We start from the raw sequence: 57671 nt of genomic DNA, 5'->3' as shown, positions 1-57671 counted from the left end.
TCGCTCAGGGGAAATGCGCATGCGTTTGAAATTTTCTTATAAGGAACGGTTAGAGACGAGCTACCAAACCCCGTATGGCTTGATGATGTTCCACACCTTCACCAATCACCTGCACGTTAGCTTGAAAGACCGTCCATACTCGGGAAAGATCGATATCGATTATGACTTGTTCATGGCTGCTGACAAAGTCGGCGAATACAAACTATCTTTAGAATTTACCGCTTGATCAAAGGGAAATTGAAAGAAAAAATTGCAATTTGAGGCGTAATTTTGTATGATTAGGAGTAGACTGTGAAAGGACGTGTCCCGTTTGGAAATTAATGTATTTGAAGGTGTAAATAAAAACGAATTGTCGATGATTGAAGTTGCCCATGCGATTTTAGAGCAGCGCGGTGACGTGATGGATTTTTCTGATTTGGTCAACCAAATTCAAAACTATCTTGAAACTTCAGACAGCGAGATTCGTGATTCATTGGCGCAGTTTTATACAGACTTGAATATCGACGGTAGTTTTATTTCTTTAGGCGACAATCGTTGGGGCTTACGTTCATGGTACGCCATTGATTCGATCGATGAAGAAGTCAACCATGGCATCGAAGATGAGGATGAAGATACACCACGTCGTCGCAAACGTAAAAAAGTCAATGCCTTTATCAACGATGATGAAGACGCAATCGATTATAACGATGATGATCCTGAGGATACTGATTTGTCAGATGACGAAGAAGATGATCTCTTTGATGATGATGATGACGAGGATGAAGAAATCTCGGCATACAATTCAGACTTGCAAGAAATCGGCGCCGACAATAGCACCGATGATGAAGAAGAATTACCTGACAGCATTGAGGAAGATCTAACCATTATCGATGACGATGATGAAGATGATTTTGCGGATGAAGAGGAAGAAGAGGAGTAATCCTCTTCTTTTTTTCGCCTTATGGCTGCAAGCAGCTTTTAATCGTTGAAGGACGAGTTCGCCTTCTTACATAGATACAAATAAAAAAGGAACCGCATCAGCGGTCCCTAAGTGCTTTTGAATTATTGATTTGAATCGAGTATACTTGTAACGAAAAGAAAAAACGCGCCTTGAGGGAATCGAACCCCCGTCTCAAGAACCGGAATCTTACGTGATATCCACTACACTAAAGGCGCGAAGCACAAATATTAGTTTAACCAATTTCAGTGAAAAAAACAAGAGGTAGAATGATGAAATTTCAACAGCAATTTTCACAACAACAAAAACAGACGCAAAAGCTTGCTATGACGCAGAAATTACAGCAATCGATCCAAGTGTTGCAATTTTCTGCAGACGAATTATTGTCCTTCATAGATAACCAAGCATTAGAAAATCCATTGATTGATCTGGGGGAATATGATTCGCCCATCACACCAAGCAAAAGCAATGGCTCATCAGAACAATTGATGGATTATTTAAGCCAGATCCCTGACCAGCATACGTCTTTATTCGAATACCTCATTGATCAAGTGCATTTAAACTACCGAGATACCTTCTTGCGGACGATCGTTTTATTTTTAGTCGAGTACATTGATTTAAACGGCTTTTTGACGATTGATCTGGAAGAAGCTGGAAAACTTGTTGGTGGGACCCCAATCCAAATGCTCGATGCCTTGACCTTGATCCAGCAGCTAGATCCAGCAGGCGTCGGTGCTCGTGATCTAAGAGAGTGTTTGATGCTGCAAACGGAAAGAGATGACTATGCGCCGCCAATGGCCTATCTCATTTTAGAAGAATTTTTTACGGAAATGGCAGAGCGCAAGTGGGACAAAATCAGCAAAGCGCTGCAGATTCCATTAACTGAGATCCAAAAGGTCTTTGATTATGTTCAAACATTGACCCCCACACCAGGGGCTGCGTTTGGGTCAACCGATGGGCTTTACATCGTTCCTGACCTGCGGGTGACGGTTGAAAAAGGACAGCCGATCGTGAAATCAAACAAACGCGCCTTACCAGAGGTTCGCTTTCAGCAGCAATATTTTGATCAATTGAAGCAAAGCGGTGATCCAGAGGTCTTAAGTTATTTAGACAATAAAGCCCAAGAGTTCGAGTGGCTGAAAAAGACCTTGCTGCAACGAGGGGATACCATCTATCGTGTCGGGGTGCAGATCGTTGCACGGCAAAAGGAGTTTTTCACTCAACCAGATCGCCCATTAAAGCCATTGGTTTTAAGAGAAGTTGCCGAAGAATTAGGGATTCATGAATCAACGGTCAGCCGAGCGGTCAACGGGAAATACTTGGAAACCTCCTTTGGGGTGTTTGAATTAAAACTATTTTTTGGACAGAAAGTTTCGACACAAGAAAGCGGTGATGACCTGACGACGGCATCGATCAAACAGCAGCTAAAGGCACTGATCGATGAAGAAAACAAAAACAAACCATTGTCAGATCAGAAGTTGACAGATGCCCTCAAAGCCCAGGGCATCGATATTTCCAGACGAACGGTGGCAAAGTATCGTGAAGCTATGAATATCCCAGGTTCTTCCAAGCGGAAACGATTCGAGTAAAGCAAAACGTACTATTAACGAGTAGGAAAGGCAGCAAAGCCTTTCCTTTTTTTATCGATCCTTTCCTCTTTTTCAAATTATGACGATTTTATGAAAAGCAAGATTTTGTGACTGAAATAGTTGCGTATCAAGGCGATAAGTGCTACTATTATTGGTGTAGGAAACAAATTTAAATTTTTTTTGCAATCGATGGGTCATTTTAAGTCATTGTAGGACGAAAATTGTCCAACGGGAGGATATAAAATGCTCGATGAATTAAAATTGATTGAGGCAATCACCCCGGATATTCTCGCTGTACTCCAGGAACGTTACCGTATCTTAAGAAATATTTATTGGATGCAGCCCGTTGGCCGCCGGACACTTTCGGAAAGTTTATCAATGACGGAACGCGTGTTGAGGACGGAAACAGATATCCTTAAAAAGCTAAAACTGATCGACTCTTCAAAAAGCGGCATGCAATTGACCGCCTATGGAGAAGAAGTGTACACGAAGATCGGTGCACTGATGGATCAGCTGTTCGGAATGCACCAAATCGAAAAACGATTATCAGAGACCTTTGGCATCGAACGTTGTTTGATTGCGAGCGGCGATGGTGATCGACAACCGAAAGTGATTGCTGAATTTGGCCAGTTGCTGAATGAATCGTTGGATCTCTTATTGCCAGAAGGCAAAAACACCATCGCAGTGATGGGAGGGACGACAATGGCGAAAGTTGCCGAGGAATTGGGCAATTTGGAAACCGCCAAACGTCATAACTTGTTTGTTCCAGCCCGTGGCGGTATCGGAGAATCAGTCAACGTGCAAGCAAACTCAGTCAGCTCAGTAATGGCGATGCAGACAAACGGCGATTATCGCTCCTTGTTTGTACCAGAACAATTAAGCATGAACACCTACGAGTTTCTCTTGAAAGAACCCGCCATCGTTGATGTCTTAAACTTGATAAGTCAAGCGAATTGTGTTATTCATAGTATTGGACGGGCGTTGCATATGGCGGCTCGAAGAAAAATGTCAGAACAAGAAATTCTGATGTTAAAACAAAAAAATGCAGTTGCAGAATCCTTTGGGTATTTCTTTAACGAAGCTGGTGAGGTCGTCTACAAAGTTCCTCGCATCGGACTTCAATTAAAAGATTTGCAAAAAGTCCCAATCATTTTTGCGGTCGCTGGCGGACAATCAAAAGCCAAAGCGGTCAATGCATACATGAAAAATGCACCAAAACAAACCTGGCTCATCACCGATGAAGCTTGCGCAAATGAGATTTTAAAAGGGGCAACCCTTTAAAATAAATATTTTTATGATTTTCATAAGGAGGAAATCTTAAATGACAGTTAAAGTAGGTATTAATGGATTTGGACGTATCGGACGCTTAGCATTTCGTCGTATCCAAGAAGTAGAAGGAATCGAAGTTGTGGCTATCAATGACTTAACAGATGCTAAAATGTTAGCTCACTTGTTAAAATATGATACAACACAAGGACGTTTCAACGGTACAGTTGAAGTTCACGAAGGTTCATTCAATGTGAACGGAAACGAAATCAAAGTTTTAGCTAACCGCAACCCTGAAGAATTGCCTTGGGGCGAACTAGGTGTTGAAATCGTGTTAGAATGTACTGGATTCTTCACTTCTAAAGCAGCTGCTGAAAAACATTTAACAGCTGGTGCAAAACGTGTAGTTATCTCAGCTCCTGGTGGAAACGATGTTCCAACAATCGTTTACAACACAAACCATGAAACTTTAACAGGTGAAGAAACAGTTATCTCTGGTGCTTCATGTACAACAAACTGTTTAGCTCCTATGGCGAAAACATTGAACGACAAATTTGGTGTGATTGAAGGATTAATGACTACAATCCACGCTTACACAGGTGACCAAATGACTCTAGACGGACCACACCCTAAAGGTGACTTCCGCCGTGCCCGTGCTGCTGCTGCAAACATCGTGCCTAACTCAACTGGTGCTGCTAAAGCGATCGGCTTAGTAATCCCAGAATTGAACGGCAAATTAGATGGTGCTGCTCAACGTGTTCCTGTTGCAACTGGTTCATTAACTGAATTAGTTACTGTTCTTGACAAAGAAGTAACTGTTGATGAAATCAATGCAGCAATGAAAGAAGCTTCAAACGAATCTTACGGTTACAACACAGACGAAATCGTTTCTTCTGATATCGTTGGTATGACTTACGGTTCATTATTTGATGCAACTCAAACAAAAGTTATGACTGTTGGCGACAAACAATTAGTTAAAACTGTTGCTTGGTACGACAATGAAATGTCATACACTGCACAATTAGTACGTACTTTAGAATACTTCGCTAACCTATAAGAGTTGCGAACGACTTTAATTTAAACCATCGCAAGAGAAAGCGGGGAAGCATCGCGCTTCTCCGCTTTTTTTAACAATTATGCTAGGAGGAATCTGTTCATGGCGAAAATGACAGTTCAAGATATCGATTTAAAAGATAAAAAAGTTCTTGTACGTGTGGACTTCAACGTTCCATTGAAAGATGGAGTGATCGGAGACGATACACGGATCAAAGCAGCATTACCAACAATCAATTACGTGATCGAAAACGGCGGAAAAGCAATTCTTTTCTCACACTTAGGTCGTGTGAAAGAAGAAGCAGATAAAGCTGGAAAATCTTTAGCGCCAGTTGCGAAACGTCTAGGCGAATTGTTAGGCAAAGAAGTAACTTTCGTGGATGAAACCCGCGGCGAAAAATTAGAAGCAGCGATCAACAACATGCAAGATGGCGATGTCGTTGTTTTTGAAAACACTCGTTTCGAAGACATCGATGGCAAAAAAGAAAGCAAAAACGATCCTGAACTAGGTAAATACTGGGCTTCTTTAGGCGATGTTTTTGTAAATGATGCCTTTGGTACCGCACACCGCGCACACGCGTCAAACGTAGGGATCGCTTCAACAGGTATCCCAACAGTTGCTGGTTTCTTAATGGAAAAAGAAATCAAATTCATCGGTGAAGCAGTCGAAGAACCAAAACGTCCAATGATCGCGATTCTTGGTGGAGCAAAAGTATCTGACAAAATCGGCGTAATCGAAAACTTGATTCCTAAAGCAGACAAAATCTTGATCGGCGGCGGAATGACGTATACGTTCTACAAAGCAAAAGGCATGGAAATCGGTAATTCTCTTGTGGAAGCAGACAAAGTAGAATTAGCAAAAGAATTGATCGAAAAAGCTGGCGATAAATTAGTATTACCAGTTGATTCAATCACTGCTGCTGAATTTTCAAATGATGTCCCAACAGAAGAACATACTGGTGATGTTCCTGAAGGACAAATGGGCTTAGATATCGGACCTGAAACTATCGCTTTGTTTGCTGAAACATTAAAAGGCGCAAAAACAGTCGTTTGGAACGGACCTATGGGTGTGTTTGAAATGTCTAACTTCGCAAACGGTACGATCGGTGTTTGTGAAGCAATTGCCAACCTTGAAGATGCAACAACGATCATCGGTGGCGGTGACTCTGCAGCTGCAGCAGAACAATTAGGTTTTGCTGACAAATTTACCCACATCTCAACAGGTGGCGGTGCCAGCCTTGAATTGCTAGAAGGAAAAACACTTCCTGGCCTAGCGGCGATCAACGATAAATAATCAATGACAAGCCGTGCAAAGGATCTCCTTTGCACGCTTGATAACGAAAAGGAGTGCCAGAACATGCGCAAACCAATTATTGCCGGAAACTGGAAAATGAACAAAACTGCGAAAGAAGCAAAAGAATTCGCTGAAGCAGTCAAAACAAAAATTCCTAGCAACGATACAGTTGACTCTGTGATCGGTTCGCCAGCTCTATTCTTAGAAACATTAGTGAATGCTGCTGAAGGAACAGAATTAAAAATTGCTGCTCAAAACAGCTACTGGGAAAATGAAGGTGCCTTTACTGGTGAAACTTCACCAGCAGCTTTAGCAGATCTAGGTGTTGACTATGTCATCATTGGTCATTCAGAACGTCGTGAATACTTCCATGAGACAGATGAAGACATCAACAAAAAAGCCAAAGCAATCTTTTCAAACGGCATGATCCCAATCCTATGCTGTGGTGAATCTTTAGAAACCTATGAAGCTGGCAAAACAGCGGAGTGGATCGAAGGACAAATCACTGCTGGCTTAGACGGTTTAACAGACGGTCAAGTAAGTAATCTTGTGATTGCGTACGAACCAATCTGGGCGATCGGTACTGGTAAATCAGCGGATGCAAACATCGCAGACGAAATTTGTGGCGTTGTCCGCAAAACCGTTGAAAAATTATACGGCAAAGAAGTTTCAGATAGCGTGCGTATCCAATACGGCGGTTCTGTAAAACCTGAAAACATTGCTGAATACATGGCAAAAGAAAATGTTGACGGAGCATTAGTTGGCGGCGCAAGCTTGCAAGCTGATTCATTCCTAGCATTATTAGATGCTGTAAAATAATTTCATTTTCATGAAAATAACATTTGCAGAATCGTGATTTTTTCACTACAATTAAGTTGTTCGCAAGGGGCTTTCCCCTTAAGATAAAACAAACTCAAAGGAGAGACAAAACATGTCAATTATTACTGATGTTTACGCACGCGAAGTCTTAGACTCACGTGGTAACCCAACTATCGAAGTAGAAGTCTACACAGAATCAGGTGCTTTCGGCCGCGGAATGGTTCCTTCAGGAGCTTCAACAGGTGAACACGAAGCAGTTGAATTACGTGATGGCGACAAAGCTCGTTATGGCGGTAAAGGTGTAACGAAAGCAGTTGACAATGTAAATAACATCATTGCAGAAGCTATCATCGGCTACGATGTACGTGACCAAATGGCTATCGATAAAGCAATGATCGCTTTAGACGGAACTCCTAACAAAGGCAAATTAGGCGCAAACGCGATTCTTGGTGTTTCTATCGCTGTTGCTCGTGCAGCTGCTGATTACCTAGAAGTACCTTTATACCACTACTTAGGCGGATTCAATACAAAAGTATTGCCAACTCCTATGATGAACATCGTCAACGGTGGTTCTCACTCTGACGCACCAATCGCTTTCCAAGAATTCATGATCTTGCCTGTAGGCGCACCTACATTCAAAGAAGGCTTACGTTGGGGTACTGAAGTATTCCACGCTTTGAAATCAATCTTGTCTAAACGTGGTTTAGAAACTTCAGTAGGTGACGAAGGTGGTTTCGCTCCTCGTTTTGAAGGAACTGAAGACGGTGTTGAAACAATCTTAGAAGCAATCAAAGCTGCTGGTTTAGAACCAGGTAAAGACGTATACCTAGGATTTGACTGTGCATCATCAGAATTTTACGAAAACGGTGTTTACGACTACTCTAAATTTGAAGGCGAAAACGGCGTAAAACGTACTGCTGCTGAACAAGTTGACTACTTAGAAGAATTAGTTAACAAATACCCAATCATCACTATCGAAGACGGTATGGATGAAAACGACTGGGATGGTTGGAAACTATTAACTGAACGCTTAGGCGACAAAGTTCAATTAGTAGGGGATGACTTGTTCGTTACAAATACTGAAATCCTTGAAAAAGGAATCAAAAACGGTATCGGTAACTCAATCCTGATCAAAGTTAACCAAATCGGTACATTGACTGAAACATTCAATGCTATCGAAATGGCGAAAGAAGCTGGTTACACTGCAGTCGTTTCTCACCGTTCAGGTGAAACAGAAGATTCAACAATCTCTGATATCGCAGTTGCAACAAACGCTGGCCAAATCAAAACTGGTTCTCTTTCACGTACTGACCGTATTGCAAAATACAACCAATTGCTACGTATCGAAGACCAACTTGGTGAAGTTGCTGAATACAAAGGCTTGCAAGCATTCTACAACTTGAAAAATAAATAATCAATTTCATTGATTTGCTCTGATGTTCTGTGGGCGGCTGATTCTTATCAGCTGCCACGACATCAGAGTTTTTTGTTTCATAAAAGTTAAGAGATTTTATAAATAGGCAGAAAATAACCATAAGGTTTTAAAGAATCTGCTAAAATTTTTTTAATATAAAATGAAAATAAATGGATGTTTTATGAAAGTTTTCATCGGTATTTTCAAAATGATAGTTTCTAACAAGTGAAATTTTGTTGAAGGCGTGGGAAAGGCTTTGGGTAGTTGAGTTGAAACAAAAAGACTTTGGTCACGATCAAAACAATCTTTATCGATTTTGACTATTTTTTATGAAAGTATTATTCTTTTGTATTTTGATTTTAAAGAAATCTTATTTCATTTTCACAAATTAGCTTGGAATCAAAAGACAAGTATCAATGGTTTCTCTCACTTTTTTCACAGAATTGAAATTTTACTAGCTTTGCTTTTTCTCTTCTTTCCGATTAGGATAATCACCTGAGTAAAATTTGTTGTTTGGAGGAAGAGAAATGCGTACTTATGTGAAAAAAATATCTTACCCGATTGTTATGTTGTCTTTGCTTGTGATGTCCTATGTGACACCATTGTTATCAGTCGTTACAGCTCATGCGGACACCGAGGGAAACACCAAAATAATTCTATTTCAAAATGAAAAAGGAACAGCGCAAGTGACCTCATTACCAGATCCTACGACAGGAAAAATCACTTGGACGATCGAGGTAGAAAAGAATCAGCAGTCTGCTGCTAATCAACTGGCATTCAGCTTGAGTGAAGGAGAACAAACGGTTCTGCCAGAATCAATCCAAAGCAACGGCACGCCATTTACATATGATCCGCAAAGACAGCAGCTGATGGAAGAAACTACTAGCAGCTCCTTTAGCCAAATGACGCTAACGTTTCAAACAAAAGCTCTTAAAACTTTGACAATCAAATCCGCATTTCTTCAAACAGAGGAAGAAAATGGACAAGTGAAAGAAGACATTATCAACACAACAGATGTAGCAGTTGTTTTACCTGACAATCAATCATCCACAGAAGCAACGAGTGCCGAAGCAGTGCTTGCTGACAGTCAGGAACAAACAGAGGCTTCCGAAAAACAGCCTGCCACAAAAAGCAGCGAGTCACAACCACAAGCAGAGTCAACTACCGCATCAACAGCAATAGAATCAACACCTGATACACAAGCAAGTGCGCCAGCAGTTTCACAACTATCAAGTGGCGGCAGCTTTAAGAATGATGTGCCAGAAGTTGATAACGCACTTCTTGGAGAAGCCCAATATTTTCATATTTTTGCTAACCATGCGACGCTAAATACCCATACGAACGGAAACTTAGCAGTGGGAGAACTAAATGGCAATGTCAATTTTGGAACCAGTATTCAGGATGGTTCGTTGGCAACAGAAATCAATTATATTCAAAAGGTCAATACTATCGCAAATTCTTCTTTTGTGTCAGGAACTGATAGCAGAAAAAACAAAGTTGTCTTTGGCCCATCAGTCACAGTAGATTTAGCAGATCAAAATCAACAACCTGCCGTTTTTGTAAATGGACAGAGAATGGATCACTTGAAAACTTCCGAAGTTTTCCAAGATCAATCCGCAAGTGAACCGTATATAGATTTTAAAAAGGTATTCTCAACGTTACAGGCGACGTCAGAAAGGCTAGGAGCCTATCCGCAAACGCCCGGTGTAACCAAAGACTTTACTGATAATAATCAGCGGGTCATCAATACCGCCCGTGCTGAAAATGATACGCAAGAGGTGGTGTTGACCTTAACGGATGAACAAGGAAACCCGCTTGATGACGGTGTTTACGAACTTCAAAATAAAAAGACACATAAAGAGGTTGATGAAGAGGTCACAAATGATGATGGACAAGTAATCGAAACGGATCTTCCAGAAGGGGACTATTCCTTTGTTGAAACAGAAGCGCCAGACGGTTATCTAATCGATAAGAAACCAATTTCCTTTTCGGCAGACACTATTGATGAAGAAGATCAAAAGGTAGTCGTTACTCTTTCAAAAACAGAATTAGAAAAAGATACACCTATTACCATCAAAGGGCTAACAAAAGGCACGTCTCCTGTGCTCATCAATGTGGATACCGAAGGAGCAAGTACCGTTAATATCAAGTCGCAAATCAAACTAGAATATACAGATGGCACGACGCGCAATAGTCATGAAACAGAAGATTTTGATGATGCCGTTATCCTGTGGAATTTTATTAATCAGCCAGAAAATCAAATGATTTCGATTAATAGTCCCTTCCAAGGAACGATTTTGGCTGTTGGTGATACAGTTGATGTCCACCAAAATGTTGACGGCAGTATCATTGCTGATACGGTATTGGTCAATGCGGAAACCCACCGCTGGGATCTTCAAGCCAATGAAACGGTTGTACCGATAATCAAACTAGCTGCAATGAATCACCTGCTGTCTCTTGATACAACGACAGTCAGCGGAACCAAAACGTGGGACGATTATGACAACAAATTTAATACCCGTCCGACAAGCATTACGGTTCAATTACTGCAAAACGGTGAAGTGTTCCAAACAAAAACGGTTACCCCAAATAAAGAGGGGGAATGGCATTATGAATTTACCGATCTACCAACAACTGACAAATCTGGTCAGACCTATGACTACGCAATTCAAGAAACACCCGTTGAAGGATACACCACCAAAGTAAATGGCTATGACCTAGTCAACACCTACCGCAATACTGAAACGACAGAAGTATCAGGAACAAAGACATGGAATGACTACGACAACAAATTCAATACCCGTCCTGAAAGCATCACTGTCAAACTGATACAAAATGATAAGGAAATCGACAAGCAAGTCGTAAAATCAGATAACCACGGCAACTGGACTTATCGCTTTGACAATCTGCCTAAGTATGATGCCGAAGGAAAAGCCTATACTTACAAGATCCAAGAAGAAAATGTTCCAGAATACATCAGTGAAATCAACGGTTATGATCTAGTCAATACGTACCGCAATACGGAAACAACAACAGTTTCAGGTACGAAAACATGGAATGATAACAACAATCAGCTCAACATCCGACCAGAAAGTATCACTGTCGAATTGATGCAAAATGGTAAAAAGATCGACAATCAAATCGTAAAAGCCGATAAAGAAGGGAACTGGACTTATCACTTCGAGAATCTGCCTAAGTATGATTCCAAGGGAAAAGCCTATGTCTACACGATTCAAGAAGCAACCGTTTCTGGATATATCAGTGAAGTAAACGGCTATGACCTAGTCAATACGGAAACAACCACAGTTTCAGGCAGAAAAACTTGGAATGACAACGACAACCAATTCAACACCCGCCCTGAAAGCATCACTGTCAATCTGATGCGAAACGGCGAAAAATACGCAGAAAAAATCGTAAAAGCAGATAAAAAAGGCAACTGGTCCTATCGCTTTGATAAGCTGCCAAAATACGATGCCGAAGGAAAAGCCTATACCTACACGATCCAAGAAGGAAAAGTTCCAGATTACACCACCAAAATAAATGGCTATAACTTAGTCAACACTTATACAGGGCCAGAGACACCAAAAACACCGAGTGATCCTAAAAAGCCGCAGGTCCCGTTGTCACCTAAAAAGCCAGATACTTCTAAACAATCGGAAGATGACAACAAGAATGACGCAAACCATGCGACTACTGAAAAACGATTGCCTAAGACAAACGAGCGCTCTTCTTATGAGTGGAGTATCCTTGGAAGTATTTTACTCGTTACAAGCGCTGGCATACTTTATCGACGAAAACATAGTTAATAAATTAAAACTTTGTCCTGCTTCTCTGCTAGAAGTCAGGGCAAAGTTTTTTTAAAGTATAGGACTTATTTAAGACGTGCGACAAAACTTTGGCTGAAATCCATTGTAAATGGTAAACTAAAATTAAGGGGGGATCCTATGGTTTGGCTATTGCTACTACTGCTTATTTTTGGTTTTTTGGTGTACTATGTATATCGCACGTCTGTTTTGAAAAAGGGCGTACGCTATTTTGTTTCGGCGATCATTATGCGAAACAATGAATGGTATGAAAAAGAAGGCAGAAAGAAACTGGGGATTCCATACAAAGAGCGGATCGCAACAAAGAGTTCGGCTTTTTGGACACAAGGTTCGGAATGTACGGTAACGACCGCCGATGATCTGATCCTAACAGCGGAAGTCTTTGATCAGTGTGCAAAAACGTGGGTGATCTGCTTGCATGGGTATCGCAGTGATGGGCAAGCAGATTGTCAAGAGGCAGCCGAGAAATTCTGGTCTGCTGGTTACAATGTTTTAGTTCCTGATTTACGTGCACATGGCCGCAGTGAAGGCAAAGAGATCGGCTTAGGGTGGCTAGATCGGATGGATCTACTTTTGTGGATCGATAAGATTTTGGAAAAAGACCCACAAACACAAATCTTCCTCTATGGTTTAGGAATGGGGGCTGCGACCTTGCTGCTGGCTAGTGGAGAAGTCATGCCGGTGCAAGTGGCTGGGTTGATCTCAGACAGCAGCTATACGTCCGTTTACAGTGCGATCCGATCAAGCTTGCCGCAATTTTCTCGGTTACCGATCAAACGCTTTTTGCGCTTAGCGAATCGCTATAGCAAACAATTAGTCGGTTATCCCTTCTTGCAGATCTCGGTGACCCGACAAGTCGGCAGCAACCATTTACCTGTGCTGTTTTTACAAGGAGAAAAAGATTCGTTTCTTTCGGAAAAAGAGATCAATACCTTAATGGAAGCAACGGCTGGACCGAAACAAAAAGTCCTCTTTGCGAATATGGGACATTTACAGGCAGTGAAAGATGCACCAGAATATTGGCCAACCGTTTTGCAATTCATTGAGAATATCAAACAAAATACAGACATCGTCTGATAGAAAGGAAGAAAGCAATGGAAATCAAAGAAGAAAATAAACGTTTTGCTTTGTATGATGGAGAAAAAGAGGTGGGAGAAATCACATGGCAAGAAACGCCAGATGATGTTCTAGAAGTAGACCACACCTTCGTCAATCCTGATTATCGCGGCCAGCAATTGGCGCAAAAATTACTCAAAGCGGTTGTTGAAAAAGCAAGACGGGAAGAGAAAAAAATTATGCCTGTCTGCTCCTTTGCGGTCAAAGAGTTCAAAGAAAAACCAGAATACGATGACGTACTCGTTCGCTGATTTGAACGAAAGTGATCTATGAGAAAAAGGCTGTCAGAAAGGACAGTCTTTTTTTTAAACCGTCATGCAACGGTCAATGACAAAAAGAGAGTAGTAATTTCCAGCGGAAAATGCTAAAATGGAAAGGACGACTTTAGCAAGCAAGGAGGAGCTAACGTGTATAACATCTTATTAACTGCTGTGATCGTTATTTCGATTTTAATGGTCATTACGATCATGATGCAGCCTAGCAAGCAAAATAGTGCAGCTAGTGCCTTTACTGGCGGTGCAGATCAATTGTTTGGTAAGCAAAAAGCCCGTGGATTTGAAGCGGTGATGCAGCGTTCAACGGCCATTTTAGGTTTTGTTTGGATGGTCTTGCTCTTTATTTTGGCTTTTCTTTCATCAAACTAATCACTTTGTTAGCGAACCTCTCGTAAAGAGAGGTTTTTTTCTTTTTAACGGGAAGATTTTGATCGCATTTGTCGAAGTATTCTTGCTAACTATGGTAGAATTGGACGTGAGGTGAAAGGAAACATGAAAACATTTAATCAACCAAAACCGGTTTTTGCTGAACACGGCAAACGAGCGGTCATTTTGTTCCATGCCTATTCAGGCAGTCCTAACGATGTGCGCATGCTTTGTCGTTCGTTAGAACAAAAAGACTACACGGTTTATACACCGATGTTTACTGGACATGGTACACCGAATCCAGATGATATCTTAAATCAAGGAATGACTGTTTGGCAGCAGGATGCTGCGGATGCAGTTGCTTATGTGAAAGAAAAAGGCTATGAGGAAGTTGCCGTTCTTGGACTTTCGATGGGTGGGATTTTAGCGATGGATCGTTTGACGCAAGACCCAACATTGATGGGCGGCGGTCTTTTTTGCTCACCGTTATTTGAAACCAAGAACGAAGTACCAGTCAATTTTGAAAAGTATGCTGAAATGGTCATACCCTACGCTGATTTAGATGAGGCGACCCAAAAAGAAATATTGGCAGAAGTCCCTCGTAAGGTCAGAGAACAACTGCAAGGAATCGAAACAGTCGGACAAACCACAGCCGAGCATTTAGGAAAAATCGAGCGCCCAATCTTCCTGGCGCAAGCAGGAAGGGACCAAATGATCGATCCACAGACGGTTTTCAAAACCGCAGCGGCATTGTCCCATGTTCCCTATACGCTTCAATGGTATCCTCAAAGTGGTCATGTGGTGACAGTTGGACCAGAACGGAAAAAATTAGAGCAGGATGTGTTTGCTTTCTTAGAAACACTTGCTTGGAAAGAGTGAGTTATGACAGAAACGATTAAAACAAAAATTATTCAGTTTCTCGAAGAAAGCCGTAAAAAAAGTTTTTCAATGGAAGAAATTGCTGAAGGTCTAGGACTTCAAAAAAGTACAGACTTTAAGAATCTTGTCCAGACAGTAGCGGCGATGGAACGAGAAGGCAGTGTGATTTTTAACAAAAAAGGCAAAGTGAAATTACCAATGAAACGAGTGTTTGTGGAAGGAACCTTTCGTGCCAACGAGCGGGGCTTCGGCTTTGTCACGTTGGATGAAGAAGAAGACGATATTTATATCCCTAAAGAAGCAACAGGCTATGCCATGGACGGCGATACCGTTGCTGTAGACATCGTGCATGTTGCCGATCCTTTTTCAGATCGCGGCGCAGAGGGAAAGGTCGTAGAAATCAAACAACGCGCCATCAGTCAGTTGGTCGGCGAGTTTACATTATTTGACGAAAAAGAGATCGAAGAATCGGATCTATATGGCGTTGTTCAACCTAAAGATAAAAAACTAAGCGATTTAAAGGTGTTTATCGGCGCCCAAGGAATTCGTCCAGTAGACGGCAGCATCGTGATCGTTGAAATCAGCCATTATCCAGAAAAAGGCTATTCGAAAAGCTTAGAGGGGTTGATCACAAAAGTTGTGGGGCATAAAAACGATCCTGGAATGGATATTTTATCGATCGTCGTGGCGAATGGGATTCCCACAAAATTTGAGGAAGAAACCTTGGCAGCGGCAGATGCAGTACCCGATACGATCGATCCTGCTGACTTTCCAGAACGACGGGATTTGCGAGATCAACAGATCGTAACGATCGATGGAGCGGATGCCAAAGATTTGGATGATGCGGTGACGGTAAAAGCATTGCCTGACGGCAGCTTCTATTTGGGCGTGCATATCGCAGATGTTTCTTATTATGTGACAGAAAACAGTGCGTTGGACAAAGAAGCTTTTGAGCGGGGAACGAGTGTCTATCTAACGGATCGAGTGATCCCGATGATCCCACAACGTTTATCAAACGGGATCTGTTCGTTGAATCCGAATGTCCCAAGGTTGGCCATGAGCTGTGAAATGTGGATCAACCAAGAGGGGATCGTCACGGATTACAATATTTTCCAAAGTATTATTCAAACAAGTGCCCGCATGACTTATCAGGCAGTCAATCAAATTATTGAAGACAATGATCCAGAAACCAGCAAAGAATATGCGAAACTAGTACCGATGTTCCATGATATGGCCGCCTTGCACCACGTGTTAGAAACGATGCGGATCAAGCGTGGGGCGGTTTCTTTTGAAGACCGCGAAGCGAAAATCTTGGTCGATGGAGAAGGACACCCGCAAGAAATCGTTCTGCGAGAACGTGGCGTCGGCGAACGATTGATCGAGTCCTTCATGTTGGCAGCCAATGAAACCGTGGCGCGCCATTTCAATCGGAAGCATTTACCATTTATTTATCGGATCCATGAGGAACCAAAAGAAGAGAAAATGCGTCGCTTCTTTGATTTTGCTTCTGCTTTAGGGATTGTAGTCAAACAAACCAACGGCTCGATCTCACCAAAACAACTGCAAAAAGTGGTTGAAGATGTCGCAGATAAGCCAGAGGCAATGGTTGTCAATACGATGCTGCTCAGAAGTATGCAGCAAGCGAAGTATTCAGAAGAAAACGTCGGCCACTATGGTTTGGCAGCGGAAGATTATACCCACTTCACGTCACCGATCCGTCGGTACCCCGACTTGATCGTGCATCGCTTGATTCGTTCTTACAGTGAAGATGTCTCTGAAGCCAACCAAAACAAATGGGCTGAAATCTTGCCTGACATCGCAATGCACAGCTCCCAAATGGAACGACGAGCAGTCGATGCAGAAAGAGAAGTCGATGCGCTTAAAAAAGCTGAGTATATGGCCGATAAAGTAGGAGAAGAGTTTGACGGTATCATCAGTTCCGTCGTTAAGTTTGGCTTGTTTATTGAATTGCCTAACACGATTGAAGGGCTGATCCATATCAATAATCTGAAGCAAGATTACTTCCATTATTTGGAAAACCATCTGGCACTTGTAGGTGAACGGACAGGCTTGACCTTTAAAATTGGTCAAAAAGTTCGTATCAAAGTCGTGAAAGCTGATCCTGAAACAAGAGAGATCGATTTCGAATTGGTAGCAGCAGAAGAAGTCGAAAAACTGCAAGCACCAAAAGCCAACAAACGAAACAACCATCAAAAAAATGAAGCGAACCGTCGCGGGAAAAAACAACACAACCCTGAGAAAAAACAAGGGAAACGCTTTGAACAAACCGGTAAAGGCAAGTCAAAGAAAGCTGGCAAAGTGAAAAAGAAAAAACCTTTTTACAAAGGAATCAAGAAAAAATAATTGGAGGGATGGCCCGTGCCTAAAGGAGAAGGGAAATTAATCGCCCAAAACAAAAAGGCCCGCCATGATTACACGATCCTCGATACGATCGAAGCGGGGATCGTCTTACAGGGAACAGAGATCAAAGCGATCCGTAACAGTCGGATCAATTTGAAAGACGGCTTTGTACGCATTCGCAATGGTGAGGCATTCTTAGTCAATGTGCATATCAGCCCATACGAGCAAGGAAACATTTTTAATCATGATCCACTACGGACAAGAAAACTGTTACTGCATAAAAAGCAGATTGCTCGTCTGATTGGCGAAACAAAAAATACAGGCATGACGATCGTTCCGTTAAAGGTGTATATCAAGGATGGTTATGCCAAAGTTTTGATTGGTTTAGCGAAAGGAAAACGCGAATATGACAAGCGGGAATCCTTGAAACGCAAAGATCAAGAAAGACAAATTGACCGAGTTCTTAGAAATTTCTAATTTTCTAAGAACTTCTTTTAGAATCCGATAGAGGTTATTGCTTTGAAAATCGCGCTAAATTTGGTAGCATTTAAGGGAAAGCTGTTGATATAACAGGCTTTTTCTTCCACATAGCGACACGGGAATTTTTCATTTAATTTAGGATTTTTGGCATTGTGAGTTTTTTGTCTAATTTTCTTGAAAATGCTTTGAAATTTTCCATTCGTGGTGGTATGATACCGATTGTTATGAGAGGAAACGCATTGTAACACCAGATTTTTTTCTGGAGATGACAGGAAAAGAGGTGAGAAAGATTGGAAGATAAATCGCTTATGTTTCATATCGGTCCTATATGGTTTGATGGAACTGTAGCTATGATGACAATCATTTCTTGTATTATTGTTTTTTTGGTGGTCTTTATTTGTACACGTAATCTGCAAATGAAACCGAAAGGGAAGCAGAACTTCATTGAATGGGTCATTGACTTTGTTCGCGGTATCGTAGCGGACAATCTACCAGGATCTCAAGTGAACAACTTTCATTTGCTCGGTGTAACAATGTTTCTTTTTGTGTTTGTGGCAAATGAGATCGGGTTAGTCACAAAAATCGTGACGACAGATGACATTACCTTATGGAAAAGTCCGACAGCAGACCCGTTTGTTACACTGACACTCGCACTTATGGTTATTTCCTTGACACATTTCTTTGGGATCAAGTCGTTGGGCTTCAAAAATTACTTGATCAATTCGTACTTGAAACCGGTGGGGTTCTTATTACCGCTAAAAATCATCGAAGAATTTACGAATGTCATCACGTTAGGCTTGCGTTTATATGGAAATATATTCGCAGGGGAAGTGTTATTGGGATTGATTGCCAACATGTTTATTAGTCTTGGTTGGTGGTCATTACCGATCGTGATGCCGCTAGAAATGATCTGGATTGGCTTCTCACTCTTTATTGGAGCGATCCAAGCTTATGTATTTGTTACATTGACCATGGTATTTATGAGCCACAAAATCGTGGCAGAACATTAATCGAATCGACATACAATTAGGAGGAAAAAAGAATGAACTTTATTGGAGCAGGATTAGCAATTATCGGAGCAGCAATTGGTGCAGGGTATGGTAACGGACAAGTAATCGCAAAAACGATCGAATCAATGGCACGCCAACCTGAAATGTCAGGTCAACTACGTTCAACAATGTTTATCGGGGTCGCGTTAGTCGAAGCTGTACCGATTCTAGGGGTAGTTATCGCGCTGTTATTAGTCTTCCGATAAGACAAGCACGAAAAGGCAGAAACGAACAATTGCACTCGTTTTTGCTTTTTTCTAATGAAACAATGACTTTCAGAAAGGAAGAATCGTTATGCTAAATCAGTTGGTTATAGCGGAAGTTCAAAATCCAATGCTTGGCAATATTATCGTTGTCAGCGGATCAATTCTTCTTTTGCTATTCTTATTGAAACATTTTGCATGGGATGCCATCAGCAGCATGATGCAAAAACGGGAAGATAAAATCGCCAATGATTTGGATTCAGCGGAACAATCACGCTTGAATGCAGCAAAATTAGAAAAAGAACGCCAAGAAAAATTGGCACGTTCTCATTCTGAAGCTGCGGAGATCATCAAGAGCGCCAAAGATAGCGGGGAATTGAGTCGACAAAATATTTTGAGCGAGACCAAAGAAGAAGTGGCTCGTTTGAAAGAAAAAGCAAACTCAGATATCACCCTTGAAAAAGAAACTGCGTTAAAAGAAGTGAAAGATGATGTTGCAGAACTTTCGCTTCAAATCGCAGAAAAAATCTTAGGACGCGAATTGACTCCCGAAAATCATGAATCCCTAATCAATCAATATATCGAAGGATTGGGTTCAGTTAATGAAACTCGATAAATTCACAGTGGGAAAACGCTATGGAAAAGCCTTGTTCGAATTGGCGATGGAAGAACAGCGCTTGACAGAAGTTTACCAAGAATTAATGACCTTGCGTCAGATTTATCAGGAGATTCCAACATTCGGTCAGATCGTGACGGATAACCGCTTGGATCTCCATGAAAAAAGACAATTAGTCGATCAATTGCTGAAGGGCTTTGAAGGCTTGGTCAGAAATTTCTTAGAGATCGTTTATGAATATGATCGCATGGATGATCTATTGCTGATCATTGACGAATACGAACGTCGTTACGATGAATATCAAGGTCTTGTTCTCGGAACGATCACAACGGCTGTTGCTTTGTCAGCAGAACAAAAAAGCAAAATCGAAAAGCAAATCGCCGATAAGCTTGGGTACAAGCAGGCACAATTGAAAGAAACGGTCGATCCAACGATTTTAGGCGGAGTCATCGTTGAAGCAAATCATCAAGTGATCGACGGTAGTATTAAGAGCCAACTGGATTATCTGCGACAAAAAATCGGCAGATAAACAAGAGATAAGAGGTGAATCGGATGGCCATCAAAGCAGAAGAAATTAGTGCCTTGATCAAAGAGCAAATTAAAAATTATCAGAACGAACTTTCTGTAGAAGAAATCGGTACTGTCACATATGTTGGGGACGGGATCGCCCGTGCTCACGGTTTAGAAAATGCCATGAGTGGAGAACTGCTTGAGTTTTCAAACGGTTCTTATGGGATGGCACAAAACTTAGAATCAAACGACGTCGGGATCATCATCCTAGGTGATTTTGAAACCATTCGTGAAGGAGACAAAGTAAAACGAACCGGTAAAATCATGGAAGTTCCTGTCGGCGATGCATTAATTGGCCGGGTAGTGAACCCATTAGGGCAACCGATCGATGGCTTAGGTCCGATCGAAACAGACAAATCACGCCCAGTTGAAGCAGCTGCACCAGGTGTAATGCAACGGAAATCCGTATCGGAACCAATGCAAACAGGGTTGAAAGCTATTGATGCTTTAGTACCAATCGGTCGTGGCCAACGGGAATTAGTCATCGGTGACCGGAAAACCGGGAAAACAACGATTGCGATCGATGCGATCATTAACCAAAAAGGGCAAGACATGATCTGTATCTATGTCGCTATTGGTCAAAAAGACTCAACGGTTCGTGCACAAGTAGAAACATTACGCCGTTACGGTGCACTTGATTACACGATCGTTGTTTCAGCAGGTGCTTCACAACCAGCACCATTGCTTTACATCGCACCTTATGCCGGGGCAGCAATGGGAGAAGAATTCATGTATAACGGCAAACATGTTTTGATCGTCTTTGATGACTTATCAAAACAAGCAGTCGCTTACCGTGAACTTTCTCTCCTTCTACGCCGTCCGCCAGGTCGTGAAGCATACCCAGGGGATGTCTTCTACTTGCACTCTCGTTTATTGGAACGTGCAGCGAAATTAAGTGATGAACTAGGTGGCGGATCAATGACGGCACTGCCGTTCGTTGAAACGCAAGCGGGGGATATCTCAGCCTATATCCCAACCAACGTGATTTCTATCACAGATGGACAAATTTTCTTAGAAAATGACCTATTCTATTCAGGTGTGCGTCCTGCCGTAGCGGCTGGATTGTCCGTTTCACGGGTTGGTGGTTCTGCACAGATCAAAGCGATGAAGAAAGTTGCTGGAACCTTGCGTTTGGACTTGGCAAGTTACCGCGAGCTAGAAGCCTTCACACAATTTGGGTCTGATCTAGATGCTGCGACACAAGCCAAATTAAACCGCGGTCGTCGTACCGTTGAAATCTTAAAGCAAAAACTACATGAACCATTGGCAGTCGAAAAACAAGTCGTGATTCTTTATGCGTTGACGCATGGATTCATTGATAGTGTACCTGTCAATAAACTATTGGACTTTGAAGCAGAATTATTTGAGTATATCGAAGCAAACGCAGCAACGATTTTTGAAACCATTCGGACAACGAAAGACTTGCCAGAAGAAAGCTTGTTAGATGACACCATTAAAGCATTCAAAGATATTTTCATGGCATCCAACAGTTCTCGGGTGACACCGCAAGATAAAATATCGACAATGCAAAACGCATAAAAGAGGTGAGAGAAAATGGCTGCTTCATTAAATGAAATCAAGCAACGAATTGCCTCAACAAAGAAAACCAGCCAAATCACAAAGGCCATGCAAATGGTTTCAGCTGCAAAATTAACAAAATCTGAAGCTCATTCGAAACAGTTTCAAGTGTATGCCAACAAAGTACGTGAAATCGTTACGCATTTGACTGCGCAGCAGCTTTCCGATCTTGCAGGTTCTGGTCCTAAAGATGGTGTGAACTATAACAGTATGTTGGTTAGTCGTCCGGTCAAACGCACAGGCTATATCGTCATCACTTCTGATGGCGGTCTAGTGGGCGGCTATAATAGTTCCATCTTAAAACAAATGATGACCATGCTGGATGAAGACCATGCAAAAGAAGAAGAGTATGTCATGATTGCCATTGGTGCAACTGGCGCTGACTTTTTCAAAGCACGGGGCATCAATTTGGCGTACGAGTTAAGAAACCTTTCGGATCAACCAAGCTTTGATGAGGTACGTAAAATCGTAACATTGGCAACCACGATGTACCAAAACGAGGTCTTCGATGAATTATATGTGTGTTATAACCATCACATCAATTCATTGACTAGCCAATTTCGTGTGGAGAAAATGTTGCCGATATCCGATTTAGATCCTGAAGAAGCCGAAAGTTATGAACAAGAATACTTGTTTGAACCTTCCAGAGAAGCGATTTTGAATCAATTACTGCCTCAATACGCTGAAAGCTTGATTTATGGTGCGATTGTTGACGCAAAAACAGCCGAGCATGCTGCCGGAATGACAGCGATGAAAACAGCAACAGATAATGCCAAAAATATTATTGGGGACTTGACGATCTCATACAACCGAGCGCGCCAAGGAGCGATCACCCAAGAAATTACTGAAATTGTGGCGGGGGCATCCGCGTTAGAATAGTTTCAAGAACGAATGGAGGAATACGAATGAGTTCAGGCAAGATTGTTCAAGTCATTGGTCCCGTTGTTGACGTGGAATTCTCTCTAGACCAATCATTACCAGATATCAACAATGCGTTGATTGTTTACAAAAAAGATGAGCAGAAAACAAAAGTTGTGTTAGAAGCTGCCTTAGAACTTGGCGACGGCGTTATCCGTACGATTGCCATGGAATCAACAGATGGCTTACAACGAGGAATGGAAGTAATCGATACAGGCGCCTCCATTTCTGTTCCAGTTGGGACAGAAACCTTAGGACGGGTGTTTAATGTCTTAGGGGACACCATCGATTTAGAAGCGCCGTTCCCTGAAGAAGCACCCCGCAGTGGGATTCACAAAAAAGCACCTGACTTTGATGAATTGTCAACAAGTACGGAGATCCTTGAAACTGGGATCAAAGTTATCGATTTGTTAGCCCCTTATTTAAAAGGGGGGAAAGTTGGACTTTTCGGTGGTGCCGGTGTTGGTAAAACCGTCTTGATCCAAGAATTGATCCACAACATCGCCCAAGAGCATGGTGGGATCTCTGTCTTCACAGGTGTTGGTGAACGGACACGTGAAGGAAATGACCTTTATAATGAAATGAAAGAATCTGGCGTTATCGAAAAAACAGCCATGGTGTTTGGACAAATGAACGAACCACCAGGTGCTCGGATGCGGGTAGCCTTGACTGGTTTGACATTAGCCGAGTACTTCCGTGATGTGGAAGGACAAGACGTGCTCTTGTTTATCGATAATATCTTCCGCTTCACTCAAGCAGGTTCTGAAGTATCTGCCTTACTAGGTCGGATGCCGTCTGCCGTTGGGTATCAGCCAACATTAGCAACTGAGATGGGGCAATTACAAGAACGGATCACATCGACGAAGAAAGGTTCCGTTACGTCTATTCAAGCCATCTATGTCCCTGCCGATGACTACACTGACCCAGCACCTGCGACTGCTTTTGCCCATTTGGATGCAACAACCAACTTGGAACGTAAATTGACCGAACAAGGGATCTATCCTGCCGTTGATCCACTGGCGTCTTCTTCTAGTGCGTTAGCACCTGAAATCGTTGGTGAAAAACATTATGAAGTAGCGACTGAAGTACAGCATGCGTTACAACGTTATCGGGAATTACAAGACATCATCGCCATCTTAGGGATGGATGAACTGTCTGATGATGAAAAAACCTTAGTTGCCCGCGCACGCCGCATTCAATTCTTCTTGTCACAAAACTTCCACGTAGCGGAACAGTTTACGGGACAACCTGGTTCTTATGTGCCAGTTGAAGAAACCATCAAAGGATTTGCAGAGATTCTTGAAGGAAAATATGATGATCTTCCAGAAGAAGCCTTCCGCAGTGTTGGACGAATTGAAGATGTCATTGAAAAAGCGAAAAAAATTGGCTATTAATTAACCAGCCTTGAAGAAAGAGGGGAACCTCATGGATCAATTTTTAACAGTCAATGTGGTGACACCTGCTGGTTTGGTTTACGATCATCACGCGAAAATCGTGGTTGCACGTACGACAGATGGTGAGATCGGTATTTTGCCGCATCATGCCCCAATCATCGTTCCATTGACGATTGATGAAGTCCGGGTCAAACGGATCGATTCAGATACCCATGTCGACTGGGTCGCTGTCAACGGCGGTATATTAGAAGTGCGAGACAATGTTGTCTCGATCGTAGCCGATAGTGCGGAACGTGATCGTGACATCGACGTTTCACGTGCAGAAAGAGCAAAACAGCGTGCAGAACGCCAAATCGAAGAAGCCAAACAAGTCGAAGATATCGACCAGCTTCGGCGCGCAACGGTTGCTTTGCACCGCGCCATCAATCGAATCAACGTGTCAAAACATTCCTAAAAAACAAGGGCTTCTTGCCTTTGTTTTTTTGTTTCTCCAAGAAAACGTTTTAAAAACTTTTTAAAGTCTTTTCATGAAGGTTTCAAGAAAGATTATTTTTTATCTTGACATCTTTGTGGTATGATAGGAATGTTCAATTATGAAAAAAGGAGCAGAAAGTATGCAAGTGTATGGAATTGATGCAATCATTCGAATCGTGAGTCATTTAGCGTTCATCTATTTAGCATTTTGGGCATTGCAATCTGTGCGGATCGATGCTTTTTTTAAAGCCTTACGAACGACTCAGATACGAATGGTCATGGTGTTTCTTGCGATTGCATTAGGCTACACCGCCAGTACTTTTTTCCTTGAGTTGATTGCGTTATGTCGTAATTTATTTTTAACAGGTTTTTAAGAATTTCATTAATATATGCAAAAACACCGAATATTATGCTATAATTGGCAAGATTTGTGTGAGTCACTGCATTATTTGGAGGGAACATAAATGGAAGAGATGATCGTTCAAGGTGGTAATCGATTAACTGGAACAGTGAAGATCGAAGGGGCAAAAAATGCTGTTCTACCTATCTTAGCGGCAAGCTTATTAGCGGAAGAAGGAACAACGACATTAACAAATGTACCGATCCTTTCCGATGTATTAACAATGAAAGAAGTGATTCGGCATTTAAATGTCGCAATCGATTTTGAAGAAGAAAACAACACAATGACGATCGATGCGTCACAAGAATTAGCAATCGAAGCACCGTATGAGTATGTGAGCCAAATGCGCGCTTCAATCGTAGTCATGGGGCCTTTGTTAGCCCGTAATGGACATGCCAAAGTGGCAATGCCTGGCGGCTGTGCAATCGGCAAACGACCAATTGATTTACATTTGAAGGGATTTCAAGCACTAGGCGCGCAAATCATCCAAAAAGATGGATACATAGAAGCGATCGCCGATGAGTTAAAAGGCAATAGCATTTACTTGGATTTCCCAAGTGTCGGCGCAACGCAAAATATCATGATGGCTGCCGTAAAAGCTAAAGGCATCACCATCATCGAAAACGTCGCTCGTGAGCCAGAAATCGTTGATTTAGCAAACATTTTGAATAAAATGGGTGCCAAGGTCTTTGGTGCAGGAACCGAAACGATGCGTATTGAAGGTGTCGAACACCTGCATGCAGTAGATCATTCGATCGTGCAAGACCGTATCGAAGCAGGAACCTTTATGGTTGCAGCAGCGATGACTCAAGGAGACGTTATTATTAAAGATGCGATCTCAGAGCACAATCGTCCATTGATTTCAAAATTGATCGAAATGGGTGCAGAAGTGACTGAAGTCGCTGAAGGGATTCGTGTGGTCGGACCAGAACGCTTGAAAGCGACTGATGTAAAAACGATGCCACATCCAGGTTTTCCTACGGACATGCAAGCGCAAATGTCTGCTATTCAATTATTAGCGCAAGGAACGAGTGTTGTGAATGAAACGGTATTTGAGAATCGTTTCCAACATTTAGAAGAAATGCGTCGCATGAATGCCCATGTAAAAATTGACGGCAACGTTGCAGTGATCGAAGGCGGTCATGAATTACAAGGTGCGCTGGTCTATGCGACAGATTTACGTGCCGCAGCAGCGTTGATTTTATTAGGTTTGCGTTCAACGGGACGGACGCGTGTTCGCAATCTAAAATATTTGGATCGCGGCTACTACAAATTCCACGAAAAATTGCAACAATTAGGGGCATCTGTTGAACGAGTTTCTGACGCAGTAGAAGAAGTCGTACCAGTTAACGCCTAATAGGAGTAGGAGAGAAAAAAAGTGAAGTTGAACCGTTATATTTTAACTAGCTTGATAAAAATTTTAATCGTCATTTTATTAGCTATTTTATTGTTCCTAGCAGGAACGATGATTGGTTATGGAGTGATCGGTGACGGCAGTCCTTTTAAAGTATTCTCTCCAAGTCTTTGGAATCATATCTTTGAGTTTATGAAATAAACCATAACTAGGACTTACGCCACGTGCTGAGTCCTAGTTTTTTCTATCTATCTTTACTGAATCGTACGCTAAAAAGAAAGGCTGGCAAGGAATGAGTAAACTTTTGATCGGCTTTGTTCGTTTCTATCAACGTTTTATTTCCCCATTATTTCCTCCTAGCTGTCGTTATTATCCGACTTGCTCAGGATACATGATCCAAGCCATCCAAGTCCATGGAGCAGCCAAAGGAGGCTTGATGGGGGTAGCTCGTATCTTACGCTGCCATCCCTTTGTAAAAGGCGGAATAGATTACGTACCCCAGACGTTTACTTTAAAACGAAATACGAAAGACAAAGTCAAACCAACGTACCGTTATCGGAAAAGTTAAAAGGAATCAACAGAAATATAAAAAAGGAGCCAAAAAGCCATGATTCGTCCAATCGCCCCTAATGAAGCGTATCCTTGGGCGTTGCTGCTGGATGCAGATCCTGATAAAGCAGTCGTAGAAAGCTATCTATATAATAGCCAAACACTTGTTTATGAAGAAGCTGGAGAAATGATTGGTGTGCTAGTTTATCAAAATCAAGGCAAGAACTGGGAGATCATGAATGTGGCCGTTTCGCCAGAAAAGCAAGGAATGGGCATCGGTCGTCAATTGCTGCAAGCTGCCGAAGAAGCGATCCTCAGTCAGCACCTCGGGGCAAAACGGCCGATCGTAGTGATCAAAACTGGTAGTCTGCCCTCTGCAGCCTTGACTTTGTACCAAAAGCAAGGCTATGTTGAAAAAGAGCGGGTGAAGAATTATTTCACCACCCACTATGTCGAACCGATTTTTGAGAATGGGCAGCAGCTGTTCGATCAAGTGATTTTGGAAAAACAACTCTAATGGATGAAGAGACAGTCTAAGTGAATGAGACTGTTTTTTTCTTGTCTTCGGAAATCGCTTTCTTCAAGCGCCGACTTGCGGTAAAATAGACAGTATCAGAATAATAAAGGATTGAGGGAAAAAAATGGCGATTTTAGTCTTTGATATGGGTGGTTCAGCAGTAAAATATGGCGTCTGGGCACAAGATTCTTTGGTGAGTAAAGGGAAGTTCACTACTCCAAATACTTGGGAGGAAATGAAAGCACAGCTGCAGCAAGTGAGGGCAAGCGTAGATGAAGAGATTGAAGGCGTTGGAATCAGTGCGCCAGGTGCGGTCAATGCCCAAGAACGGCGGATCGACGGCATTAGTGCGATCCCTTATATCCATGGGTTTGATATTTACTCAGAACTCGAAGCAGCGTTTGGGGTACCCGTAACCATCGAAAATGATGCCAATTGCGCTGGGATGGCTGAATTTTATCAAGGAGCGGGCAAAGAGTATCAGCAAGCAGCCTTCGTTGTGATCGGAACAGGCGTTGGCGGTACCCTGTTTCAAAATGGTGAGCTAGTCCGTGGGGCACATTTATACGGTGGCGAATTTGGGTTGATGATCCTAGATCAAGGCAAAACATTTTCGCAACTAGGGACAGCGGTTCAGATGGCCTGGCGGTATTGTGATCGGATCGGAGTGGATCGAACGACGATTACCGGTGAAGAGGTCTTTCAACGTGCAGAAGATGGCGATGCCATTGCGATCGAGGAAGTCAATAAATTTTACAACTATTTAGCACAAGGACTGTTCAGTATTCAGTTTGCTTTTGATCCTGAAGTGATCATTATCGGCGGTGGTGTCAGTGCCAAAAAAGGCTTGTTAGAAGAAGTTGACCAGCGCTTGAAAAAAATGTTGGCGGATCAAGCATTAAATGATTTCGTCCCACTGATCAAGCTATGTGACTATCGCAATGATGCCAATTTAGTTGGGGCGGCGGCAAATTTTCAAGCATTGTATCCACGAAATAGCCGCTAACATGAGGATGTAATGTTTTCAAACGTCCGTTTGAAAAAAAAAGTATCAAATCAAAGCGTATCGGCAGCAAGCAAAGGGGAAAAACCTTTGCTTGCTTTTCTTTTTATCCGAAAATTAGAAAAGCGATTCCATTGTTGCTGGATCAATGTTTTAAAAGCACCATTTTTTATCGGCGAAAAAAATAAATTCTGAATAGGTGAAATATTCTGATAATTCGTTGACATTTCCTAGATTTTTCAGTATATTGGATAACATATTCAGGGGAAGTAAAGGAGAGGAAAATTATGAAAAAGAAATTTGCATTTTTGTTTGCGAGTTTGTTTTTATTGACAGCTTGTAGTGCAGGACCAACAGGTGGACCAACGGATAGCAGTGGTGCTGCTGAAGGTGGCAATAAACAAGAGGGAGATACCATTAAGATTGGTGCCAACTTAGAGTTGTCTGGAGCAGTTGCTGCTTATGGGACGGCTGAAAAAGAGGGGATCGACTTAGCAGTCGAAGAAATCAATGCTGCCGGCGGCGTTCTTGGAAAACAAATTGAAATCATTTCGAAAGATAACAAATCAGATAACAATGAAGCTGCGACAGTAGCAGCCAACTTAGCAACCAATGATAAAGTCGTTGCCATTATTGGACCAGCAACTTCAGGTGCCACAAAGGCGGCTTTACCGAATGTGACGAGAGCCCAAGTACCGATGGTCACTCCTTCAGGTACCGATGATGCGATTACTTACACCAGTGGAAAAGTCCAAGAATTTGCGTTCCGTTCTTGTTTCCAAGATAGCTTCCAAGGAACAATCTTGGCAAAATATGCAGCAGAAAATTTGGATGCTTCAAAAGCCGTAATCTTGGGTGATAACTCAAGTGACTACGCAATTGGTTTGACGGAAGCATTTAAAGAAAGCTACCCAGGCGAAATCGTCTTAGAGGATAACTTTACTGAAGGCGACAAAGATTTCCAAGCAGTTCTTACAAGAATCAAAGATGTCGACTTCGATGTCTTGTTCATTCCAGGCTACTACACAGAAGCTGGTTTGATCATCAAGCAAGCGCGAGAATTAGGAATTGATCAAGCAATCATTGGTGCGGATGGATTCGGTGATGAAAAAATGGTTCAAACAGCTGGTGCAGAAAATGTCAGCAATGTTTACTATACAGGTCACTTCTCTACCAAAGCACCAGCAAACGACAAAGTTGAGCCGTTTGTGGCAGCTTTCAATGAAAAATATGGCAAAGAGCCTTCTGCTTTTAATGCATTAGCCTATGATGCTGTTTATATGATCAAACAAGCGATCGAAGATCAAAACTCAGCAGATTCATTGGCGATCGCAGCTGGTTTGTCTGAACTGAAAGACTTTGTCGGTGTGACCGGTGAAATCACGATGGATGAAAATCATAACCCTGAAAAATCAGCAGTTGTTTTAGGATTGACTGACGGGAAAGAAACCTCAGCAGACACTGTGGAACCTTAAAAAACCCGCAGTTGTTTGGCAGTGAAAACTGGGACAGACCTGATGTGTTTGTCTCAGTTTCTTTTCTCTAAAAGAATGACCATAATAAATGATATTGGAAGTGAGTATATGGAAATGATGATCCAACAATTGATCAACGGCTTGTTTCTAGGCAGTATCTATGCCTTGTTAGCGTTGGGTTATACGATGGTGTATGGCATCATCAAGTTGATCAACTTCGCCCACGGAGAAGTTTACATGATCGGTAGTTTTATCGGTTACTTTTTGATCAATCAATGGCAATTAGGGTTTTTCCCCGCGTTGTTCATTTCAATGATCGCCAGTGCAGCTCTTGGGGTAACGATCGAATTTTTAGCGTATCGTCCCTTACGCAATTCCACGCGAATTTCGGCACTGATCACGGCAATCGGGGTTTCTTATTTTTTGCAAAATGTCATGATCTTTTTCTTTTCAGCCAATGTGCGCCCCTTTCCGCAAGCGATTGAACGACAAACTTATTCCATCGGGTTTGTTCAAGTAAGTAATGTCCAGTTATTGATCTTGGCTGTTTCGGTTACCTTAATGATTCTCTTGCAATTGATCGTGAAAAAGACCCGTATGGGAAAAGCGATGCGGGCAGTAAGTGTTGATGCAGATGCAGCGCGTTTGATGGGGATCAATGTCAATCGAACGATTTCCTTTACCTTTGCCTTAGGCTCGGCTTTGGCTGCAGCTGGCGGGATGCTGATCGGTTTGTATTATAATTCCATTGATCCATCAATGGGCGTCGTTCCTGGTCTGAAATCTTTTGTTGCAGCGGTTCTCGGCGGGATCGGGATCATTCCTGGAGCAGCCTTAGGTGGCTTTGTGATCGGTTTGGTGGAAACAGCAGCGACAGCGCTTGGTTTTTCTGATTATAAGGATGCTTTAGTGTATGTCATTTTAATAATTATATTGTTGGTTCGTCCAGCTGGGATCCTCGGCAAAAATATCAAAGAGAAAGTGTAGGTGGCAGAAATGAAAAAGAATTTACGTTACAACTTAATCTGGCTCGCTCTGGCAGCTATTCTTTATTTTGGATTATTTGCAGCCTACAATGGCGGAATGATCAATTTGTTCTCTGATGCCATCATCGTCAATATCGGAATCAATATCATCTTGGCAGTCAGTTTGAATCTGATCATCGGCTTTTCAGGGCAATTCTCCTTAGGGCATGCTGGATTTATGGCAATCGGTGCTTATGCTGGCGCGATCCTGTCGGCAAGCAATCCAACCTTTGGCGGCTTTTTAACTGGTTTACTGGTGGGGATGCTGGTTTCAGGTGCAGTCGCATTAGTGGTTGGGATTCCGACCCTCCGTTTAAAAGGCGACTATCTAGCGATCGCTACCTTAGGTGTGGCAGAGATCATTCGGATCTTGTTGGTGAACCTACGAGGCTTGACCAATGGTCCTGCAGGAATTTTCGGATTGCCCCAATTCAGTAATTGGCAGATCGTCTTTCTCTTTGCCGTTTTATCGATTCTTGTCGTGTCAAACTTTATCCATAGCGGACCAGGTCGGGCGACTTTAGCGATTCGGGAAGATGAGATCGCTGCAGAATCAATGGGGGTCAACACAACGAAATACAAGGTAATTGCGTTTGTAATGGGGGCAGTGATGGCAAGCATTGCTGGTACCCTTTATGCCAGCTATCAGCAGTCGGTTTTCCCACGAGATTACGGTTTTATGAAATCGATCGATGTATTGATCATCGTCGTTTTTGGAGGGCTTGGGAGTACCACAGGAGCAGTTGTCTCGGCAGTAGTGCTAGGAATCTTAAATATGTACTTGCAAGGCTTCTCTGATTTGCGCATGATCATTTATGCATTGGCTTTGATCATCATCATGATCTTTAAACCAAGCGGACTTTTAGGGACATGGGAATTCTCCGTAAAAGGACTGCTGGATAAATTTAGAAAAAAGGGGGATGACAACGATGCCTCTATTAGAAGTTAAAAGCTTAACGAAAAACTTTGGCGGTTTAGCTGCTGTTTCTCATGTAGACCTCCATTTAGATACCAATGAGCTGGTCGGATTGATTGGACCAAACGGTGCTGGCAAGACAACGCTCTTTAATCTCCTGACAGGTGTGTATGAACCTAGTGAAGGGGAAGTGCTTTTTGAGACCCAAGGGAAGCCAAAACGTTTAAATGGCGTGAAGCCCTATAAAATTGCGGATTTAGGTCTTTCAAGAACCTTCCAAAACATTCGCTTGTTTAAAAATTTGACTGTGATGGACAACGTCTTGATCGCTATGAACAGTAAGCATAAAGAAGGACTGCTGACTAGCATCCTGCGTTTGCCAAAGTACTACAAAAACGAAGCGTCCATGAAGAAAAAAGCCTTAGAGCTGTTACGGATCTTTGATATGGATGGCAAAAGTCAAACGTTAGCGAAAAATTTGCCTTATGGCGAGCAGCGTCGGTTAGAGATCGTACGCGCATTGGCTACAGAACCAAAAATTCTGTTTCTTGACGAGCCGGCTGCGGGGATGAATCCTCAAGAAACAACAGAACTGACAAAGCTGATCTATAAGATCCAAAAAGATTTTCAATTGACGATCCTCTTGATTGAGCATGATATGAGTTTGGTCATGGAAGTGTGCGAACGGATCTATGTGCTGGAATACGGCCAAGTCATCGCCCACGGTGAACCAGAAGAGATCAAAAACAATCCGCGGGTGATCGAAGCTTATCTAGGAGGGGAAATCTGATGCTGGAAATTCAAAATTTAAGTGTACACTACGGCATGATCCAAGCGGTCCATGATGTTTCCTTCCACGTCAATCAAGGGGAGATCGTTTCACTGATTGGTGCCAATGGTGCAGGGAAAACCACGATTTTACGGACGATTTCTGGATTGATCCGCCCCTCAAATGGCTCAGTCACTTTTGAAGGAAAACGAATTGAGAAAGAAGCACCGCAAAAAATCGTCGCAAACGGCTTGTCGCAAGTGCCAGAAGGGCGGCACGTCTTTTCAGGATTGACGGTTCAAGAAAACTTAGAGATGGGCGCCTTCTTGCGTAAAGACAGTGGTGTCAAAGAAGACTATGAACAAGTTTACCGCAAGTTTCCTGTATTGAAAGAACGCCTCTCGCAAGATGCGTCGACATTATCTGGCGGTGAGCAGCAGATGTTGGCAATGGGGCGGGCATTGATGTCAAAACCGCGCTTGCTTTTGCTGGATGAGCCCTCGATGGGCTTGGCACCGATTTTTATCAAAGAAATTTTTTCAATCATTCAAGAAATCAAGCAGCAAGGAACGACTGTGCTGCTGATTGAACAAAATGCAAAAATGGCTTTATCGATTGCCGATCGCGGCTATGTATTAGAAACGGGGAAAATCGTTTTAGAAGGTACTGGAGAAGAATTACTAGCAAGTGATGAAGTAAGAAAAGCGTATCTAGGAGGCTAAACAATGAGTGTAAGTGATTTTATGACGAAGACGGTCGTCACCGTCGATTCGCAGACACCGATCTTTGATGCAGTAGATTTAATGAAGCAGCACGATATCCACCGTCTGCCCGTCGTTGACGATGGTAAATTAGTAGGGTTGATCACAGAAGGAACGATCGCTGAAGCAACTCCCTCAAAAGCGACAAGCTTAAGCGTTTATGAAATGAACTATCTCTTAAATAAAACGACTGTCGCTGATATCATGTTGAAAAAAGTGACCACGATTGAACCAGATGCACTATTAGAGGACGCCATTTCCGTCATGCGTAGTGAAAACGTGGGGGTTTTACCAGTCATGGATGATGATGCCTTAGTGGGAATCATTACCAACAATGATATTTTCGATGCCTTTTTGAAAATCACTGGCTACCACGATGGTGGAACCCGAGTGTCCATCGAGATCACGGATGACCATGTAGGCGTGTTAGCAGACGTGACCAAGCTGCTTGCCGATCATCAGATGAGTATTTTGACCATCGTAGTCAATCGGATGGCGCTAAAAACGATTGTTGAGATCCAAGTAGAGTCGCGCCAAGTCGCAGCGATTGAGAAAATCTTAAGCGATGCGGGGTATACCGTAACCAGTGCTGTCTTGACGAACCAGAAATGAGACAAAGCAGCAAAAGTAGTCGATCGTAACGATTGACTACTTTTTTTCGTTCCAGATGAGATTTTCTTTTTCTTTTGCTGGTTTTCTGTTAAAATAGGAAGGTGCTGTAAAGAAAGAGGTGCAATCATGTCTAAGAAAAATAAAGATATCGAAGTCCGTATTGAAGAAACAACGAAAGCCATTCATGGCAAAGACTATACCGTCAATGAATTATTTATTGGTAAAAAACGTATCGGTGAGATTTTAACGACTGGACCGAAAGAATTTCAAAGCTTTTTAGGGGATGAAGATCTAGGTTCAAGCAGAAGTTTAGAAGCTGCGATCGAGATGATTATTCGCCAATGGAATTTACATGAATAATTTCTAGAAAAATTTACTTTTTGCTATTGCAATTTGTTATCTTTTTCGGTATTATAACTATTGTCAGGTTTGAGAAAAACCTTTTGGAGGAGTAGCGAAGTGGCTAAACGCGACGGACTGTAAATCCGTTCCTTAGGGTTCAGTGGTTCGAATCCACTCTCCTCCACCATTATTGGGGTATAGCCAAGCGGTAAGGCAACGGACTTTGACTCCGTCATGCGTTGGTTCGAATCCAGCTACCCCAGTCAGATGAATACGCAGAAAAAAACAGCAAATAGTTTTGCTGTTTTTTTCGTTATTTAACCATTATTTTTTTTGGTTTGAGGAAGGGCTATAAGTTGAAGATTTTTTTTATTTGCGATACGCTAATAGTAAAGCATTCGGGAGATGAAAACACATGAAATTTAAACTGAATCTAAAAGAAAAAGTAACGGAAGTTGCAGAGCATGTCTATGACGTTGTCAAAAAGGAAGACTATGCGATTCGTGTGGCTCCAAAAGGAATCAAAGTAACTAAACAGCGTAAGACAAAAGACACGATCAAATGGCGCGCAAAAAATCATTGATTAAAGGGCAATCAGCATGAGAGAAACTGCATATAGGCAGTTTCTTTTTTTATTCCTCAATTTCAATCCCCAAGACAGTTAGATGACCGTTTGCCACTAGTTTGATGACGAGTTTTGCTAAATGGTCGGCGTGCATCGTTGTTTCTGCCGTTAGCCACCAATGCAGCGTGCCAACAAATATTGAGGTCATATAATCAATGATGAAGTCTAAGGGCACTTCAAGATCGCCTTCTGTGATCTTCAAGGTTGAAAAGATCTCTTGATACCGTTCCGTTAAAATCAGCCCCAGTTTTTTACGAATGATCTCAATGGCAGAGGCATCCATGATCGTCAAATAAAAAGAGCGATTCTTTTGAATGTGTAAAAAAAGTTCGGTCATGGCCGCTTCGATTTTACGGATCTTGATTCGATTGCCTTGGACGAAATCTTCAAAGTCAAGGATCGAGGTAAAAGATTCGACGGCCAAGTCAAATATTTTTTCATACAAGTCTTGCTTGTCTTTGTAATGGGCATAGAAGGTCGCGCGGTTGATCATGGCTTCGTCTGCGATATTTTGGACAGTCACTTGCTCGAAGCCTTTTTCTTCAACTAAGCGAATAAAGGCTTCAATAATGTACTTATTGGTTCGTTTGACACGTAAATCCAATTTTTTCATATTGTGAATTTCCTTTCAAAATAAACGACAAAAAACGTCTAATTGTTGTTTATCCCACACCTTCGTTGGAATTGTTTGTTGAATTATCAATTAAAAGAATTACAATGAACATAAGTATTATAACAAACGGCTTGTTAGATAATCAACAAAGTGTTGTTTAGATGGAGGCAACAAATGAAAAAATATAAGGCGGGCATCGATGTCGGTTCAACAACGGTCAAGATGGTTCTGTTAGATGAACGCAATCAAACGTGTTTTTCAAGGTATGAACGACACTATGCAGACATCCAAAAGGCAGCGGAAAAAATTATTAAAGAAGCGCAAGCAGTAATCCAAGATCAGCCAGTTGCGCTGGCGATTACCGGATCAGGCGGAATGGGGCTGGCAGAAGTTTTGCGGATCCCTTTTGTCCAAGAGGTCATCGCTTGTACCAAAACAGTCGAGACAGTGATCCCAGAAACGGATGTGGCGATCGAATTAGGCGGTGAAGATGCGAAGATCACCTTTTTTGAAGGTGCGTTGGAGCAGCGGATGAATGGCAGTTGTGCCGGTGGGACCGGTGCGTTTATTGATCAGATGGCGGTTTTATTGAAAACGGATGCCAATGGGGTCAATGAGCTAGCCAAGGGATACCAAACCCTTTATCCGATTGCCTCACGCTGCGGGGTCTTTGCCAAAACTGATGTGCAGCCGCTGATCAATGAAGGAGCGGCAAAAGCGGACATTGCTGCGAGTATTTTTCAAGCGGTGGTCAATCAAACGATTGCTGGCTTAGCAGCTGGTCGTAAAATCAAAGGCAAGGTAGCCTTCTTAGGCGGTCCACTGACGTTTATGTCGGAATTGCGTCAACGATTTATCGATACGTTGAACCTGCAAGAAGCAGATATCATTTTTCCCGAGAATCCAGAACTGTTTGTGGCGATGGGGGCTGCACTGTATGCAGAAGAAGCGCAGCAGCTTTCTGTACTATGCGACCGCTTAGCCAATGAAGAAGACGGCACACTTGCGCCAACAGATACGCTAGATCCTTTATTCAAAGACGAAGCAGAACTGGCTGCTTTTCGTGCCCGCCATGCCCAAGCGGTTGCTACAGAAAAACCTTTGTCGGAGCATAAAGGTGCTGCTTATTTGGGTATCGATGCTGGATCAACGACAACGAAAGTCGTCTTGATCAATGATGCAGGGGATTTGTTGTTTTCTTTTTATGGCAACAATGAAGGCGAGCCGTTAGCGACAACGATGGCGGTTTTACAAGAGCTTTATCGTCAGATGCCTTCTGACGTTTACATCGCAAAGTCAACGATCACAGGGTACGGTGAGCATCTGATCAAACATGCACTGAAGGTCGATATCGGTGAAGTCGAAACGATGGCCCATTACAAAGCTGCTGAACATTTCCAGCCAGGGGTTGATTTTATCTTGGACATTGGTGGGCAAGACATGAAGGCGATGACAGTCAAAGACGGTGCACTTTCTTCGATTCAGCTAAATGAAGCCTGTTCGTCAGGATGCGGCTCGTTCATTGAGACCTTTGCCAAATCTATGAATCAGGATGTCAAAGAATTTGCGCTGGCAGCGACAAAAGCCCAAGCGCCGGTTGACCTGGGTTCGCGTTGTACCGTCTTTATGAACTCAAAAGTCAAACAGGTCCAAAAAGAAGGAGCCTCTGTTGGCGACATTTCGGCTGGCTTGTCTTACTCGGTCATAAAGAATGCTATCTATAAAGTGATCAAGGTTCGGCGCCCCGAAGATCTTGGCGAGAAAATCGTCTGCCAAGGAGGGACTTTCTATAATGAAGCGGTTCTGCGCGCCTTTGAATTGATCAGCGGCCGTGAAGTCGTACGACCATCGATCGCTGGCTTGATGGGCGCTTATGGGGCGGCGTTGATCGCGTTAGAAGAAGCGGCGATCGACGATGTCAGTACGTTGTTGTCTCCTGCAAAAATGGCCGATTTTCAAGCAGAAAAAGAATTTACAAATTGCGGTCTTTGCGAAAACAATTGTTTATTAACCGTGACCCTCTTTTCGGATGGTCGAAAATTCATTACGGGGAATCGCTGCGAACGTGGTGCGCGGATCAAAATCAAAAAAGAAGACCGCAAAGTCAATCTCGTGGATGAAAAATACCGCCGCTTGTTCAAGTACCGTTCTTTGCGTAAAAAAGATGCCCTCCATGGGGAAATCGGCTTACCAAGAGTGTTGAATCTTTATGAAAATTATCCGCTGTGGCATACCTTTTTCACCCAGTTAGGGTTTCGGGTAACCTTGTCGCCGCGTTCTAATAAAGAACTATATGAGCAAGGGATCGAAACGATTCCTAGCGATACCGTTTGTTACCCAGCCAAACTAGCCCATGGACACATCCAAGCACTGATCGATCAAAACATACCGTTGATCTTTTATCCAGGAGTCATTTTTGAGCGAGTAGAGAACACTGCCGCTGAAAATCATTTTAACTGTCCAATCGTACAAAGCTATCCAGAAGTGATTCGTAACAACGTCGATGCGATTCGTGAAGGGGCGGTTGACTACCGCTGTCCATTTTTAAATCTGGCAGATGAAGCCTCAATGGTCAAAACCTTAATGGGGACGTTTCAAGATTTTGGTTTTTCTGAAGACGAAATTGCCCAAGCGCTGCGCAGCGGCTTCGAGGAACTAGATCAGTTCAAAGCAGATATTGCGCAACGGGGAGAAGAAACGCTGCGAATGCTGATGACGACCAACCAAAAAGGGATCGTTTTATCTGGAAGACCGTATCATTTGGACCCTGAAATCAACCATGGGATAGCGGAAGTCATTACCCAAGAAGGCTTTCATGTACTGACCGAGGACAGTATTGCTCATTTAGCAAATGTCGGCGATCTGCGGGTCGTGGATCAATGGGTCTATCATTCACGGTTGTATGCGGCTGCACGAGTGGTGGCGAAAAACAAGCAGTTGGAATTGGTTCAATTAAACTCCTTCGGCTGCGGGATCGATGCAGTGACCACCGATCAAGTCGAAGAGATCATGGCGCAATATGGCAAGCTGTATACGGTGTTGAAAATCGATGAGGGTGCAAACCTTGGGGCGATTCGGATTCGGTTGCGTTCCTTGAAAGCAGCAGTCAACGAACGGGATAAACAGCACTTTGTTCCTAAAAAGCAATACGAGGAACCAGCAAAGATTATTTTTACCAAAGAAATGCGCAAGCAGCACACGCTCTTATTGCCGATGTTGAGTCCCATCCACCAAAGCGGATTAGTAGATGTCGCTTTGCAGGCTTCCGGGTATCAAGTGGTCTGTCTGCCCAGTGAAGATCGAGAAGCAGTCAATGTCGGTTTGCGCTTTGTCAATAACGATGCCTGCTACCCGGCCATCATTTCCATTGGACAGCTGGTAGAAGCGTTACAAAGCGGGGAATATGACGTCGAAAACACCAGCGTATTGATGACCCAGACGGGCGGTGGGTGTCGCGCAACGAACTATATTCCCTTGTTACGTAAAGCATTGAACGATGCAGGATTTCCGCAAGTACCGGTGGTATCTATTTCGATGGGGAATACTGGTGTTGAATCAAATCCGGGCTTTCGCTTTACCTTGCCGATGATGAAACGCTTGGCGGTGGCATTTTTATACGGGGATCTCTTTGAACGAGTCGTTTATCGCACCCGTCCATATGAGCAAGAAGCAGGGGCTGTCGATCGGCTCCACCAAGAATGGCTGGAAAAAATTGCCAAAAATGTCCGCAATGGCTCCTTCAGCCTCTTTAATCGCAATATGAAGAAAATCATTCAAGACTTTGATCAAGTGCCGATAAGAGATATCAAGAAGCCGCGTGTCGGTGTCGTGGGAGAGATTTTAGTGAAGTATTCACCGACAGCTAATAATGATGTCGTTCGCCTGTTAGAAGCAGAAGGAGCGGAAGCGGTCGTACCAGATATTGTCGGCTTCATGAATTATTCCCTCTACAATCAAATTTGGCGCTACGAGCATTTGGGGATGGCGAAGAAAAGCAAAATGATCGCTGATTTTGCGATCATGGCGATTGAACGGCTCCAAAAACCAATGGATAAAGCGTTGCGGGCGTCAACGCGCTTTGAGGGCATTCATTCGATCCATCAGCTTGCCGAGCAAGCGAGCGAGATTGTTTCCATCGGCAATCATACGGGAGAAGGCTGGTTCTTGACCGGTGAGATGATCGATCTGTTGGAAAATAATGTCAACAATATCATTTGTCTGCAACCATTTGGCTGTCTGCCTAACCATGTAGTAGGAAAAGGCGTCATGAAAGAGCTGCGTCGCCAATACCCACAGGCGAACATTGCAGCGATTGATTACGATCCAGGTGTCTCGATCGTCAATCAATTGAATCGCATTCGCTTGCTCATGGCCACTGCTAATAAAGCGTTGGCTGAATAAATTCTCAAGCCAGCGACCGAACCAATTTAAAAGCAAAGAGACTGCTCTTGTTTGGACAATTTGTGATAACTTCTTTTTCTGCCTATAAAATGGGGAAAGAGTTCACACAAATGGAGAAAAACTGAGCAGTTTTTGCTTTTTTTATTAGCTATTTAGGTATATACCAGTTATAATAGGAGGGGAACGGAGGAATGTGTAGTGGTGGAAAAATTACCTGTTTATATCCAGATTCATGATCAAATCAAAGCCAATATCGAAAACAATACATACAAAATCGGGGATCGTCTGCCTTCAGAACGGGAGTTGTCAAAACAATTCGGCGTGAGTCGCATGACGTTGCGGCAAGCGATCCAAACCTTAGCGGATGAGGGGATTCTTGAGCGCAAAATCGGTTCTGGCACTTATGTGGCTCGCCAAAAAGTACAGGAGAAAATGACGGGCACGACGAGTTTTACCGAAATTATGAATTCTCTTGGTCGTAAGCCTTCCAGCAAAGCGGTCGCTTATTTCTTGACTGCACCTAGCTCCAGTGAGATGGAAAAGCTGCAATTAGAAGGACACGAAACGATTTTACGGATGGAGCGGATTCGGTATGCGGATGATGTGCCGATCTGTTTTGAAGTAGCGAGTATCCCTGAAAAGTTTATTCATGACTTTAGCAAGGAGGAAATCATCTCTTCCCTCTATAAAGTGTTGGAAGAAAAAGGACAGCGGAAAATCGGCGGCGCTTCGCAAACGATCTCAGCTATGGTCGCTTCCGAGCAAATTGCTGATTACTTACAAATCAAACGCGGCGATGCGATTTTACGTATGCGGCAAATCACTTCATTTGAAGATGGACAGCCATTTGAATATGTGCGCACCCAATATGTCGGCAATCGTTTCGAATTTTATATGGAAAAATAAGCTGCCTGAGACGGCTGGAAACAAAAAAGACGCGAAAAAGCCGAAAGGACACTGCGAGCATACGTGCTGTTGCTCCGCATCGGTCAATTCGGTTTTTCAACGATTGGGCTTCCTGCATTCGCTGCAGCAAGCGGCATTAGAGTCCGTGCTTTGAGGAAAAGAGCAAACCTGACAGGTGCTTGTCCTGCATAGTTACTCGGTTGGCTCCTCGATGAGGCGCTCTACATATTCGGTCTTGCCTTTGTTTAGCTGCACTTGCCCTTGCAGCAAATCAATCAAAGCGGCTTCTTGGTCGGCAAGCGTTGCTTCGGGAATCATTAAGGTAACAACGATTTTCTCGGTATAAGCAATGTCTTTTACGTAGATGTTCTGCAGTTCTAAATAGTTTTGCAGTTTACCTAAAAGGGGATAATCAATGGTCAATGCAAGCTCTTGATGCAAAACGCCTTCGACGATTCCCACCGCCTTGATGCCAGCGGAAGCTGAACTGGAATAAGCGCGGATCAATCCGCCAGCGCCAAGTTTTGTTCCACCGAAGTAGCGGGTAACGACAGCGACCATATTGATCAAGTCATTTTTCTTCAATACTTCTAAAATCGGTACTCCAGCGGTGCCGCTAGGTTCACCATCATCACTGCTGCGTTGGATCTCATGGTTTTCACCCAATACATAGGCGCTGCAATGATGATTCGCCTTCCAATGTTCTTTTTTGAGGGCTTGTATAAACGCTTTGGCTTCATCTTCTGATTGGATTCGTTTTAACGAACAGATGAAACGCGATTTTTTGATTTCTATTTCCGTTTCTCCATCTTGTCGGATCGTTCGATAAGTCACGCGTACGATCGCCTCCTTTATGTTTCTAGTATAGGCAATCGGAAGGAAAGTTACAAATAGAAGAAAGAAAAAGGCACCAACACAGACCTGAAAAAGAGGAGGCAGTTGCTTTGGGTAGACGCAAAAAGTACGATACGATCACGCACTATTTAAAAAACAACGGCGGTTCACAAATTACGTTAACCTTTACCCAGTTTGATGAATTTCTTTTCCCAGCATCTGGCTTGCCCAAAAGTGCCCGCACGAGTACGGATTGGTGGGCAAATGATTACCGACATCCTGAAAACGGGGCCTATGCGTGGCTGAATGCCGGCTATGAGGTAGTCCACGTCAATTTAAAAAAAGAGTATGTCGTTTTTAACCGTTTAGTAAAATCAAACTGGCTGCTGGATAGAAAGCGTTGACAAATTTCAAACTTGTTCTATACTAGAGATAGGAAATGTTATCTTATTCTTAAAATTCAAGGAGTGTTCGATATGGCGAAAAAAACAATTATGTTAGTTTGTTCTGCAGGAATGAGTACAAGCTTATTAGTAACAAAAATGCAAAAAGCAGCTGAAGCAAAAGGATTAGAAGCAGATATTTTTGCAGTTTCCGCTTCAGAAGCAGATCAACATTTAGAAAGCAAAGACGTAAATGTTTTATTATTAGGACCACAAGTTCGTTTCATGAAAGGCGATTTTGAGAAACGTCTAGCGCCAAAAGGAATTCCTTTAGAAGTAATCAACATGGCAGATTACGGCATGATGAACGGCGAAAAAGTCTTAGATCAAGCTTTGACATTGATCGGCGAATAAGCAAGACCTGCTGTTGAAGCAAACAAGAAACCTGTAATCGGTTCAAGTACTTTTCAAAAAGTACTTGAACCGATTTTTTTGCGTACTTAAAACTGAGGTGTATGTTATGACCAATCAAAAAGGAAGACAATTTTTTGTTTTAGATGAAACAATGAATGTAGGAAAACCCTTTGATTCTCGACCGGCAATGCTCGAGCAGGGGCAGAGAATCGTTTGTCAGCGATGCGGTTCTTCCCACCGCAAGCCGTCGGTGCAATTACCGATAGGCAGCTATTATTGTCCAACCTGTATTCGCTATGGTCGGATCACATCAAATGGGCGACTGGTGATTCAACCTACGGATAGTCCAGCCATTGATCACCACATCGTCTGGCCAGGAGCATTGACGCAGTTTCAGCAAAAAATTTCCCAGCAATTGGTGTCTAATTGTCGACAAAAGCGATCCTCGCTTGTTTGGTCGGTCACGGGTTCAGGGAAGACCGAAATGATCTTTGAAACGATCCGCTACGTTCGGCAAGAAGGTGGTCGAGTGGCGATCGTCTCACCTCGGATCGATGTTTGTCGTGAATTGTTTCCGCGGATTCAGCAAGCATTTCCACAAGAGGAAAGCTTGCTCCTTTATGGAAAATCAGAAGAGCCGTATCGCTACACAAACATCCTTATTGCCACCACCCATCAGCTACTGCATTTTTATCGGAGCTTTCAACTGATCGTGGTGGATGAGGTAGATGCATTTCCCTACGAGGGCGATGCGCAGCTGCGTTACGGATTATACAATGCCTTAGCCAAAAACGGGTGTCTGATCTATTTAAGTGCGACGCCTTCAGAACGACTGCTGCAAGAAATTCGTGGAAAATTCGCTGTCTTGAGAATGCCGCTGCGGTTTCATCAGCGTCCATTGATCGTTCCAAAACCTGTTCATTATAGTCACTGGGCGCAGGCTTATCGCAGAAAACGTTGGCTGCGACCATTGCTGCAGCAGTTGCAGCGGCTGCTTCAAAAAAACTTTGTCTTGGTGTTTTGTCCAAGCATTGCGCTGATGAAGGAAGTAGAAGCGGCTGTCCGCCGACAAGGCACGTCATGGTCTTTGACTAGCGTTTCGTCGCAAGATCAAAAACGGAGCGAAAAAGTAGCGTCTGCTCGTCGACAGATTTACAAGGTGTTGTTTACAACGATGATTTTAGAGCGTGGGGTGACGTTTGAAAACGTCTCAGTCATCGTATTGGGTGCTAATCATCCAGTCTTTACAAAATCGGCGCTCGTGCAAATTGCTGGTCGTGTCGATCGTAAAGGGGCCTATACGGAAGGGGAGGTCATTTTTTTCTACGACCAAATGACGGAAGCGATCCGAAAAGCACTCAACGAAATCAAGGAAATGAACCAATTGGCAAAAAGCTGGCTGACCGATGGTGTGTAGTTGGTGTAAAAGGACTTTTCCTAGAGAACGAACGATCATTGAGGTGTTGGCTCCTTGGCGTATCCCAGAAAATGAATTGTGCCCGCAATGTGCCCGACAGTTTTCAGTGATCGATTGGCGAACCTGCTGCCCTTCGTGTGGAAAAAAAGAAACTGAGTTTTGCAGCGATTGTCTCTATTGGGAAGAAACGTGTCCCATGATACAATTGCAGCACCGAGCGCTATTTGCTTACGATCAAGGAATGAAGGATTGGCTTCACGAATACAAACTGATGGGAAACTATCAGTTGCGGGGGACGTTTGCGCCTGTGATCAAACAGAAACTCAACAGGTTTGACTATGAGTGTTTGATTCCCATCCCACTATCGGCAGAGCGTTACCAACAGCGAGGGTTTAATCAAGTCACCGCTGTGCTGGAAGCCGCCGGAGTCAGATTTCAAGAGTTACTGGAGAAAGTTGTTGATACCGCACCACAGGCACAACGTTCTCGCAGGCAACGATTAGTAGAGGCGCAACCCTTTGCAGTGAAGCCAGATGTAGCGTGTGAAATCAAAGGGAAAAAATTATTGTTGATCGATGATGTGTATACTACCGGTAGAACGTTATATCATGCAGCTGAAGCACTGCAGTCCTTTGGCCCCCAGTCGATTCGTTCTTTTTCTATTGCTCGTTGAAACGTTATTTTGAAAACGCTTAAAGAAAATTGTTCGATTTACTAGGCAAATGACCAAGAGTTCGATATAATAGAGTTAAGAAGAAGAAAAGAGTGGTCCTTTTCCTTCTTTACTGGTAGACGAAAGGGGTAATTTTTATGTTTAGATATAATGTGCGTGGCGAAAATATCGAGGTAACAGAAGCGATCCGTGATTACGTCGAGAAAAAAGTAGGTAAATTAGAACGTTATTTTAATGATGTGCCAGAAGCAACAGCACACGTTAATTTGAAAGTTTATACAGAAAAAACTGCAAAAGTAGAAGTAACGATTCCTTTACCATTCCTAGTTCTACGTGCGGAAGAAACTTCACCTGATCTATATGCTAGTATCGATTTGGTTGTTGACAAATTGGAACGCCAAATCCGCAAATTCAAAACAAAAATCAATCGCAAATCTCGTGAGACAGCGTTGGTTCCGCCAACAGATGGTGATTTGTTCACAACTGAAGCAAACGATGAAGAAACCAATGGTTCTGATTTAGACATCGTACGTACAAAACGTTTGTCTTTAAAACCAATGGATAGTGAAGAAGCTGTTTTACAAATGAACATGCTTGGACACAACTTCTTTATCTTTGAAGATGCGGAAACGAATGGAACGAGCATTGTGTATCGTCGGAAAGATGGTAAATACGGGTTGATCGAAACGGATTAACACGTGTGGGATCCTTTTGGCGACACCCCAAAAAAAGTCTTTTTTGACAGAGTAGCTGAGAAGCTGCTCTGTTTTTTTATCTTTTGGAATGAAGCAAGAAATCTTTCTATATAAAAGTTGGCTTTGTTTCTCTTTTGTTTTATTGTGTTATACTATAGATGAAATAATACAGGGAGAGTGAATCATGACTACGTTAGCAGATGTCGCCAAAAAAGCAAATGTTTCCGCAATGACCGTTTCTCGAGTGATCAACCATCCAGATAAAGTGACCGAAGAGCTAAAGCAGCTCGTTCATCAAGCAATGCTAGAACTGGATTATCAACCGAATATTGCTGCCAAATCATTAGTTTCCAAGCGTTCCCATATCATCAAAGTGTATATCTTAGAGGAGATGGACACGACGGAGCCATACTATATGAATTTATTAGTGGGGATCGCTCGTTCCATCGGCAAAGCGCATTATTCGTTGCAGCTGGTTACGACGGATGGGGTGGATCGTGGCCCAGCAGATGGTTGTATCATTACGGGATTTCGCCAAAAGGATATGGACTGGATAAAAAATTTAAAGAAACCCGTCGTTCTATTTGGTGAAAATGAAGCTGGATTCAGCTTTGTTGATAGTGACAACTACCAAGGGATCGTTTCTGCTTGTAAACACGCCCTCGATACTGGCTATCAACACTTGGTCTATATTGGTTTAGAGTTGGAAGAAGCATTTACGAAAAGCCGAGAAAAAGGGTACATAGATACAGTCACAAAAACAGGACAAGCACCAAAAATCCATCGTTTTGAGAACCGTTCTTCCGCAGCCCGCACCTTTATCACAGCACAGAAGGAGCAATTTGCGGAAAATACTTGTTTTATTTGTGCGACGGATCGTTTGGCACTAGGCATCAATCAAGGCTTGCAGTCGATTGCCGCGCAGATACCAAAGGATTTTGGGATTGTCGGCTACGATGGGGTATTCCTGGATCAGGTCAGCTCGCCCAAGTTGACGACTATGAAGCAAGCCATCGTTGAGATGGGCGAAGCTTGTGGTGAATTACTGATTCAAAAAATTGAACAGAACGATACGAGCCTGCGACAACAGCGCTTTTTACCGCAACTCGTGGTTCGTGAATCCACAAGGTGAAAAATTAAGCAAATGGTTGCGCAATTTCTTTTCAATTCCTCAATATCTTAATTTAAAGGCTTTTTCAATTTTTGTTATCGCTAACATTTAGAAAATGTTTGCCATTTTAAGAAACCGGTTGCATAATAGAGTTACAAATTGCAGGAGGTAAACAGGATGAAAGTGAATTGGAAAAAGGCAGCTCTAGGATTAGTTTCAGGAAGTGCGTTGTTAGCGCTTGCAGCATGTGGCGGCAACGGCGGTAGTACCGATGGTAGTAATGCAGATGCAGGTTCAGGTAGCGATGAAAAAACGATCACGGTCTCTGTAGGCGCAGACTATATTGATTATATCAATGAAGTGAAATCTGACTTTGAATCTGAAAATGATGTCACCATCAACGTTGTGGAAATGGACATGTTCGATCAAATGGATGCGCTTCAACTAGACGGTCCTGCTGGGAAAGGCCCAGATGTTACGATGTCTCCTTATGACCGTGTGGGTCAAGTAGGCTCCCAAGGGCATTTGGCAGAAATGACTTTGCCAGATGATGGACGGTACAGCGATACAGACAAGCAACAAGTGACCATCGATGATAAGATCTATGGCGCACCAGCAATGATCGAAGCGGTTGTCATGTTCTACAACAAAGACTTGATCGATGAAGCACCAGCAACTTTTTCTGATTTAGAAGAACTAGCAAAAGATGATCGTTTTGCAGAAGGCGATGACAATGTTGGTTTCTTAGCTCGTTGGACGGACTTTTATTATACGTATGGTCTATTAGCGGGGCATGGCGGGTATGTCTTTGGTGATGAAGGAACAGATCCATCTGATCTAGGGCTGAACAATGAAGGTTCTGTTGAAGCAATCACGTATGCAACTGATTGGTTCCAAAATGTCTGGCCGCAAGGAATGCTTGATGTATCAGCCAACGAAAACTTGATGTTGGATTACTTCAATCAAGGCAAAACAGCAGCTATCATTTATGGACCATGGGGCGTGAACGGCTTTGAAGAAGCAGGCATCAACTATGGAGTAGCGAAAATCCCAACGCTAAACAACGGCAACGACTATGAAACATTTGGCGGCGGAAAAGCGTGGGTGGTATCTAACTACTCACAAAACAAAGACGTTTCGCAACAATTTGTCGAGTATTTGACCAACGAAGCCAATCAAGAGAAATTGTATGACATGCGTCATGATATTCCAGCGAACATTATGGCTCAAGAAACAGTCGCTGCTTCTGATGATCCAGTAGCAAAAGCAGTGATTGAGCAATACAGTGTTTCACAACCAATGCCAAATATCCCTGAAATGTCTGAGGTTTGGGTAGGGGCTGAAAACATGCTGTTTGATGCAGGTTCAGGCAATATGACTCCTCAAGAAGCAGCGGATAATGCTGCCAAAACAATCGAAGAAGCGATTGAGCAGAAATACTAATAATTAGCCGATTACGGTCTGTCATTCATGTCGACGATTCTATAGAGGATGTTTGTCAAAAGGATTCCTTGCAACGTAGCACGCAAGAAATTGCTTGACGAGATTGTTTTCTATCGATCGTCGGCCGCTTGGCAGACTTTCGATTTTAAGGAGGATACATATGAGGACGAATTCACAAGCCATGCAGACAGCGCTTCTTTCAATCATCCCTGGTGGGGGACAATTCAAAAATGGTCAGAAATTCAAAGCGGGTCTCTTTTTTGCAGCCTTTCTGATTTTTCTGGTCGAAATGCTTTTGTTTGGTGGACAAGCACTTTATAACTTTGTCACACTCGGATCAGTACCGATGGAAGACAACTCTTTGTTCTTGTTGATTGAAGGAACACTGCAGGTCATCGTTACCGTTATTTTCATTATCTTTTGGGTTTTAAATATCAAAGATGCTTATCAGGTTCGGCAAAGCATTGAAAAAGGCTTCCCGGTAGCTGTTACGAGAAAAGAATTTTTCAAAAAATTATACGAAGATGGGTTCGCGTACTTACTGACGATCCCTGCCTACTTGGTAATGATCGTAGCAATTATTTTTCCAGTAATGGTGACGCTCTTTATGGCATTTACCAACTATGATTTTCGACACATTCCGCCAGCAAACTTAATCGACTGGATCGGTTTTTCGAATTTCACGAATATCTTCACCTTAAGTTCTTACCGCGACACCTTTGTAAAAGTATTCAGTTGGACGGTGATTTGGACCGTTTTAGCAACCACCTTGCAAATTACACTCGGCATACTGACAGCAGTTGTTGCCAACCAAAAATTTGTGAAGTTTCGTCGCGTCTTTGGGGTGATTTTCTTGCTTCCTTGGGCGGTGCCAGCGTTTATCACAATCATGAGTTTTTCAAATATGTTTAATGATACCGCAGGAGCGATCAATACGCAGGTGATCCCGCTATTGAACAATCTGCCTTTTGTGGATATTGGGAACATTGCTTGGAAGACTGATCCGTTTTGGACGAAAACGGCGATTATTTTGATTCAGGGTTGGTTAGGGTTTCCTTACATCTATGTAATGGTTTCGGGGATTTTACAATCCATTTCCGAAGATTTGTATGAAGCAGCAAAAATGGATGGAGCCAATGCGTTGCAGCGTTTTCGGAACATTACGCTGCCGGCAATCTTTTTGGTAGCAGCCCCAACCTTCGTTACGCAATATACAGGGAACTTTAATAACTTCTCGATGATCTATCTATTTAACGAAGGTGGACCAGGGAGTTTAGGCGGAAATGCTGGATCGACAGATATTTTGATTTCATGGATCTACAAACTGACGACCGGCGGCTCACCACAATATTCGATTGCTTCTGCATTGACCTTGATCATTTCCTTTGTGGTGATCTCCATTTCATTACTGGTGTTTAAAAAGACGAATGCATTTAATATGGAGGATTGAGGATGAAAAAGAAGAAGTTTTCTTTCAGCAAATTATTTACCTACTTGTTTATGATCGCGTTATCGATCATTATCATCTATCCCTTGTTGATTACCGCAACCTCAGCCTTCAAGGCAGGGAACATGATCGCTTTTCGCTTAGATTTTGATGCGGATTGGACATTGAACAACTTTCGACGTTTATTCAATGAAACCCCGTATTTGACATGGTATAAAAACACCTTGATCGTGGCCGTTTCGACGATGATCATTCAAGTAATGATCGTAACGTTAGCAGGGTATACTTACAGTCGTTACCGTTTTGCTGGTCGTAAAAGTAGTCTGATGGTGTTCTTGATCGTTCAAATGGTACCGACAATGTCGGCGTTGACCGCTTTTTATGTCATGGGCTTATTAGCAAACGGTCTAGATAGCTTCTGGTTCTTGACACTGATTTATATCGGTGGTGGGATTCCGATGAATACTTGGCTGATGAAGGGGTACTTTGATACGGTACCCATCGACTTGGATGAATCAGCAAAACTTGATGGTGCAGGGCATTTTCGTATCTTTTGGCAAATCGTTTTGCCCCTCGTAAAACCAATGGTTGCCGTCCAAGCATTGTGGGCCTTTATGGGACCATTCGGCGAATTCTTGCTGGCGCGATTCTTGCTTCGCTCACAAGAGCGTTTGACCGTCGCAGTCGGGCTGCAAACCTTTATCAATGATGCCCGTAACCAACGGGTCGCACTCTTTGCGGCAGGGGCGATTTTGATCGCCGTACCGATCGCTGCACTGTTTTTCTTCTTACAAAAATACTTTGTTTCAGGTTTGACCTCTGGCGGAACAAAAGGATAGGAATGATAGGATGTCTGAACAACGATTTCCCTTAACGTACTTTGGGGCCATTTTTTCTCCAACAAAAGTCTATGCATGGCGTAAAAAATTAAATCGCTGGCAGCAAGTGTTCGTCTATGTTTTCTTGATGTCCTTGCTGATGATCCCGTTGACCTTAATGATCAGCAAGCAAACGAATCAAGCCTTTGCGGCATTTTTTCCCCATGCAAAAACACTCGTGACGGCAGAAACGGCAGCAAAATACAATGAGTTGCAGCTGGAAGATGGCAAACTTTTAGCGGATGAGTCACAAGTCTTTTCCCAAACAGAAGCGGGGATCATAGGCGTTGCGCTTTCAGAAGCGGCTCTTGAAAAAGCAAAATACGCCATCAATTTTCGGGAAACAGACTGGACCATCAAAGAAGAAATCGATGGACAAACTTATCACTATGAAATGCGTTACACGGCGGAAATGGCACCTGATCAAGTAGATGATGCGGCTTCGTTTCAAAAAGCAATCGAAGACGGCTTCTATCGCAACAACGAGACAGCAATTTTCTTCAGTCAGACGATCACAGTGGCATTTTTATTGGTGGCAATGAATAGTATTCTAGTCATAGGCGCAGCGTTTTTCCTCTGGTTGACGAAAAAATCACGACTATCGACAATCGGCAGCTTTAAAGAAAGTACGAACGTGATTTTAAATGCACTGGGGGCAGGCTCTCTCGTTGCGATGTTGGCAGGATTTATTGGCGCTGATATCGTCTTGATGATCGGGATTCAGTCTTTAGGCATGCTACTGATGCTCTTCTTAGCTTTCTTAAAAACCCGTTTTAAAACGGCATAATTTGCAAACCTTCGCAACAAGACGTTTGGGCGTGTGCTGGACTTTCAGCGCCGATCAATGGCTTGTTGCGTGTTTTTTTTCCCGCGTTTCTTTAAAATCTGTGAAAAAAGGTTAAGAATCCGTTTATCACGCAAGATTGATGCGATAGTTCTATCGAAAAATATTTCATTTATGGTGAACTAGTGCTAAAATAGTTAGGAGAGTTTCCAGCTAGGATAATGCAGAAGTAAAAGGAGAATTATTAAGGTATGGCCAATTTTTTTAGAAAATTAATTGAAAACGACAAAAAAGAATTAAAACGTCTTGACCATATTGCGAATCAAGTTGAATCACATGCGGATGAAATGGCCGCTTTATCTGATGAACAATTACGCGGGAAAACCGATGAATTTCGTCGTCGTTTCCAAGAGGGAGAGACTTTGGATAAATTATTACCTGAAGCCTTTGCAGTAGTACGTGAAGCTGCAAAACGCGTTTTGGGCCTTTATCCTTACCACGTCCAATTAATGGGTGGGATCGTCTTGCATGATGGGAATATCCCAGAGATGCGTACGGGTGAAGGGAAAACCTTGACGGCGACATTACCTGTTTATTTGAATGCTTTGAGCGGTCAAGGTGTCCACGTCGTAACTGTCAATGAATACTTGGCAACTCGTGACTCGACTGAGATGGGGGAGCTGTACAACTTTTTAGGGTTGACGGTCGGCTTGAACATCAACTCAAAATCAGCAGAAGAAAAACGTGCGGCATATGCTTGTGACATCACTTATAGTACAAACAATGAATTAGGGTTTGACTATTTGCGGGACAACATGGTGGTTTACCGTCATCAAATGGTACAGCGTCCATTAAACTATGCCATCGTCGATGAGGTCGATTCGATCTTGATCGATGAAGCGAGAACACCGTTGATCATTTCAGGACAAGCAGAAAAATCAACTGCGCTATACAATCGGGTCGACAATTTTGTCAAACGCTTGACGGAAGAAGAAGACTACAAAATCGATATCCAATCAAAAACGATCGGTTTGACAGAACGTGGGATCGAAAAAGCGGAAGAGACCTTCGGCTTAGAAAACTTGTATGATATTGAAAACACGGCATTGACCCATCACTTGGATCAAGCACTACGAGCGAATTACATTATGATTCGCGATATCGATTATGTCGTGCAAGATGGAAAAGTAATGATCGTTGACCAATTTACAGGTCGGATCATGGATGGTCGCCGATATTCTGATGGGCTCCATCAAGCGATCGAAGCGAAAGAAAGTGTCGAAATCGAAGATGAAACCAAAACGATGGCGACGATCACATTCCAGAACTACTTTCGGATGTACAAAAAACTGTCTGGGATGACTGGTACAGCGAAAACGGAAGAAGAAGAGTTTCGAGAAATCTATAACATGCAAGTCATTCAGATTCCTACAAACAAACCAATCTTACGGGATGATCGTGCGGACTTGCTTTATCCAACGCTTACGAGCAAATTCCAAGCAGTCGTTCAAGACATCAAAGAGCGTCACCGCAAAGGACAACCCGTGCTTGTAGGGACGGTCGCTGTTGAGACTTCTGAATTACTGTCATCGATGCTTGATCGTGAGAAAGTTCCTCATGAAGTATTGAATGCCAAGAATCACTTTAAAGAAGCAGAAATCATTTTGAATGCGGGACAAAAAGGTGCTGTAACGATCGCGACCAATATGGCTGGTCGGGGAACGGATATCAAGTTAGGTCTTGGTGTTGCAGAACTAGGCGGCTTGGCAGTTATCGGTACTGAGCGTCATGAATCACGACGGATCGATAATCAGTTGCGGGGACGTGCGGGACGTCAAGGAGATCCAGGGATGTCGCAATTTTACTTGTCGTTAGAAGATGATTTAATGAAGCGTTTTGGTTCTGAACGAATCAAAGTGTTCTTGGATCGGATGAAGATCGATGAAGGCGACGCCGTGATCCAAAGCAAGATGCTTTCAAAACAAGTAGAATCTGCCCAACGACGAGTGGAAGGCAATAACTACGATACTCGGAAAAACGTCTTGCAATACGATGACGTGATGCGAGAACAGCGGGAAGTTATTTACGGACAACGTCAAGAAGTGATCATGGAAGAAACGGATCTTTCACCACAATTAATGAATATGGTGAAACGTTCCATCAGCCGAGTCGTCGACAGTCATACGCAATTAGAAGAAAGCAATTGGAACTACGAAGGAATCGTTGATTTTGCGGCGAATGCACTTGTTCATGAAGATACTATCAGTATCGAGGACATCAAGGGCAAATCAGCTCAAGAGATCAAAGACTACCTAAACCAACGGGCAGAAGAAGTCTTTGAACAAAAGAAAGCACAACTTAATAGTCCAGAACAATTACTGGAATTTGAAAAAGTCGTCATCTTACGAGTTGTCGATACGAAGTGGACCGACCACATCGATGCTATGGATCAGCTGCGTCAATCGGTTGGGTTACGGGCTTATGGACAAAACAATCCATTAGTTGAGTACCAAACAGAAGGATTCAATATGTTTGAGAACATGGTTGGAGCGATCGAATATGAAGTAACTCGTCTCTTTATGAAGGCAGAGATTCGTCAAAACGTTCAACGGGAACAAGTTGCTCAAGGGGAAGCACAAGGGGTAGAAGAAGCACCTGCTGCCCAAGCACCAAGTTTCAAAAACGTTGGTCGTAACGATCCTTGTCCATGCGGCAGCGGGAAAAAATTCAAGAATTGCCACGGGAAAAATATGTAACACGTTTTGAAAAAGTTGAGAGTAGGCTGGCAGACGTTTTTGTCCAGTCTACTTTCGTTTGTAAGAAAAAAAGAAAGAAGGAATTTTAATGGAAATCGCAGATATTCGGAATCAATTGACCCAGATGAATGAAAAAATAATCAGTTTTAGGGGGTCTCTTTGACTTAGATCAGTTAGAAGAGGACATTGCGGAAGCGGAACACCAAATGGCAGATCCCACCTTTTGGGATGACTCAGAAAAAGCTCAACAAGTCATTAACGCAAACAATGCCAACAAAGAGACCTACGATCAGTTCAATCAGTTAGCAGAAGAATTGGAAGAGCTGGAAGTGATGTTGGAAATGATTCAAGAAGAAGCAGACCCAGAAATGGAAGCAGAACTTGAAGCACGGATCACGAAGCTAAACGAGAAAATGGCGTCTTATGAATTGTCGATGCTGTTAGATGAACCCTATGATCGAAATAACGCCATCATCGAGCTTCATCCTGGTGCAGGCGGTACCGAATCACAAGACTGGGGCAGCATGCTGTTACGGATGTATACTCGTTTTTGCGAACAACACGGGTATCAAGTAGAGACCCTCGACTATCAAGCTGGTGATGAAGCGGGGATCAAAAGTGTCACTTTACTTGTAAAAGGCCACAACGCCTATGGGTATTTGAAATCGGAAAAAGGCGTTCATCGTTTAGTTCGGATCTCACCTTTTGATTCAGCCAAGAGACGGCACACGTCATTTTGCTCGGTGGATGTGATGCCAGAATTAGATGGGGCGATCGATGTGGAAATCAACTCAGATGATTTGAAAATCGATACGTACCGCGCAAGTGGTGCGGGTGGACAGCACATCAACAAAACCGAATCTGCTGTGCGGATCACCCATATTCCGACAGGAACGGTCGTTGCTAGCCAAGCCCAGCGCTCACAATTGAAAAACCGTGAGCAAGCGATGGGGATGTTGAAAGCCAAGCTGTATCAATTAGAAGTGGAAAAGAAAGAGCAAGAGGCAGCAGCTTTGCGAGGCGAGCAGTTAGAAATTGGTTGGGGCTCGCAAATCCGTTCTTATGTCTTCCATCCCTATTCGATGGTCAAAGATCACCGAACGAATTTCGAAACTGGGAATGTACAGGCAGTCATGGATGGCGATTTGGATGGCTTTATCGACGCGTATTTGAAGCTGAAATTGAATCAAAAATAACCTTGTGTGACTTAAACAGATTGAAACATAATTGTAATCTGTTGCAAGCAAGGTGAAATATATTCATGCTATAATAAGCCAGAATGAAAATTTGAGATGGAGAGATAGCTGTATGATAGAAATGAAAGATATAATGAAAAAGTACTCTAATGGTACGACTGCTATCCGTAACCTTTCGATTTCAATTGATCAAGGAGAGTTTGTTTATGTCGTGGGCCCATCGGGTGCCGGTAAATCAACCTTTATCAAATTGATGTATCGGGAAGAAAAAGCAACTAAAGGCGTTTTGAATGTCGCAGGATATGATTTGGTCGGCATGAAAAACCGCGAGATCCCATTGATGCGTCGGGAAATCGGCGTGGTCTTTCAGGATTATAAACTTTTACCACGGAAAACGGTCTTTGAAAATGTTGCTTATGCAATGCAAGTTATCGGCCGCAAACCTCGTGATATCAAAAAACGGGTGATGGAAGTGTTAGACTTGGTCGGCCTGAAACATAAGGTGCGGGTATTTCCAAGTGAGCTTTCCGGTGGGGAACAACAGCGGGTGTCGATCGCTCGTGCCATCGTAAATACGCCGAAAGTATTGATTGCGGATGAACCAACGGGGAATCTAGATCCTGAAAACTCATGGGAAATCATGAAGCTGCTTGATCGGATCAATGCCCAAGGAACAACGGTCGTTATGGCGACCCATAATAGTACGATCGTAAATACGATTCGTCATCGCGTGATCGCGATTGAAAATGGCCGCATTATTCGCGACCAAGCGGAAGGAGAATATGGTTACGATGATTAGAACATTTTTCCGTCATCTCCTGGAGAGTATCAAAAGTTTAAAGCGTAACGGCTGGATGACTATTGCGTCATTGAGTGCGGTAACGATCACACTGACATTAGTCGGTATTTTTCTAGGTGTAATCTTAAATGCAACAAAACTAGCCGAAGACATTCGCGAGAATGTGGACGTTTCGGTTTTCGTTGATATTGGTACGGAACAAGAAGACATGGATGCTTTGGAACAGTCCTTAAATGATCTGCCGAACGTTTCAGAAGTGAAATTTTCTAGCCGAGACGAAGAGTTGCAGAAGATCCAAGATGCAATGGGGGATTCATGGAACTTGTTCGAAGGCGACAGCAATCCGCTGTATAATGTGTTTGTCGTCAGTGCAACAGATCCAGAGTATACGACAGAGATCGCTGAGCAAGCTGGCGAATTGCCAAATGTTTTCAAAGCCGATTACGGCGGAGATTCTTCTGACCGAATCTTTGAATTGTCTGCTGCTGTGCGGACTTGGGGCTTAGCTGCTGCTGTCTTATTGATTTTTGTGGCAATGTTCCTGATCTCTAATACGATTCGGATCACGATTTTGTCTCGTCAAAGAGAAATTCAGATCATGCGTCTGGTGGGGGCGAAAAACGGCTACATTCGTTGGCCATTCTTCCTTGAAGGCGGCTGGATCGGACTCTTAGGTTCGATCGTTCCGATTGCATTAATGTACTTCGGCTACCACCAAGTTTATGCAATGGTCAATCCATCCTTACTGCGTTCAAATTACAGTTTAATTGCACCAAATATGTTTCTATTACAAGTTTGCGGTGTAATGGCGCTGATTGGGATCGTGATCGGTTCACTTGGTTCCGTCTTATCAATGCGCCGTTTCTTAAAATTCTAAACCGATGTTTTTTTAGTCGATCGTCAAGATCGGCTTTTTTTGTTTCATCACAGTGTTTCTTTACTTTAGGTACTATTTTTTGATATGCTTTAGTAGCGGGAAATCGGGGAAGAGGTGGAGAAATGGTTGTAATGGATAATTTGGTAACCATTTTATTTATAGTCAATATTTTGTTATCAATCATTATCATTTTCAGAGAAAGGCGGCAGACTGCTCAAACGTGGGCCTGGCTTTTGGTCTTGATGTTCATTCCAATCGTTGGCTTTGTGCTTTACTTTTTCTTTGGTAGAGGGATCTCTAAAGAAAAGATCTTTGATATGCGCTCACAGGCAAAGGTGGGGCTGAATGTTGAATTAGAAGAACAAAAACAAGCCCTCGCTCGTCAGCTGTTTCCGCATCCGCCGACCGCGCAGGTAGAAGTGCAGCAGCTGGTCTACCTGTTGACAGTCTTTGGGCAATCCCTGTATACGACAGCGAATAGTATGACGCTTTATACCGACGGACGGCAGAAATTTGATGCCTTGATCGCGGATATCGAACAGGCAAAAAATCACATTCATATGGAATATTACATTTATCGCAGTGATACATTGGGAAATGAAGTCAAAGAGGCACTGGTGCGCGCGGCGAAGCGGGGCGTAAAAGTAAGAGTCTTATTAGATGCTTGGGGCAGCACCCAAGTATCATTGAAGTTTTTTGATGAGTTGCGTCTACATGGCGGTCAAATTGCCTTCTTCTTTCCTTTATTCGTTCCTTATGTCAATCCGCGAATCAATTATCGAAATCATCGGAAAATCGTGGTGATCGATGGAGAAATTGGCTATACAGGCGGTTTTAATGTGGGAGATGAATATCTAGGGCAAGTGGAAAAATTCGGTTATTGGCGAGACAATCACTTGCGAATTGCCGGTTCAGCTGTCTATTCGCTGCAAAATCGGTTTTTGATGGATTGGAATTCACAACATGCGTTGGAGATCAAATATGATCCTTCCTTGTTTCCTGAAATCAAACAAGTCGGGACAGTTGCAGCCCAAGTCATCACGAGTGGTCCTGATACGGAACATGAAGAAATCAAAATGACCTATCTGAAAATGATCAACTTAGCCAAAAAGGAAATCTTGATCCAAACACCTTATTATATTCCGGATGAAGCCATTCACAATGCCTTGAAGTTGGCACTGCTTTCTGGGGTGAAAGTCCATATACAAATCCCTAACAAAC

At 42.9% G+C, this 57671-nt stretch carries 55 protein-coding genes, 3 tRNA genes and 2 pseudogenes (2 of these 60 running past the window's edge); 57 read left to right on the top strand and 3 right to left on the bottom strand.

Translation table 11 applies throughout. The features are described 5' to 3' along the window. A protein-coding gene (locus IGI77_RS13560) for a DUF1934 domain-containing protein (RefSeq protein ID WP_005228669.1) crosses the window boundary here: on the top strand, nt 1-226 show its 3' portion. Its footprint begins 212 nt before the window's first position; the window shows 226 of its 438 coding nt (coding positions 213-438); its start codon lies beyond the left edge, outside the window; its stop codon occupies nt 224-226. 84 nt (nt 227-310) lie between these two features. Continuing rightward, entirely contained in the window at nt 311-919 is a 609-nt protein-coding gene (gene rpoE, locus IGI77_RS13555) for a DNA-directed RNA polymerase subunit delta (protein WP_005234347.1), read from the top strand. A gap of 164 nt (nt 920-1083) precedes the next feature. Here rpoE and IGI77_RS13550 read toward each other — a convergent pair. Beyond that, nucleotides 1084-1155: transfer RNA gene (locus tag IGI77_RS13550), tRNA-Arg, on the bottom strand. Nucleotides 1156-1206: 51 nt separating this feature from the next. On the opposite strand from IGI77_RS13550, the gene rpoN reads away from it, so the two are divergent. The 37 genes from rpoN to IGI77_RS13365 all read left to right on the top strand — a co-directional run bounded on the left by rpoN (nt 1207) and on the right by IGI77_RS13365 (nt 34781). Further along, nucleotides 1207-2526, top strand: a complete 1320-nt coding sequence (gene rpoN, locus IGI77_RS13545; RefSeq protein ID WP_176323943.1) for an RNA polymerase factor sigma-54 — start codon at nt 1207-1209, stop codon at nt 2524-2526. A gap of 243 nt (nt 2527-2769) precedes the next feature. Next, nucleotides 2770-3807 carry a sugar-binding transcriptional regulator gene (locus IGI77_RS13540; protein WP_005228675.1) on the top strand — a complete coding sequence of 346 codons (1038 nt, stop codon included), beginning with the start codon at nt 2770-2772 and terminating at the stop codon, nt 3805-3807. A 40-nt stretch (nt 3808-3847) separates the two neighbouring features. Further along, nucleotides 3848-4849 (top strand): type I glyceraldehyde-3-phosphate dehydrogenase, encoded by a 1002-nt coding sequence (gene gap, locus IGI77_RS13535; RefSeq protein ID WP_008380858.1) that lies wholly within the window; start codon nt 3848-3850, stop codon nt 4847-4849. Between the two features lie 99 nt (nt 4850-4948). Next, entirely contained in the window at nt 4949-6139 is a 1191-nt protein-coding gene (locus IGI77_RS13530; RefSeq protein WP_005234355.1) for a phosphoglycerate kinase, read from the top strand. 63 nt (nt 6140-6202) lie between these two features. After that, the gene (gene tpiA, locus IGI77_RS13525) at nt 6203-6958 is read left to right on the top strand and encodes a triose-phosphate isomerase (RefSeq protein ID WP_010749804.1); all 756 of its coding nucleotides are present in this window, start codon (nt 6203-6205) and stop codon (nt 6956-6958) included. Nucleotides 6959-7070: 112 nt separating this feature from the next. Then, entirely contained in the window at nt 7071-8372 is a 1302-nt protein-coding gene (eno, locus tag IGI77_RS13520) for a surface-displayed alpha-enolase (protein WP_005228686.1), read from the top strand. A gap of 527 nt (nt 8373-8899) precedes the next feature. Beyond that, nucleotides 8900-12178 (top strand): Cna B-type domain-containing protein, encoded by a 3279-nt coding sequence (locus tag IGI77_RS13515; protein WP_438770206.1) that lies wholly within the window; start codon nt 8900-8902, stop codon nt 12176-12178. 138 nt (nt 12179-12316) lie between these two features. Continuing rightward, nucleotides 12317-13273 (top strand): alpha/beta hydrolase, encoded by a 957-nt coding sequence (locus IGI77_RS13510; protein ID WP_074536102.1) that lies wholly within the window; start codon nt 12317-12319, stop codon nt 13271-13273. A gap of 17 nt (nt 13274-13290) precedes the next feature. Beyond that, nucleotides 13291-13563 (top strand): GNAT family N-acetyltransferase, encoded by a 273-nt coding sequence (locus IGI77_RS13505; RefSeq protein ID WP_015510184.1) that lies wholly within the window; start codon nt 13291-13293, stop codon nt 13561-13563. Between the two features lie 156 nt (nt 13564-13719). Continuing rightward, nucleotides 13720-13956 (top strand): preprotein translocase subunit SecG, encoded by a 237-nt coding sequence (gene secG, locus IGI77_RS13500; RefSeq protein WP_005228700.1) that lies wholly within the window; start codon nt 13720-13722, stop codon nt 13954-13956. Nucleotides 13957-14079: 123 nt separating this feature from the next. Then, nucleotides 14080-14832, top strand: a complete 753-nt coding sequence (locus tag IGI77_RS13495; RefSeq protein WP_074536100.1) for an alpha/beta hydrolase — start codon at nt 14080-14082, stop codon at nt 14830-14832. A gap of 3 nt (nt 14833-14835) precedes the next feature. Then, nucleotides 14836-17196, top strand: a complete 2361-nt coding sequence (gene rnr / locus IGI77_RS13490) for a ribonuclease R (RefSeq protein ID WP_438770205.1) — start codon at nt 14836-14838, stop codon at nt 17194-17196. A 15-nt stretch (nt 17197-17211) separates the two neighbouring features. Continuing rightward, complete coding sequence (gene smpB / locus IGI77_RS13485) at nt 17212-17670, top strand: SsrA-binding protein SmpB (protein WP_008380870.1); 459 nt, start codon at nt 17212-17214, stop codon at nt 17668-17670. A 293-nt stretch (nt 17671-17963) separates the two neighbouring features. After that, on the top strand, nt 17964-18683 hold the full coding sequence (atpB, locus tag IGI77_RS13480; RefSeq protein ID WP_008380872.1) for a F0F1 ATP synthase subunit A: 720 nt from the start codon (nt 17964-17966) through the stop codon (nt 18681-18683). A 32-nt stretch (nt 18684-18715) separates the two neighbouring features. Next, nucleotides 18716-18928 (top strand): ATP synthase F0 subunit C, encoded by a 213-nt coding sequence (atpE, locus tag IGI77_RS13475; protein ID WP_005228705.1) that lies wholly within the window; start codon nt 18716-18718, stop codon nt 18926-18928. A gap of 88 nt (nt 18929-19016) precedes the next feature. Further along, nucleotides 19017-19541 (top strand): F0F1 ATP synthase subunit B, encoded by a 525-nt coding sequence (atpF, locus tag IGI77_RS13470; RefSeq protein WP_005228706.1) that lies wholly within the window; start codon nt 19017-19019, stop codon nt 19539-19541. Further along, nucleotides 19528-20070, top strand: coding sequence for a F0F1 ATP synthase subunit delta (locus IGI77_RS13465; RefSeq protein WP_010749797.1), 543 nt, complete (start codon nt 19528-19530; stop codon nt 20068-20070). The genes atpF and IGI77_RS13465 overlap by 14 nt, the downstream gene beginning before the upstream one ends. Nucleotides 20071-20093: 23 nt before the next feature. Further along, nucleotides 20094-21650, top strand: a complete 1557-nt coding sequence (gene atpA / locus IGI77_RS13460) for a F0F1 ATP synthase subunit alpha (RefSeq protein ID WP_005228708.1) — start codon at nt 20094-20096, stop codon at nt 21648-21650. Nucleotides 21651-21665: 15 nt separating this feature from the next. After that, entirely contained in the window at nt 21666-22568 is a 903-nt protein-coding gene (locus IGI77_RS13455) for a F0F1 ATP synthase subunit gamma (protein WP_005228710.1), read from the top strand. A 26-nt stretch (nt 22569-22594) separates the two neighbouring features. Beyond that, nucleotides 22595-24001 (top strand): F0F1 ATP synthase subunit beta, encoded by a 1407-nt coding sequence (gene atpD / locus IGI77_RS13450; RefSeq protein ID WP_005231864.1) that lies wholly within the window; start codon nt 22595-22597, stop codon nt 23999-24001. A 31-nt stretch (nt 24002-24032) separates the two neighbouring features. Then, nucleotides 24033-24455, top strand: a complete 423-nt coding sequence (locus IGI77_RS13445; protein ID WP_005228716.1) for a F0F1 ATP synthase subunit epsilon — start codon at nt 24033-24035, stop codon at nt 24453-24455. 160 nt (nt 24456-24615) lie between these two features. Then, nucleotides 24616-24849 carry a DUF1146 family protein gene (locus IGI77_RS13440; RefSeq protein WP_008380880.1) on the top strand — a complete coding sequence of 78 codons (234 nt, stop codon included), beginning with the start codon at nt 24616-24618 and terminating at the stop codon, nt 24847-24849. Between the two features lie 90 nt (nt 24850-24939). Further along, nucleotides 24940-26232, top strand: coding sequence for a UDP-N-acetylglucosamine 1-carboxyvinyltransferase (gene murA, locus IGI77_RS13435; protein WP_016608772.1), 1293 nt, complete (start codon nt 24940-24942; stop codon nt 26230-26232). 21 nt (nt 26233-26253) lie between these two features. Continuing rightward, on the top strand, nt 26254-26430 hold the full coding sequence (locus IGI77_RS13430; protein ID WP_005228723.1) for a DNA-directed RNA polymerase subunit beta: 177 nt from the start codon (nt 26254-26256) through the stop codon (nt 26428-26430). Between the two features lie 91 nt (nt 26431-26521). Then, entirely contained in the window at nt 26522-26797 is a 276-nt protein-coding gene (gene yidD, locus IGI77_RS13425; RefSeq protein ID WP_016608771.1) for a membrane protein insertion efficiency factor YidD, read from the top strand. Nucleotides 26798-26836: 39 nt separating this feature from the next. Beyond that, nucleotides 26837-27295, top strand: coding sequence for a GNAT family N-acetyltransferase (locus tag IGI77_RS13420; RefSeq protein WP_005228727.1), 459 nt, complete (start codon nt 26837-26839; stop codon nt 27293-27295). A gap of 124 nt (nt 27296-27419) precedes the next feature. Further along, nucleotides 27420-28301, top strand: coding sequence for an ROK family protein (locus tag IGI77_RS13415; RefSeq protein WP_005228730.1), 882 nt, complete (start codon nt 27420-27422; stop codon nt 28299-28301). A 284-nt stretch (nt 28302-28585) separates the two neighbouring features. Further along, nucleotides 28586-29773 (top strand): ABC transporter substrate-binding protein, encoded by a 1188-nt coding sequence (locus IGI77_RS13410; protein ID WP_010749790.1) that lies wholly within the window; start codon nt 28586-28588, stop codon nt 29771-29773. 108 nt (nt 29774-29881) lie between these two features. Next, nucleotides 29882-30760 (top strand): branched-chain amino acid ABC transporter permease, encoded by an 879-nt coding sequence (locus IGI77_RS13405; protein WP_005228742.1) that lies wholly within the window; start codon nt 29882-29884, stop codon nt 30758-30760. A 9-nt stretch (nt 30761-30769) separates the two neighbouring features. Next, nucleotides 30770-31747 (top strand): branched-chain amino acid ABC transporter permease, encoded by a 978-nt coding sequence (locus tag IGI77_RS13400; RefSeq protein WP_005228744.1) that lies wholly within the window; start codon nt 30770-30772, stop codon nt 31745-31747. Further along, the gene (locus IGI77_RS13395) at nt 31728-32504 is read left to right on the top strand and encodes an ABC transporter ATP-binding protein (RefSeq protein WP_015510179.1); all 777 of its coding nucleotides are present in this window, start codon (nt 31728-31730) and stop codon (nt 32502-32504) included. Before IGI77_RS13400 ends, IGI77_RS13395 begins: the two co-directional genes overlap by 20 nt. Then, complete coding sequence (locus tag IGI77_RS13390; RefSeq protein ID WP_015510178.1) at nt 32504-33205, top strand: ABC transporter ATP-binding protein; 702 nt, start codon at nt 32504-32506, stop codon at nt 33203-33205. Before IGI77_RS13395 ends, IGI77_RS13390 begins: the two co-directional genes overlap by 1 nt. A 3-nt stretch (nt 33206-33208) precedes the next feature. Beyond that, the gene (locus IGI77_RS13385; RefSeq protein ID WP_005228750.1) at nt 33209-33856 is read left to right on the top strand and encodes a CBS and ACT domain-containing protein; all 648 of its coding nucleotides are present in this window, start codon (nt 33209-33211) and stop codon (nt 33854-33856) included. A 126-nt stretch (nt 33857-33982) separates the two neighbouring features. Further along, nucleotides 33983-34216 carry a DUF2969 domain-containing protein gene (locus tag IGI77_RS13380; protein WP_005228752.1) on the top strand — a complete coding sequence of 78 codons (234 nt, stop codon included), beginning with the start codon at nt 33983-33985 and terminating at the stop codon, nt 34214-34216. 85 nt (nt 34217-34301) lie between these two features. Further along, nucleotides 34302-34385: transfer RNA gene (locus IGI77_RS13375), tRNA-Tyr, on the top strand. A 4-nt stretch (nt 34386-34389) separates the two neighbouring features. Then, nucleotides 34390-34461 (top strand) — tRNA-Gln (locus tag IGI77_RS13370). Between the two features lie 152 nt (nt 34462-34613). Then, complete coding sequence (locus tag IGI77_RS13365; RefSeq protein WP_005228760.1) at nt 34614-34781, top strand: hypothetical protein; 168 nt, start codon at nt 34614-34616, stop codon at nt 34779-34781. 49 nt (nt 34782-34830) lie between these two features. On the opposite strand, the gene IGI77_RS13360 is transcribed toward IGI77_RS13365, so the two are convergent. Further along, a complete protein-coding gene (locus IGI77_RS13360) occupies nt 34831-35436 on the bottom strand; it encodes a TetR/AcrR family transcriptional regulator (protein WP_005228762.1) in 606 nt (201 codons plus the stop codon). Between the two features lie 174 nt (nt 35437-35610). Here IGI77_RS13360 and IGI77_RS13355 point away from each other — a divergent pair, with 174 nt between their 5' ends. Together IGI77_RS13355 and IGI77_RS13350 are read left to right on the top strand one after the other, a co-directional pair. Continuing rightward, entirely contained in the window at nt 35611-39837 is a 4227-nt protein-coding gene (locus IGI77_RS13355) for an acyl-CoA dehydratase activase-related protein (RefSeq protein WP_438770204.1), read from the top strand. Between the two features lie 198 nt (nt 39838-40035). Next, entirely contained in the window at nt 40036-40743 is a 708-nt protein-coding gene (locus IGI77_RS13350) for a GntR family transcriptional regulator (RefSeq protein WP_005228765.1), read from the top strand. A 192-nt stretch (nt 40744-40935) separates the two neighbouring features. Here the strand turns inward: IGI77_RS13350 and IGI77_RS13345 are convergent, their stop codons facing one another. Beyond that, a complete protein-coding gene (locus IGI77_RS13345; protein ID WP_086337984.1) occupies nt 40936-41577 on the bottom strand; it encodes a YigZ family protein in 642 nt (213 codons plus the stop codon). A gap of 110 nt (nt 41578-41687) precedes the next feature. Here IGI77_RS13345 and IGI77_RS13340 point away from each other — a divergent pair, with 110 nt between their 5' ends. The 16 genes and pseudogenes from IGI77_RS13340 to cls form a co-directional block, all read left to right on the top strand. After that, entirely contained in the window at nt 41688-41981 is a 294-nt protein-coding gene (locus IGI77_RS13340) for a DUF7662 domain-containing protein (protein ID WP_010749784.1), read from the top strand. Nucleotides 41982-42053: 72 nt separating this feature from the next. Beyond that, nucleotides 42054-42374 carry a PTS sugar transporter subunit IIB gene (locus tag IGI77_RS13335; protein WP_005228768.1) on the top strand — a complete coding sequence of 107 codons (321 nt, stop codon included), beginning with the start codon at nt 42054-42056 and terminating at the stop codon, nt 42372-42374. A gap of 106 nt (nt 42375-42480) precedes the next feature. Continuing rightward, nucleotides 42481-43791 (top strand): DEAD/DEAH box helicase, encoded by a 1311-nt coding sequence (locus IGI77_RS13330; protein WP_034869159.1) that lies wholly within the window; start codon nt 42481-42483, stop codon nt 43789-43791. 196 nt (nt 43792-43987) lie between these two features. Continuing rightward, complete coding sequence (locus IGI77_RS13325; RefSeq protein ID WP_016608760.1) at nt 43988-44464, top strand: ComF family protein; 477 nt, start codon at nt 43988-43990, stop codon at nt 44462-44464. 137 nt (nt 44465-44601) lie between these two features. After that, nucleotides 44602-45159, top strand: coding sequence for a ribosome hibernation-promoting factor, HPF/YfiA family (hpf, locus tag IGI77_RS13320; RefSeq protein WP_005231866.1), 558 nt, complete (start codon nt 44602-44604; stop codon nt 45157-45159). 184 nt (nt 45160-45343) lie between these two features. Further along, complete coding sequence (locus IGI77_RS13315) at nt 45344-46291, top strand: LacI family DNA-binding transcriptional regulator (RefSeq protein ID WP_438770203.1); 948 nt, start codon at nt 45344-45346, stop codon at nt 46289-46291. A 156-nt stretch (nt 46292-46447) separates the two neighbouring features. Beyond that, nucleotides 46448-47713, top strand: a complete 1266-nt coding sequence (locus tag IGI77_RS13310; RefSeq protein WP_015510171.1) for an extracellular solute-binding protein — start codon at nt 46448-46450, stop codon at nt 47711-47713. Between the two features lie 160 nt (nt 47714-47873). Continuing rightward, the gene (locus tag IGI77_RS13305) at nt 47874-49163 is read left to right on the top strand and encodes a carbohydrate ABC transporter permease (protein ID WP_010749778.1); all 1290 of its coding nucleotides are present in this window, start codon (nt 47874-47876) and stop codon (nt 49161-49163) included. A 2-nt stretch (nt 49164-49165) separates the two neighbouring features. Further along, complete coding sequence (locus tag IGI77_RS13300) at nt 49166-49999, top strand: sugar ABC transporter permease (protein ID WP_016608756.1); 834 nt, start codon at nt 49166-49168, stop codon at nt 49997-49999. 10 nt (nt 50000-50009) lie between these two features. Continuing rightward, nucleotides 50010-50825: a DUF1189 family protein gene (locus IGI77_RS13295; protein WP_438770202.1), complete on the top strand. Its 816-nt coding sequence runs from the start codon at nt 50010-50012 to the stop codon at nt 50823-50825. Between the two features lie 248 nt (nt 50826-51073). After that, nucleotides 51074-53458, top strand: a pseudogene (secA, locus tag IGI77_RS13290) (preprotein translocase subunit SecA); the annotation flags it as partial. Between the two features lie 45 nt (nt 53459-53503). Beyond that, nucleotides 53504-53578 (top strand): annotated as a pseudogene (locus IGI77_RS13285) (SEC-C metal-binding domain-containing protein); the annotation flags it as partial. Between the two features lie 88 nt (nt 53579-53666). Next, nucleotides 53667-54774, top strand: a protein-coding gene (gene prfB, locus IGI77_RS13280; protein ID WP_100214389.1) for a peptide chain release factor 2 whose coding sequence is annotated in 2 segments (ribosomal slippage) — nt 53667-53738 and nt 53740-54774 — 1107 coding nt in all. Because the reading frame shifts where the segments join, the coding sequence is not laid out codon by codon here. 112 nt (nt 54775-54886) lie between these two features. Beyond that, nucleotides 54887-55573, top strand: a complete 687-nt coding sequence (gene ftsE, locus IGI77_RS13275; protein WP_005228783.1) for a cell division ATP-binding protein FtsE — start codon at nt 54887-54889, stop codon at nt 55571-55573. After that, entirely contained in the window at nt 55566-56450 is an 885-nt protein-coding gene (gene ftsX, locus IGI77_RS13270; RefSeq protein ID WP_010749773.1) for a permease-like cell division protein FtsX, read from the top strand. The genes ftsE and ftsX overlap by 8 nt, the downstream gene beginning before the upstream one ends. A 122-nt stretch (nt 56451-56572) precedes the next feature. Further along, a protein-coding gene (gene cls / locus IGI77_RS13265) for a cardiolipin synthase (protein ID WP_005228785.1) crosses the window boundary here: on the top strand, nt 56573-57671 show its 5' portion. Its footprint extends 347 nt past the window's final position; only the first 1099 of its 1446 coding nucleotides appear in the window; its start codon is at nt 56573-56575; its stop codon lies off the right edge, out of view.

Origin of the sequence: Enterococcus sp. DIV0213h (assembly GCF_051711285.1) — a bacterium.
Taxonomy (GTDB): Bacteria; Bacillota; Bacilli; order Lactobacillales; family Enterococcaceae; genus Enterococcus_D; species Enterococcus_D casseliflavus.
This window is presented reverse-complemented; position numbering and strand designations above follow the sequence as displayed.

Excerpts from the sequence above, each read along its gene's own strand:
- rpoN (WP_176323943.1), top strand. The coding sequence starts at position 1,207 with ATGATGAAATTTCAACAGCAATTTTCACAACAACAAAAACAGACGCAA.
- IGI77_RS13540 (WP_005228675.1), top strand. The coding sequence starts at position 2,770 with ATGCTCGATGAATTAAAATTGATTGAGGCAATCACCCCGGATATTCTC.
- gap (WP_008380858.1), top strand. The coding sequence starts at position 3,848 with ATGACAGTTAAAGTAGGTATTAATGGATTTGGACGTATCGGACGCTTA.
- IGI77_RS13530 (WP_005234355.1), top strand. The coding sequence starts at position 4,949 with ATGGCGAAAATGACAGTTCAAGATATCGATTTAAAAGATAAAAAAGTT.
- tpiA (WP_010749804.1), top strand. The coding sequence starts at position 6,203 with ATGCGCAAACCAATTATTGCCGGAAACTGGAAAATGAACAAAACTGCG.
- eno (WP_005228686.1), top strand. The coding sequence starts at position 7,071 with ATGTCAATTATTACTGATGTTTACGCACGCGAAGTCTTAGACTCACGT.
- IGI77_RS13515 (WP_438770206.1), top strand. The coding sequence starts at position 8,900 with ATGCGTACTTATGTGAAAAAAATATCTTACCCGATTGTTATGTTGTCT.
- IGI77_RS13510 (WP_074536102.1), top strand. The coding sequence starts at position 12,317 with ATGGTTTGGCTATTGCTACTACTGCTTATTTTTGGTTTTTTGGTGTAC.
- IGI77_RS13505 (WP_015510184.1), top strand. The coding sequence starts at position 13,291 with ATGGAAATCAAAGAAGAAAATAAACGTTTTGCTTTGTATGATGGAGAA.
- IGI77_RS13495 (WP_074536100.1), top strand. The coding sequence starts at position 14,080 with ATGAAAACATTTAATCAACCAAAACCGGTTTTTGCTGAACACGGCAAA.
- rnr (WP_438770205.1), top strand. The coding sequence starts at position 14,836 with ATGACAGAAACGATTAAAACAAAAATTATTCAGTTTCTCGAAGAAAGC.
- atpE (WP_005228705.1), top strand. The coding sequence starts at position 18,716 with ATGAACTTTATTGGAGCAGGATTAGCAATTATCGGAGCAGCAATTGGT.
- atpF (WP_005228706.1), top strand. The coding sequence starts at position 19,017 with ATGCTAAATCAGTTGGTTATAGCGGAAGTTCAAAATCCAATGCTTGGC.
- IGI77_RS13465 (WP_010749797.1), top strand. The coding sequence starts at position 19,528 with ATGAAACTCGATAAATTCACAGTGGGAAAACGCTATGGAAAAGCCTTG.
- atpA (WP_005228708.1), top strand. The coding sequence starts at position 20,094 with ATGGCCATCAAAGCAGAAGAAATTAGTGCCTTGATCAAAGAGCAAATT.
- IGI77_RS13455 (WP_005228710.1), top strand. The coding sequence starts at position 21,666 with ATGGCTGCTTCATTAAATGAAATCAAGCAACGAATTGCCTCAACAAAG.
- atpD (WP_005231864.1), top strand. The coding sequence starts at position 22,595 with ATGAGTTCAGGCAAGATTGTTCAAGTCATTGGTCCCGTTGTTGACGTG.
- IGI77_RS13445 (WP_005228716.1), top strand. The coding sequence starts at position 24,033 with ATGGATCAATTTTTAACAGTCAATGTGGTGACACCTGCTGGTTTGGTT.
- IGI77_RS13440 (WP_008380880.1), top strand. The coding sequence starts at position 24,616 with ATGCAAGTGTATGGAATTGATGCAATCATTCGAATCGTGAGTCATTTA.
- murA (WP_016608772.1), top strand. The coding sequence starts at position 24,940 with ATGGAAGAGATGATCGTTCAAGGTGGTAATCGATTAACTGGAACAGTG.
- yidD (WP_016608771.1), top strand. The coding sequence starts at position 26,522 with ATGAGTAAACTTTTGATCGGCTTTGTTCGTTTCTATCAACGTTTTATT.
- IGI77_RS13420 (WP_005228727.1), top strand. The coding sequence starts at position 26,837 with ATGATTCGTCCAATCGCCCCTAATGAAGCGTATCCTTGGGCGTTGCTG.
- IGI77_RS13415 (WP_005228730.1), top strand. The coding sequence starts at position 27,420 with ATGGCGATTTTAGTCTTTGATATGGGTGGTTCAGCAGTAAAATATGGC.
- IGI77_RS13410 (WP_010749790.1), top strand. The coding sequence starts at position 28,586 with ATGAAAAAGAAATTTGCATTTTTGTTTGCGAGTTTGTTTTTATTGACA.
- IGI77_RS13405 (WP_005228742.1), top strand. The coding sequence starts at position 29,882 with ATGGAAATGATGATCCAACAATTGATCAACGGCTTGTTTCTAGGCAGT.
- IGI77_RS13400 (WP_005228744.1), top strand. The coding sequence starts at position 30,770 with ATGAAAAAGAATTTACGTTACAACTTAATCTGGCTCGCTCTGGCAGCT.
- IGI77_RS13395 (WP_015510179.1), top strand. The coding sequence starts at position 31,728 with ATGCCTCTATTAGAAGTTAAAAGCTTAACGAAAAACTTTGGCGGTTTA.
- IGI77_RS13390 (WP_015510178.1), top strand. The coding sequence starts at position 32,504 with ATGCTGGAAATTCAAAATTTAAGTGTACACTACGGCATGATCCAAGCG.
- IGI77_RS13385 (WP_005228750.1), top strand. The coding sequence starts at position 33,209 with ATGAGTGTAAGTGATTTTATGACGAAGACGGTCGTCACCGTCGATTCG.
- IGI77_RS13380 (WP_005228752.1), top strand. The coding sequence starts at position 33,983 with ATGTCTAAGAAAAATAAAGATATCGAAGTCCGTATTGAAGAAACAACG.
- IGI77_RS13365 (WP_005228760.1), top strand. The coding sequence starts at position 34,614 with ATGAAATTTAAACTGAATCTAAAAGAAAAAGTAACGGAAGTTGCAGAG.
- IGI77_RS13360 (WP_005228762.1), bottom strand. The coding sequence starts at position 35,436 with ATGAAAAAATTGGATTTACGTGTCAAACGAACCAATAAGTACATTATT.
- IGI77_RS13355 (WP_438770204.1), top strand. The coding sequence starts at position 35,611 with ATGAAAAAATATAAGGCGGGCATCGATGTCGGTTCAACAACGGTCAAG.
- IGI77_RS13335 (WP_005228768.1), top strand. The coding sequence starts at position 42,054 with ATGGCGAAAAAAACAATTATGTTAGTTTGTTCTGCAGGAATGAGTACA.
- IGI77_RS13330 (WP_034869159.1), top strand. The coding sequence starts at position 42,481 with ATGACCAATCAAAAAGGAAGACAATTTTTTGTTTTAGATGAAACAATG.
- IGI77_RS13325 (WP_016608760.1), top strand. The coding sequence starts at position 43,988 with ATGATACAATTGCAGCACCGAGCGCTATTTGCTTACGATCAAGGAATG.
- hpf (WP_005231866.1), top strand. The coding sequence starts at position 44,602 with ATGTTTAGATATAATGTGCGTGGCGAAAATATCGAGGTAACAGAAGCG.
- IGI77_RS13315 (WP_438770203.1), top strand. The coding sequence starts at position 45,344 with ATGACTACGTTAGCAGATGTCGCCAAAAAAGCAAATGTTTCCGCAATG.
- IGI77_RS13310 (WP_015510171.1), top strand. The coding sequence starts at position 46,448 with ATGAAAGTGAATTGGAAAAAGGCAGCTCTAGGATTAGTTTCAGGAAGT.
- IGI77_RS13305 (WP_010749778.1), top strand. The coding sequence starts at position 47,874 with ATGAGGACGAATTCACAAGCCATGCAGACAGCGCTTCTTTCAATCATC.
- IGI77_RS13300 (WP_016608756.1), top strand. The coding sequence starts at position 49,166 with ATGAAAAAGAAGAAGTTTTCTTTCAGCAAATTATTTACCTACTTGTTT.
- IGI77_RS13295 (WP_438770202.1), top strand. The coding sequence starts at position 50,010 with ATGTCTGAACAACGATTTCCCTTAACGTACTTTGGGGCCATTTTTTCT.
- ftsE (WP_005228783.1), top strand. The coding sequence starts at position 54,887 with ATGATAGAAATGAAAGATATAATGAAAAAGTACTCTAATGGTACGACT.
- ftsX (WP_010749773.1), top strand. The coding sequence starts at position 55,566 with ATGATTAGAACATTTTTCCGTCATCTCCTGGAGAGTATCAAAAGTTTA.